The sequence below is a fragment of the Methylobacterium sp. ap11 genome (assembly GCF_900110515.1).
Lineage (GTDB): Bacteria > Pseudomonadota > Alphaproteobacteria > Rhizobiales > Beijerinckiaceae > Methylobacterium > Methylobacterium ajmalii.
In genome coordinates this window covers 1-57,671 of sequence record NZ_FOEB01000022.1, presented here as the reverse complement: position 1 = coordinate 57,671, position 57,671 = coordinate 1, and the positions used below count along the sequence as shown (strand labels likewise).

44 protein-coding genes (1 of these 44 running past the window's edge) are annotated in these 57,671 nt (G+C 71.1%); 27 read left to right on the top strand and 17 right to left on the bottom strand.

Annotated elements, in window-relative coordinates; all coding sequences use genetic code 11:
- A protein-coding gene (locus tag BMX97_RS33155; protein WP_177202342.1) for a DUF2934 domain-containing protein crosses the window boundary here: on the top strand, nucleotides 1–217 show its 3' portion. The gene continues 206 nt to the left of window position 1, outside the view; the window shows 217 of its 423 coding nt (coding positions 207–423); its start codon lies beyond the left edge, outside the window; its stop codon occupies nucleotides 215–217.
- Nucleotides 218–286: 69 nt separating this feature from the next.
- Here the strand turns inward: BMX97_RS33155 and BMX97_RS24655 are convergent, their stop codons facing one another.
- Nucleotides 287–1,513: an MFS transporter gene (locus BMX97_RS24655; protein WP_091753854.1), complete on the bottom strand. Its 1,227-nt coding sequence runs from the start codon at nucleotides 1,511–1,513 to the stop codon at nucleotides 287–289.
- Nucleotides 1,514–1,830: 317 nt separating this feature from the next.
- Here BMX97_RS24655 and gyrA point away from each other — a divergent pair, with 317 nt between their 5' ends.
- The 8 genes from gyrA (at nucleotide 1,831) to BMX97_RS24615 (ending at nucleotide 13,966) form a co-directional block, all read left to right on the top strand.
- Nucleotides 1,831–4,590, top strand: coding sequence for a DNA gyrase subunit A (gyrA, locus tag BMX97_RS24650; RefSeq protein WP_060848983.1), 2,760 nt, complete (start codon nucleotides 1,831–1,833; stop codon nucleotides 4,588–4,590).
- A 282-nt stretch (nucleotides 4,591–4,872) separates the two neighbouring features.
- Nucleotides 4,873–6,132 carry an aromatic ring-hydroxylating oxygenase subunit alpha gene (locus BMX97_RS24645; RefSeq protein ID WP_091753853.1) on the top strand — a complete coding sequence of 420 codons (1,260 nt, stop codon included), beginning with the start codon at nucleotides 4,873–4,875 and terminating at the stop codon, nucleotides 6,130–6,132.
- Between the two features lie 2 nt (nucleotides 6,133–6,134).
- Entirely contained in the window at nucleotides 6,135–7,280 is a 1,146-nt protein-coding gene (locus BMX97_RS24640; RefSeq protein ID WP_091753852.1) for an FAD-binding oxidoreductase, read from the top strand.
- A 94-nt stretch (nucleotides 7,281–7,374) separates the two neighbouring features.
- Entirely contained in the window at nucleotides 7,375–9,417 is a 2,043-nt protein-coding gene (locus BMX97_RS24635) for an NADH:flavin oxidoreductase (RefSeq protein ID WP_091753851.1), read from the top strand.
- A gap of 55 nt (nucleotides 9,418–9,472) precedes the next feature.
- Complete coding sequence (locus tag BMX97_RS24630; protein ID WP_091753850.1) at nucleotides 9,473–11,371, top strand: DUF3483 domain-containing protein; 1,899 nt, start codon at nucleotides 9,473–9,475, stop codon at nucleotides 11,369–11,371.
- Nucleotides 11,368–12,618: an electron transfer flavoprotein subunit alpha/FixB family protein gene (locus BMX97_RS24625; protein WP_091753849.1), complete on the top strand. Its 1,251-nt coding sequence runs from the start codon at nucleotides 11,368–11,370 to the stop codon at nucleotides 12,616–12,618. The genes BMX97_RS24630 and BMX97_RS24625 overlap by 4 nt, the downstream gene beginning before the upstream one ends.
- Nucleotides 12,615–13,436, top strand: coding sequence for an adenine nucleotide alpha hydrolase family protein (locus BMX97_RS24620; protein WP_091753848.1), 822 nt, complete (start codon nucleotides 12,615–12,617; stop codon nucleotides 13,434–13,436). The genes BMX97_RS24625 and BMX97_RS24620 overlap by 4 nt, the downstream gene beginning before the upstream one ends.
- Before the next feature lie 8 nt (nucleotides 13,437–13,444).
- Entirely contained in the window at nucleotides 13,445–13,966 is a 522-nt protein-coding gene (locus tag BMX97_RS24615; RefSeq protein WP_091753847.1) for a prolyl-tRNA synthetase associated domain-containing protein, read from the top strand.
- A 524-nt stretch (nucleotides 13,967–14,490) separates the two neighbouring features.
- Here BMX97_RS24615 and BMX97_RS24610 read toward each other — a convergent pair.
- From BMX97_RS24610 to BMX97_RS24590, 5 genes are all read right to left on the bottom strand, one after another.
- On the bottom strand, nucleotides 14,491–15,843 hold the full coding sequence (locus tag BMX97_RS24610; RefSeq protein ID WP_091753846.1) for an L-serine ammonia-lyase: 1,353 nt from the start codon (nucleotides 15,841–15,843) through the stop codon (nucleotides 14,491–14,493).
- Nucleotides 15,840–16,460 carry a sarcosine oxidase subunit gamma gene (locus BMX97_RS24605; protein WP_091753845.1) on the bottom strand — a complete coding sequence of 207 codons (621 nt, stop codon included), beginning with the start codon at nucleotides 16,458–16,460 and terminating at the stop codon, nucleotides 15,840–15,842. The genes BMX97_RS24610 and BMX97_RS24605 overlap by 4 nt, the downstream gene beginning before the upstream one ends.
- A complete protein-coding gene (locus BMX97_RS24600) occupies nucleotides 16,453–19,440 on the bottom strand; it encodes a sarcosine oxidase subunit alpha family protein (protein WP_091753844.1) in 2,988 nt (995 codons plus the stop codon). The genes BMX97_RS24605 and BMX97_RS24600 overlap by 8 nt, the downstream gene beginning before the upstream one ends.
- Nucleotides 19,440–19,781: a sarcosine oxidase subunit delta gene (locus tag BMX97_RS24595; RefSeq protein ID WP_091753843.1), complete on the bottom strand. Its 342-nt coding sequence runs from the start codon at nucleotides 19,779–19,781 to the stop codon at nucleotides 19,440–19,442. Before BMX97_RS24595 ends, BMX97_RS24600 begins: the two co-directional genes overlap by 1 nt.
- 92 nt (nucleotides 19,782–19,873) lie before the next feature.
- The gene (locus BMX97_RS24590; protein ID WP_091753842.1) at nucleotides 19,874–21,127 is read right to left on the bottom strand and encodes a sarcosine oxidase subunit beta family protein; all 1,254 of its coding nucleotides are present in this window, start codon (nucleotides 21,125–21,127) and stop codon (nucleotides 19,874–19,876) included.
- Between the two features lie 197 nt (nucleotides 21,128–21,324).
- Here BMX97_RS24590 and BMX97_RS24585 point away from each other — a divergent pair, with 197 nt between their 5' ends.
- Complete coding sequence (locus BMX97_RS24585) at nucleotides 21,325–22,371, top strand: GlxA family transcriptional regulator (RefSeq protein ID WP_244538625.1); 1,047 nt, start codon at nucleotides 21,325–21,327, stop codon at nucleotides 22,369–22,371.
- A 198-nt stretch (nucleotides 22,372–22,569) separates the two neighbouring features.
- Here the strand turns inward: BMX97_RS24585 and BMX97_RS24580 are convergent, their stop codons facing one another.
- Nucleotides 22,570–25,050, bottom strand: a complete 2,481-nt coding sequence (locus tag BMX97_RS24580; RefSeq protein ID WP_091753841.1) for a caspase family protein — start codon at nucleotides 25,048–25,050, stop codon at nucleotides 22,570–22,572.
- Nucleotides 25,051–25,222: 172 nt separating this feature from the next.
- Here BMX97_RS24580 and BMX97_RS24575 point away from each other — a divergent pair, with 172 nt between their 5' ends.
- Nucleotides 25,223–26,473, top strand: coding sequence for a NupC/NupG family nucleoside CNT transporter (locus BMX97_RS24575; protein ID WP_091753840.1), 1,251 nt, complete (start codon nucleotides 25,223–25,225; stop codon nucleotides 26,471–26,473).
- Nucleotides 26,474–26,603: 130 nt separating this feature from the next.
- On the opposite strand, the gene BMX97_RS24570 is transcribed toward BMX97_RS24575, so the two are convergent.
- Nucleotides 26,604–27,782: a methyl acetate hydrolase AcmB gene (locus tag BMX97_RS24570; RefSeq protein ID WP_091753839.1), complete on the bottom strand. Its 1,179-nt coding sequence runs from the start codon at nucleotides 27,780–27,782 to the stop codon at nucleotides 26,604–26,606.
- Between the two features lie 190 nt (nucleotides 27,783–27,972).
- On the opposite strand from BMX97_RS24570, the gene BMX97_RS24565 reads away from it, so the two are divergent.
- A complete protein-coding gene (locus BMX97_RS24565) occupies nucleotides 27,973–29,208 on the top strand; it encodes an oxalate decarboxylase family bicupin (protein WP_091753838.1) in 1,236 nt (411 codons plus the stop codon).
- A gap of 46 nt (nucleotides 29,209–29,254) precedes the next feature.
- Here the strand turns inward: BMX97_RS24565 and BMX97_RS24560 are convergent, their stop codons facing one another.
- Both BMX97_RS24560 and BMX97_RS24555 read right to left on the bottom strand, forming a co-directional pair.
- Nucleotides 29,255–29,860 carry a GNAT family N-acetyltransferase gene (locus tag BMX97_RS24560; protein ID WP_091753837.1) on the bottom strand — a complete coding sequence of 202 codons (606 nt, stop codon included), beginning with the start codon at nucleotides 29,858–29,860 and terminating at the stop codon, nucleotides 29,255–29,257.
- Nucleotides 29,860–32,205 carry an Orn/Lys/Arg family decarboxylase gene (locus tag BMX97_RS24555; RefSeq protein ID WP_091753836.1) on the bottom strand — a complete coding sequence of 782 codons (2,346 nt, stop codon included), beginning with the start codon at nucleotides 32,203–32,205 and terminating at the stop codon, nucleotides 29,860–29,862. Before BMX97_RS24555 ends, BMX97_RS24560 begins: the two co-directional genes overlap by 1 nt.
- 452 nt (nucleotides 32,206–32,657) lie before the next feature.
- Here BMX97_RS24555 and BMX97_RS24550 point away from each other — a divergent pair, with 452 nt between their 5' ends.
- Complete coding sequence (locus BMX97_RS24550) at nucleotides 32,658–33,152, top strand: Ros/MucR family transcriptional regulator (protein ID WP_244538624.1); 495 nt, start codon at nucleotides 32,658–32,660, stop codon at nucleotides 33,150–33,152.
- Nucleotides 33,153–33,300: 148 nt separating this feature from the next.
- Here BMX97_RS24550 and BMX97_RS24545 read toward each other — a convergent pair whose 3' ends face one another.
- Both BMX97_RS24545 and BMX97_RS24540 read right to left on the bottom strand, forming a co-directional pair.
- On the bottom strand, nucleotides 33,301–34,332 hold the full coding sequence (locus tag BMX97_RS24545; RefSeq protein ID WP_091753834.1) for an AraC family transcriptional regulator: 1,032 nt from the start codon (nucleotides 34,330–34,332) through the stop codon (nucleotides 33,301–33,303).
- 57 nt (nucleotides 34,333–34,389) lie between these two features.
- Entirely contained in the window at nucleotides 34,390–35,691 is a 1,302-nt protein-coding gene (locus BMX97_RS24540; RefSeq protein ID WP_091753833.1) for an MFS transporter, read from the bottom strand.
- Between the two features lie 333 nt (nucleotides 35,692–36,024).
- Between BMX97_RS24540 and speB the strand changes: the two genes are divergently transcribed.
- Complete coding sequence (gene speB, locus BMX97_RS24535; RefSeq protein WP_091753832.1) at nucleotides 36,025–37,068, top strand: agmatinase; 1,044 nt, start codon at nucleotides 36,025–36,027, stop codon at nucleotides 37,066–37,068.
- A gap of 21 nt (nucleotides 37,069–37,089) precedes the next feature.
- Here the strand turns inward: speB and BMX97_RS24530 are convergent, their stop codons facing one another.
- Complete coding sequence (locus BMX97_RS24530; RefSeq protein ID WP_091753831.1) at nucleotides 37,090–38,025, bottom strand: SMP-30/gluconolactonase/LRE family protein; 936 nt, start codon at nucleotides 38,023–38,025, stop codon at nucleotides 37,090–37,092.
- Between the two features lie 166 nt (nucleotides 38,026–38,191).
- Between BMX97_RS24530 and BMX97_RS24525 the strand changes: the two genes are divergently transcribed.
- Nucleotides 38,192–39,025, top strand: coding sequence for an NAD-dependent epimerase/dehydratase family protein (locus tag BMX97_RS24525; protein ID WP_244538623.1), 834 nt, complete (start codon nucleotides 38,192–38,194; stop codon nucleotides 39,023–39,025).
- A 139-nt stretch (nucleotides 39,026–39,164) separates the two neighbouring features.
- On the opposite strand, the gene puuE is transcribed toward BMX97_RS24525, so the two are convergent.
- Both puuE and BMX97_RS24515 read right to left on the bottom strand, forming a co-directional pair.
- Nucleotides 39,165–40,607 (bottom strand): allantoinase PuuE, encoded by a 1,443-nt coding sequence (puuE, locus tag BMX97_RS24520; protein ID WP_091753829.1) that lies wholly within the window; start codon nucleotides 40,605–40,607, stop codon nucleotides 39,165–39,167.
- 311 nt (nucleotides 40,608–40,918) lie between these two features.
- Entirely contained in the window at nucleotides 40,919–42,199 is a 1,281-nt protein-coding gene (locus BMX97_RS24515) for a glycosyltransferase family 4 protein (RefSeq protein WP_091753899.1), read from the bottom strand.
- 247 nt (nucleotides 42,200–42,446) lie between these two features.
- Between BMX97_RS24515 and BMX97_RS24510 the strand changes: the two genes are divergently transcribed.
- The 5 genes from BMX97_RS24510 to BMX97_RS24490 all read left to right on the top strand — a co-directional run bounded on the left by BMX97_RS24510 (nucleotide 42,447) and on the right by BMX97_RS24490 (nucleotide 49,515).
- On the top strand, nucleotides 42,447–42,767 hold the full coding sequence (locus tag BMX97_RS24510) for a rhodanese-like domain-containing protein (RefSeq protein WP_091753828.1): 321 nt from the start codon (nucleotides 42,447–42,449) through the stop codon (nucleotides 42,765–42,767).
- 201 nt (nucleotides 42,768–42,968) lie between these two features.
- Nucleotides 42,969–44,102, top strand: coding sequence for an efflux RND transporter periplasmic adaptor subunit (locus BMX97_RS24505; protein ID WP_091753827.1), 1,134 nt, complete (start codon nucleotides 42,969–42,971; stop codon nucleotides 44,100–44,102).
- A 106-nt stretch (nucleotides 44,103–44,208) separates the two neighbouring features.
- Nucleotides 44,209–47,397 (top strand): efflux RND transporter permease subunit, encoded by a 3,189-nt coding sequence (locus BMX97_RS24500; RefSeq protein WP_091753826.1) that lies wholly within the window; start codon nucleotides 44,209–44,211, stop codon nucleotides 47,395–47,397.
- Between the two features lie 142 nt (nucleotides 47,398–47,539).
- On the top strand, nucleotides 47,540–48,571 hold the full coding sequence (locus tag BMX97_RS24495; protein ID WP_091753825.1) for an SDR family oxidoreductase: 1,032 nt from the start codon (nucleotides 47,540–47,542) through the stop codon (nucleotides 48,569–48,571).
- Nucleotides 48,572–48,651: 80 nt separating this feature from the next.
- On the top strand, nucleotides 48,652–49,515 hold the full coding sequence (locus BMX97_RS24490; RefSeq protein ID WP_091753824.1) for an MBL fold metallo-hydrolase: 864 nt from the start codon (nucleotides 48,652–48,654) through the stop codon (nucleotides 49,513–49,515).
- 7 nt (nucleotides 49,516–49,522) lie between these two features.
- Here the strand turns inward: BMX97_RS24490 and BMX97_RS24485 are convergent, their stop codons facing one another.
- Nucleotides 49,523–50,503, bottom strand: a complete 981-nt coding sequence (locus BMX97_RS24485) for a ferredoxin reductase domain-containing protein (RefSeq protein WP_091753823.1) — start codon at nucleotides 50,501–50,503, stop codon at nucleotides 49,523–49,525.
- A gap of 56 nt (nucleotides 50,504–50,559) precedes the next feature.
- Entirely contained in the window at nucleotides 50,560–50,913 is a 354-nt protein-coding gene (locus tag BMX97_RS24480) for a hypothetical protein (RefSeq protein ID WP_060849606.1), read from the bottom strand.
- A gap of 221 nt (nucleotides 50,914–51,134) precedes the next feature.
- Between BMX97_RS24480 and BMX97_RS24475 the strand changes: the two genes are divergently transcribed.
- The 7 genes from BMX97_RS24475 to BMX97_RS24450 form a co-directional block, all read left to right on the top strand.
- Nucleotides 51,135–51,515 (top strand): response regulator, encoded by a 381-nt coding sequence (locus BMX97_RS24475; RefSeq protein WP_060848952.1) that lies wholly within the window; start codon nucleotides 51,135–51,137, stop codon nucleotides 51,513–51,515.
- 383 nt (nucleotides 51,516–51,898) lie between these two features.
- Nucleotides 51,899–52,096, top strand: coding sequence for a hypothetical protein (locus BMX97_RS24470; RefSeq protein WP_091753822.1), 198 nt, complete (start codon nucleotides 51,899–51,901; stop codon nucleotides 52,094–52,096).
- A gap of 324 nt (nucleotides 52,097–52,420) precedes the next feature.
- On the top strand, nucleotides 52,421–53,482 hold the full coding sequence (locus BMX97_RS24465) for a GNAT family N-acetyltransferase (protein ID WP_091753821.1): 1,062 nt from the start codon (nucleotides 52,421–52,423) through the stop codon (nucleotides 53,480–53,482).
- A 135-nt stretch (nucleotides 53,483–53,617) separates the two neighbouring features.
- Nucleotides 53,618–54,085 (top strand): ASCH domain-containing protein, encoded by a 468-nt coding sequence (locus tag BMX97_RS32355; protein WP_143074711.1) that lies wholly within the window; start codon nucleotides 53,618–53,620, stop codon nucleotides 54,083–54,085.
- Nucleotides 54,086–54,536: 451 nt separating this feature from the next.
- A complete protein-coding gene (locus BMX97_RS24460) occupies nucleotides 54,537–54,959 on the top strand; it encodes a DUF2852 domain-containing protein (RefSeq protein WP_091753820.1) in 423 nt (140 codons plus the stop codon).
- 773 nt (nucleotides 54,960–55,732) lie between these two features.
- Complete coding sequence (locus BMX97_RS24455) at nucleotides 55,733–56,230, top strand: DEAD/DEAH box helicase family protein (protein WP_091753819.1); 498 nt, start codon at nucleotides 55,733–55,735, stop codon at nucleotides 56,228–56,230.
- A partial coding sequence (locus tag BMX97_RS24450) for a hypothetical protein (protein ID WP_210187673.1) occupies nucleotides 56,227–57,671 on the top strand: 1,445 nt, incomplete at its 3' end. The genes BMX97_RS24455 and BMX97_RS24450, both read left to right, overlap by 4 nt.

The window sequence follows — 57,671 nt, the reverse complement described above, 5'->3', positions numbered from 1 at the left end:
AGCCCCCGCCGCGGAGGCGCCCGTGACCGAGGCCGCCGCCAAGCCTGTCCGCAAGCCGGCGGCCCGCAAGCCCGCCGCCCGGAAGGCCGCGGCCGAGACCCCCGCCGCCAAGGCGGTGGTGAAGGCGGTGGCCGACATGGCCGACATGGCCGAGACGGTGGCGAAGCCCGCCCCGCGCCGGCGCCGTCCCGCCGCGGAAGCCGTCACCACCCACTGAGGGGAAGCGCGCGATCGATTTCGCGGCGCACGGCGCACGGCGCGTCCCGCTCTTCCGCTCCTTCGCGTTTCAGCCCCTTCCGCCCTGCGGGAGGGGCTTTTCGTCGTGGGCCGGCCGGGCCGGTGCCGCGCCGCGCCGGAGCAGGCGCCACAGGGCCGCGACCAGGGCGACGTCGAGCAGGGCGAGGACCGCCAGGACCGCCAGCGTCGCGTCGGCCCCGCGATGGGCGATCAGCCAGGCGGCCCCGGAGGGCGCGAGCGCCTGCGCGGCGAGGCTCGGCTTCGCGATCCGGCCGAGGAGCGCGGCGTAGCGCTCGGGCCCGAACAGGACGAGGGGCAGGGTGCCGCGGGCGATCGAGTAGAGTCCGTTGCCGGCGCCGTAGACCACCAGCACCAAGCCGGGCGCGAGCAGGCCGCCCCACAGCAGGACGAGGCCGAGCGCCATCAGGCCGACCGCCGCGGTCAGCGTCCAGATCGGGTGGTGGCGGCTGCGGTTGGCGACCTCGAGGAGCCGCGCGCCCACCTGCGACGGGCCGATCAGGGTGCCGAGGGAGACGGCCGCCGCCAGGGTCAGGCCCCGGTCCTGGAGCAGCGTCAGCAGGTGGACCGACATCACCGAGGTGGCGACGCTGGTGCAGGTCGCCACCGCGGCGAGCACCAGGAAGGTCGACCGCTCCCCGGCCGCGAGGGCGACGTCGGCCCGGGTGCCGGGAGCCGGGGGCGGCCGCGGCGTCGCCCGCGGGACCAGGGCGAGGATCAGCGGCACCGACAGGGCGACCTGCAGGGCGGCATAGGTCAGGCAGGTGCCGCGCCAGCCGAGATGCGCCAGCAGGAAGGCCGAGAGCGGCCAGCACACCGTGCTGGCGAAGCCGCCCCACAGGGTCAGCGCCGTGATCGACGGCCGGGCATCGGCCCCGTAGAGCCGCCCGAGGGTGGCGAAGGCCGCGTCGTAGAGCCCCGACCCCATGCCGAGCCCGATCACCAGCCAGGCGAGGGCGAAGACCGGCAGGTTCGGCGCCGCCGCCAGGAGCGTCAGCCCGGCGGCGAAGAGGCCGGACGACACCGCCAGCACCGGCCGGCCGCCGTGGCGCCCGATCAGCCGCCCGGCGAGCGGCGCGACGGCGCCCGCCGCCAGCATGCCGGCGGTGAGGCTGCCGAAGATCCACGCCAGCGGCCAGCCGGTCTCCGCCGCGATCGACGGCCCGAGCACCGTCAGCAGGTAGTAGCTGCAGCCCCAGGCGAAGATCTGCGTCACGCCCAGGGCCGAGATCACCGGCCAGCGCCGTGGCGCGCTCACGGGGTCCGTCCCCCGTCCGGGCCCGGCATGCATGCGGTGACGGGGTCCATGGCGGCGGCCTCCCGGCGCGGGCGGGCCCTCGCGTCCGGCCTCCTCGTCCCGCATCCTTTGCCAATCTCTAACGACTTCGCGGGACACTCGTCCACAGGGTCGTGCGGGCTTGTGGAACATCCCCGGAACGCCCATCTAAGATGCTGATTTGCTTCGTTTTCCGCGTTCGTCGGCCCCGCCCTTCAGGCTGGTGCTCGAAGGCGAAATCGGCTAAGCCTGCCGGCAACGAGATGTGAGCCCGCGCGGGCCGCGACGAGAGACAGACCTTGGCAGAGAACGACCCGACCGGCGCTCCCCCGCCCGCGACCGACATCAAGCCCGTCTCGATCACCGACGAGATGCGCCAGTCCTACCTGGCCTACGCGATGAGCGTCATCGTCAGCCGGGCGCTGCCGGACGCGCGCGACGGCCTGAAGCCGGTGCATCGCCGCATCCTGTACTCCATGTACGAGAACGGCTACCTGCCGGACCGCAAGTACGTGAAGTCGGCGCGCATCGTCGGCGACGTGATGGGTCAGTACCACCCGCACGGCGACCAATCGATCTACGACGCCCTCGTCCGCATGGCGCAGGACTTCGCCATGCGGCTGATGCTGGTCGACGGCCAGGGCAATTTCGGCTCGGTCGACGGCGACCCGCCGGCGGCGATGCGCTACACCGAATCGCGCCTGGCCAAGCCCGCGATGTCGCTCCTCGAGGACATCGACAAGAACACCGTCGACTTCAACCCGAACTACGACGAGTCGAAGGACGAGCCGGCGGTCCTGCCCGCCCGTTTCCCCAACCTCCTCGTCAACGGCGCCGGCGGCATCGCGGTCGGCATGGCGACCAACATCCCGCCGCACAACCTCGGCGAGGTGATCGACGGCTGCATCGCGCTCATCGACGACCCGGCGCTGACGATCGAGGGCCTGAACGACATCATCCCGGGCCCGGATTTCCCGACCGGCGGCGCGATCCTCGGGCGCTCGGGCACCCGCTCGGCCTACATGACCGGCCGCGGCTCGGTGATCATGCGGGCGAAGTCCCACATCGAGGAGCTGCGCAAGGAGCGCGAGGCGCTGATCTTCACCGAGATCCCGTATCAGGTGAACAAGGCCTCGCTGGTCGAGAAGATCGCCGACCTCGTGCGCGAGAAGCGCGTCGAGGGCATCGCCGACCTGCGCGACGAATCCGACCGCGACGGCATGCGCATCGTCGTCGAGCTGAAGCGCGACGCCGTCGCCGACGTGGTCCTGAACCAGCTCTACCGCTACACCCCGCTGCAGACGAGCTTCGGCTGCAACATGGTGGCGCTGAACGGCGGCCGGCCCGAGCTCCTCAACATCAAGGACCTGATCCAGGCCTTCATCGACTTCCGCGAGGAGGTCGTGTCGCGCCGCACCAAGTTCCTGCTGAACAAGGCGCGCGAGCGCGCCCACGTCTTGTGCGGTCTCGCCATCGCGGTCGCCAACATCGACGAGGTGATCCGGCTGATCCGCACCTCGCCGGATCCGAACTCGGCCCGCGAGGCCCTGATGTCCCGCGACTGGCCGGCCGAGGACATCGCGCCGCTGATCGCGCTCGTCGACGACCCGCGCCACCGCCTGCGCGAGGACGGCACCTACCGCCTGTCCGAGACCCAGGCCCGCGCCATCCTCGACCTGCGCCTGCAGCGCCTGACCGCGCTCGGCCGCGACGAGATCGGCGACGAGCTGAAGCGCCTCGCCGACGAGATCGCCGACTACCTCGACATCCTGCGCTCGCGCGCCCGCATCATGGGCATCGTCAAGCACGAGCTGGCCGAGGTCCGGGCCGAGTACGCGACCCCGCGCAGGACCGAGATCCTCGACTGGGATTCGAGCGTCGAGGACGAGGACCTGATCCAGCGCGAGGACATGGTCGTGACCGTGTCGCATGCCGGCTACATCAAGCGCGTGCCGCTCTCGACCTACCGGGCCCAGCGCCGCGGCGGCAAGGGCCGGGCCGGCATGTCGATGCGCGACGAGGATTTCGTCACGCGCCTCTTCGTCGCCAACACCCACACGCCGGTGCTGTTCTTCTCCTCGCAGGGCCAGGCCTACAAGGAGAAGGTGTGGCGGCTGCCGCTCGCGGCGCCGAACGCGCGCGGCAAGGCGCTCGTCAACATCCTGCCCCTCGACCAGGGCAAGGAGCGCATCACCACCATCATGCCGCTGCCCGAGGACGAGGCGTCCTGGGAAACGCTCGACGTGATGTTCGCCACGGCGTCGGGCAGCGTGCGGCGCAACAAGCTGTCCGACTTCGTGCAGGTGAACCGCAACGGCAAGATCGCGATGAAGCTCGACGAGGGCGACCACATCGTCCACGTCGAGATCTGCACCGAGGCCGACGACGTGCTGCTGACCACCGGCGCGGGCCAGTGCATCCGCTTCCCGGTCACCGACGTGCGGGTGTTCAAGGGACGCGACTCGACCGGCGTGCGCGGCATCAACCTCGCCAAGGGCGATCGCATCATCTCGATGACGATCCTGCGCCACTTCGAGGCCTCGCCCGAGGAGCGCCAGGCCTACCTCAAGCGCGCCAACGCCGACCGGCGCGCCACCGGCGAGGCGATCGAGCTGCCCGCCGCGCCTGAGCCGGAGGCCGAGGAGAACGCCGCCGCGATCGACCTCGACCAGGACCGCTACATCGCCATGGGGGCGGCGGAGCAGTTCGTCCTCACCCTGTCGGAGCGCGGCTTCGGCAAGCGCACCTCGTCCTTCGAGTACCGGATCTCCGGCCGCGGGGGGAAGGGCATCAAGGCGATGGAGGTCAATGCCCGCAACGGCACCCTCGTCGCCTCGTTCCCGGTCGAGACCAGCGACCAGATCATGCTGGTGACGGATGCCGGCAAGCTGATCCGCGTGCCCGTCGACGACATCCGGGTCGTCGGCCGCGCCTCGCAGGGCGTCACGGTGTTCAACACCGACAAGACCGAGAAGGTGGTGTCGGTCGAGCACATCGAGGGCGAAGGCGAGGCGGAGGCCGATGTCGAGGGCGAGGCCGGGGAGGGCGAGGAGGCCTGATCGGGGGCGTCCATCGCGCAGGATGACGCGACGCCGCGTCCGCCAGGGTCGTCCCTGCGGGCGCGGCGTTCGTCGTTCTGCAGGCTTCGTTCTCCCTGCGTCGATCCCGCGCCCCGCACGGGATCCCGCACCCCGGCCCGCCCGGGGACGGGGGCCGCAGGCCGCCCCGGGGCATCGCGGGCGGGCGTCGCGGCGAGCCAAGCGAGTGTCGCTGGCGTGGCAGCGGGGCGGGGGGACGGCGGCGATAGTCGGGGCACCAGGATTGGCTTTCGGAGGCCACCGATGCTCGACGTGACGCCGACCCCCTTGCAGCGCCTCCTGCGGGAGCGCCGTCGCGGCTACAGCCTGCCGGCCGCGTTCTACGTCAGCCCGGAGATCTTCCAGGCCGACATGGACGTCATCTTCGGCCGGCACTGGATCTATGTCGGCGTCGCGCCCGACGTGCCGGAGGCCGGCGACGTCATGGTGGTCGATATCGGCACCACCTCGGTGGCGATCGTGCGCGACGACGACAACGAGATCCGCGCCTTCCACAACGTCTGCCGCCACCGCGGCGCGCGCCTCGTCCACGAGGAGAAGTCGACGGTCGGCAACCTCGTCTGCCGCTACCATTCCTGGACCTACGACCTGACCGGCGACCTCGTCCACGCCGACCACATGGGGCCCGACTTCAAGAAGGGCTGCCACGGCCTCAAGCCGGTCCACATCCGCTCCCTCGCCGGCCTGCTGTTCATCTGCCTCGCCGACGAGCCGCCGGCGGATTTCGACGAGATGTCGGCCCGGCTCACCCCCTACATCGCGCCCCACGCCATCGAGAACACCAAGGTCGCGTTCCAGAAGGACATCATCGAGCCCGGCAACTGGAAGCTCACGATGGAGAACAATCGCGAGTGCTACCATTGCGGCGGCAACCATCCCGAGCTGACCGTGCCGCTCTTCGCCTACGGCTTCGGCTTCGCCCCCGAGGAGATGAGCGAGCATGACCGCGCCGAGGCCGAGCGCTACGGCTGCCTGCTCAAGACCCGGCACGCCGAGTGGGAGGCCGACGGCCTGCCCTCGCGCGAGATCGACGAGCTCGACACGATGATCTCGGGCTTCCGCACCGAGCGGCTGCCGCTCGACGGCGAGGGCGAGTCCCACACCCTCGACACCAAGGCGGCCTGCAGGAAGCTGCTCGGGACGCTCACCAACGCCAAGCTCGGCGGCCTGTCGGTCTGGACCCAGCCGAATTCCTGGCACCACTTCCTCGGCGACCACATCGTCACCTTCTCGGTGTTGCCGCTCGACGCCGAGCGCTCGCTCCTGCGCACCAAGTGGCTGGTCCACAAGGACGCGGTCGAGGGCGTCGATTACGACCTCGCCAACCTGACCGGCGTCTGGGAGGCCACCAACGACCAGGACAGCGAGCTCGTCGGCATCTGCCAGCAGGGCGTGAAGAGCCCGGCCTACGAGCCCGGTCCCTACTCGCCCAACACCGAGATGCTCGTCGAGAAGTTCTGCAACTGGTACGTCGGCCGCATGGCCGCGCATCTCGAGCGCTGACGATGGCGTCCGCCCCCGCCCCGCGCGAACCGGCCGCCGCGCGCCTCGCCGCCAGCACCCCCTGGGATGCGGAGGCCGACGACACCCTGGTCTGCCTCGCCGTGCGCCAGGAGACGCACGACGTGAAGACCTTCGTGCTCGCCGCGCCGGAGCCCCGGCGCTACGCCTACGCGCCGGGCCAGTTCCTGACCTTCGCCTTCGAGATCGGCGGCGAGACGGTTCATCGCTGCTACACCCTCTCCTCGGCGCCGACCCGGCCGCACGCCGTGTCGATCACCGTGAAGCGCGTGCCGGGCGGGCCGGTCTCGAACTGGCTGCACGACGCGCTGAAGCCCGGCGACACCGTGCGGGCGCTCGGGCCGATGGGCGAGTTCACCTGCTTTGCCCATCCGGCGCCGAAATACCTGCTGCTCTCGGGCGGCAGCGGCGTCACCCCGATGATGGCGATGGCGCGCACCTTCCACGATCTCGGCGAGAGCCGCGACGTCGCCTTCGTCCACTCCGCCCGCACGCCCGCCGACATCGTCTTCCGCGGCGAACTGGAGACGATGGCCCGCCTCGACCCGGCCTTCCGTCTCCACGCGATCTGCGAGGCCGACGCGCCCGACGAGGTGTGGGCCGGACCGAAGGGGCGGCTGTCGCCGGCGATCCTGCGCGAGGCGGTGCCGGACTTCCTCGAGCGCGAGGTCTTCGTCTGCGGTCCCGCCCCCTACATGGCGGCGGTCCGCGCGATGCTCTCCGAGGCCGGCTTCGACATGGCCCGCCACCACGAGGAGAGCTTCGACTTCGGCGCGTTGCCCGAGGCCGACCGCGCGGCGGCGGCGCAGGCCGAGCAGGCCCTCGACGCCGAGGCCCGGGACCAGCCGCTTGCCGCGCCGGTCGTCCGGACCTTCCGGGTCGAGTTCGCCAAGACCCGCCGGGTGCTCGACTGCCCGGAGGATTCGACGGTGCTCGACGCCGCCCGCAGGGCCGGGATCCGGCTGCCCTCGTCCTGCGCCAAGGGCCTGTGCGGCACCTGCAAGTCCAAGGTCACCTCCGGCACGGTTGTGATGGCCCATGCGGGCGGCATCCGCCAGCGCGAGATCGACGCCGGCATGGCGCTGCTGTGCTGCTCCAAGCCCACGAGCGATCTCGTCGTCGAGCGCTGAGGGGCGGGTGCCGGCCCGCGCCGCGCCCCGTTCCCCGCCGCGAGCTCCCGTTCCTCGCCCAAAATTCCTCGCCAGAGCCTTCGGGAGTCGTCCCGTGATCGCCAATGCCGACGCGCTTCTGAAGCCCCTCACCATCAAGGGCCTCACCATCCGCAACCGGGTGATGTCCACCAGCCACGCGCCGGGCTACGGCCGAGACGGCAAGCCGCAGGAGCGCTACCAGCTCTACCACGCCGAGAAGGCGAAGGGCGGCATCGGGCTCACCATGTTCGGCGGCTCGTCCTCGGTCGCGCCCGACAGCCCGGCCGCGCCCTGGAACCAGATCTCGGTCGCCGACGATTCGGTGATCCCGTATTTCCGCCAGTTCGCCGACCGGGTGCACGAGCACGGCGGCAAGCTGATGATCCAGCTCACCCATATGGGCCGGCGCACCAAGTGGGACACCGAGCACTGGCTCCCCACGGTCTCGCCCTCGCCCCGGCGCGAGCCGGCCTCCCGGACCATCCCCAAGGAGATGGAGGAGGAGGACATCGCCCGGGTGGTGAAGAGCTTCGCGCAGGCCGCGCGCCGCTGCCGCGAGGGCGGGCTCGACGGCTGCGAGGTCTCGGCGGCGCACGGCCACCTGATCGACCAGTTCTGGTCGCCCAGCGTCAACCAGCGCACCGACAAGTACGGCGGCAGCCTGGAGAACCGGATGCGCTTCGGCATCGAGGTGCTGGAGGCGATGCGGGCCGAGGCCGGCGACGACTACGTCATCGGCATCCGCATGTCCGGCGACGAGATGATCGCCGACGGCCTCAGCCAGGAGGATTGCCTGGCGATCGCCACCGAGTACGCCAGGCGCGGCCTCGTCGACTTCCTCAACGTGCTCGGCGGCCAGGCGCGCGACCACATCGCCCATGCGATCTCGCTGCCCAACATGTCGTTCCCGGTGGCGCCGTTCCTGTTCCTGCCGAGCGCGATCAAGCGCGAGGTCGACGTGCCGGTGTTCCATGCCCAGCGCGTCACCGATCTCGCCACCGCGGCCCGCGCCGTCGCCGACGGCCATGTCGACATGGTGGCGATGACCCGCGCCCACATCGCCGACCCGCATCTGGTGAAGAAGCTCTCCGAGGGGCGGGCCGACGACATCCGCCAATGCGTGGGTGCGGGCTATTGCATCGACCGGATCTATGTCGGCGGCGACGCGCTCTGCATCCAGAACGCCGCCACCGGCCGCGAGGCGACGATGCCGCACGAGATCCGCAAGGCGGATGTGCGCCGGCGCGTCGTGGTGATCGGCGCCGGGCCCGGCGGGCTCGAGGCGGCCCGGGTCTGCGCCGAGCGCGGCCATGCCGTGCTGCTGTTCGAGAAGAGCGGCCAGGCCGGCGGCCAGATCGGGCTCGCGGCCAAGGCCGGCTGGCGCGAGGCGATGTCGGGCATCCCGCGCTGGCTCGTCGCGCAGGTCACGAAGCTCGGGGTGGACCTGCGGCTCAACACCGAGGCGACCGAGGCGGCGGTCCTCGCCGAGAAACCCGACGTCGTCATCGTGGCGACCGGCGGCACCCCGTTCCGCGGCCACGCCAAGGGCGCCGGGCAGCACGCGGTCACCACCGCCGAGGTGCTGTCGGGCGCGGTCGAGCCGACCGGCTCGGTCCTGCTCTACGACGAGATGGGCCAGCACAACGCCTCGTCGGTGGCCGAGCTTCTCGCCAAGCGCGGCTGCCTCGTCGAGGTCGCCACCCACGACCGGATGGTGGCCGAGGAGGTCGGCACCACCAACCAGCCGATCCACCTGCGCGAGCTCTACAAGCTCGGCGTCGTGATGACGCCGAACATGGAGCTGATCGAGATCTACCCCGAGGGCAACCGCTTCGTCGCGGCTTTGCGCAACACCATGACGGATGCCGAGGAGGAGCGCCTCGTCGACCGGATCGTGGTCGATCACGGCACCCTGCCGGTGGACGAACTCTACCGGGCGCTGAAGGCCTCGTCCGTCAATCGCGGCCAGACCGACCAGGACGCGATGCTGCGCGGCGAGCCCCAGCCCTACGACCTGTCCCAGGGCTACGCCCTGTACCGGATCGGCGACGCGGTGGCCGGCCGCAACATCCATGCGGCGATCTACGACGCCCTGAGGCTGTGCAAGGACCTCTGACGCCGCTCGGCTCCCGCTCACCCCGATCCCGCCGCCCGCTCCCGGACGACATGGCATGACCAGCCCCGTCTCGTTGACCACGGTGTTCCCCGGCCTCGTCTGGGCGATGGCGGCGCTCGCCCTCGTCCAGGTCCTGCGCCGCGCCGCCCTCTGGCGGGCCGGGGCCGCCGCCTCCGTGCCGTGGCTCTCCGGCCTCGCCAGCCTGCCGCGGCGCTACCTCGTCGACGTCCACCACGTCGTCGCACGGGACGGCTACGCCTCGCGGATGCACGCGGTCGTGGCCGGCGGGATGCTGGCGGCCTCGCTCCTGACGGCGCTCGCGATCCTGCCACCGCTCGGCGGCTTCCGGCCCTACTGGGGCGTCGTCGCGGCGGCCTTCGGGGTCATGGCGGCGGGTTCCCTGATGGTCGGGGCGCGGCGCTACCCGGTGAAGAAGCCCCGCCTCTCCGCCGGGCGGTTCCAGATCCTGCCGGTCCTGCTCCTCGCCTACGCCCTCGGCGGCACGCTCACCGCCCTGCTGCTGGCCCTCGGCGCCGGCGCGATCGCGCTCCCCTTCACCCTGGCGCTGGCGGCCGCCGGCGGGCTCGGCCTGGCCTTCGAGGTGCGGCACGGGCCGATGCGCCACGCCGCGGCCGGCGCGCTCCACCTCGTCGCCCATCCCCGGCCCGGCCGCTTCGCGGGCCGCCCCGACACCGCGCTCCAGCCCCTCGATCTCGACGCGCCCCGCCTCGGCGCCGAGATGCCGGCGGACTTCACCTGGAACCGGCTCCTGTCCTACGACGCCTGCGTCAGCTGCGGGCGTTGCGAGACCGCCTGCCCGGCCTTCGCGGCGGGCCAGCCCCTGAACCCGAAGAAGCTGATCCAGGACCTCGTCGCCGGGCTCTCGCCAGCGGAACCCGCCTATGCCGGCGCGCCCTATCCGGGCGGCCGGGACGCGCGGGGCGGGCGCGGGGCGCTGATCGAACTCGTCGGGCCCGAGGCCCGGATCCACCCCGACACGCTGTGGTCCTGCACCACCTGCCGGGCCTGCGTCGAGGAATGCCCGATGATGATCGAGCATGTCGACGCCGTGGTCGCCTTGCGCCGCAACCAGACCCTCGAACTCGGGGCCCTGCCCGAGAAGGCGGTCGGCCCGGTGACCGAGCTGCGCCAGGCCGGCGAGGCCGGCGGACGCCCGCTCGCCGCCCGCACCGATTTTGCCGCCGGCCTCGACCTGCCGGTGCTGGCGCCCCGCGGGCGGGCGGACGTGCTGCTGTGGCTCGGCGAGGGCGCCTACGACCTGCGCTACGGCCGCAGCCTGCGCGCCCTGGTGCGGCTCCTGCGGCAGGCCGGCGTCGATTTCGCGGTGCTCGGTCCCGAGGAGCGCGATACCGGCGACCTCGCCCGGCGCCTCGGCGACGAGGCGACCTTCCAGGCCCTCGCCAGGGCCAACATCGCGACCCTGGCCGCCCACGATTTCGGCCGCATCGTCACCGCCGATCCGCACGCGCTCCACGCCCTGCGCAACGAGTACCCGGCCTTCGGCGGCCACTACGCGGTGGTGCACCACACCGCCTTCCTGCTCGAGCTGATCCGCGCCGGGCGCCTGACCCCGGGCCGCCTGGCCGACGTCTCGGTGACCTACCACGACCCCTGCTACCTCGCCCGCTACAACGGGGAGACCGAGGCGCCCCGCGCCGTCCTCGACGCGATCGGCGTCTCGCGGGTCGAGATGGCCCGTTCGGGCCGCCGGGCGATGTGCTGCGGCGGCGGCGGCGGCGCGCCGGTGAGCGACGTGCCGGGCGAGCGCCGGATCCCGGACCTGCGCATGGCGCAGGCTGCGGAGACCGGGGCCGGCATCGTCGCGGTCGCCTGTCCGTCCTGCACGGCGATGCTGGAGGGCGTGCCCGACCGCAAGGCCGAGATCCGCGACATCGCCGAGCTGCTGCTCCAGGCGGTGGAGGCGGGACGATGACCCGCCCGCGCCGCGACCCCCGTGCCGAGCGCGCCGCACTCCTCGTCGCCCCCGGGGAGGGGACCCGCCCCCGCCTCGACCGGACCGTCCGCCGGGACGGCGGGCGGCCGCGCCGCGACCCCCGGCGCGAGCGCGACGGCCAGCGCGTGCCGGGCATGCTGCGCCCGCGCTACGACCTGAGCCAGGTCGCGCGGCCCGAGGCGGGACCCGTCCACGAGGCGCCGCGCGCGGTGCAGGCCCCGGTACCGACGGTCGTCGTCCTCGACGCGCCGGCTTTCCTGGTCTTGGTCGTGCCCGACGCGGCGGGGGGCCGGCTCTCGCCCCACGACCGCCAGGTCCTCGGAGCCGCCCGCGTGCTCGCCGGCCGCGAGGGCGGCGTGGCGCTCCTGGCGCCCTGGACCTGCGAGGGGAGCGGGCCGGCCGGCGCCGACCGCCTGGTCCGGCTCGACGACCCGGACGGCGGCGATTCCCGGGACTGCGATCCTGGGGGCTACGATCCCGCGGGCCGGGCGGCCCGGGTCGCGGCGGCGATCGCGGACCTCCGGCCCCGCCACGTCCTGTTTCCCGAATCCCCCGACGGCGGCGACCTCGCCCGGCGCGTCGCGGTGCGGCTGCGCCAGCCGCTGTTTTCCGACGTGGAGAGCGTCGCCGCCGGGGCGCTCGCCCGTCCGGCGCGGGGGCGCCGCGTCGAGCAGCGGACGGCGCCGGGGCTCCTCGCCACGCTCGCGGCCGACGCGGTGGCCGAGTATGCCGGACCGCCGCGCGAGGCGCGGGAGATCCCGGTCCGCGTCGAGACACCGGCCGGCACGGGGCCCGCGATCCTGTCGGCGACGACGATTCCCGCCGATCCCGCCACGGTGCCCCTCGGTCTGGCGAGCTTCGTCGCGGCCGCCGGCAGCGGCGTCACCGACCTGGCGACCTTCCGGGAGGTCGTCGCGGCCCTGCACGCGACGCCGGGCGCGAGCCGGGTCCTGTGCGATGCCGGGCTGATGCCGCGATCGAGCCAGGTCGGCGCGTCGGGCACCGTGCTCGCCGCGACCTGCTACGTCGCGCTCGGCATCTCGGGCGCCCCCCAGCACCTGCAGGGCGTCGCGGGCTGCGAGTACGTGGTCGCGGTCAACACCGACCTGCACGCGGCGATGATCGAGCGCGCCGGCCTCGCCATCGTGCAGGACGCGCAAGCCGTCATGCCGGCCCTGCTGCGGCTCCTGGCGCAGGACGCCGGCCCGACGGGAGACGCCCCATGAGACTCGCGGTTCTCCTCTCGGCCGGCCGTCATCCGGTCTCCGGCGTCCCCGTCCTGCCCCGGCTGGAGGCGCAAGCCATCCGCCTCGCCGTCGGGCTCGGCGAGGTGCACGAGGTCGTCGGTCTCCATGCCGGCCCCGACGTCGCCGCGGTGGCCGAGGGCCTGGGCCAGGGGCTTGCCCGGATCGAGCACCTGACCGTCGCCGCCGAGGCCGATCCGGTGCCGTCGCTCGCCGCGCGCCTGGCGGCGCTCGCGCCCGACCTGATCCTCGCCGGACGGCGCGGGCAGGGCGGGCCCGAGACCGGGCTCGTGCCCTACGGGCTGGCCGAGGCGCTCGGCCTTCCGCTGATCCCCGACGTCATCGGCCTCGCCCCCGCGGCGGCGGGCCGGCTGAGCCTCGACCAGAGCCTCGGCCGCGGCGCCCGGCGGCGGGTGATCGTCGGCGGTCCCGTCCTGGCGACGGTGCATCCCGACGCACCGGCGCCGCTCGCCTACGCGTATGGCCGGGCGCGCCGCGGTGCGCTCGAGCCCGTCGCGGTCGCGCCGGTCGAGGTGTCGCCGGGGCTCGCCGCGGAGGCGGGCGCCCTCCCGGCGATCGAGGAACGGCCCTATCGCCGCCGGCCGAAGCTGGTGAAGGGCGCACCCGCCGGCGGCTCGGCGGCCGAGCGCCTGAAGGCGGCGACCGGGGAGGCGGGGGCCTCGGCCGGCGGTCGCCTCCTGGTGCAGCCCGATCCCGACGAGGCGGCGCGCGAGATTCTCGCTTATCTGCGTCAGGTCGGCGTGCTCGCCGCACCCCGTCCCACCGACGATCCACGATGAGACCGACCATGCCCCTGACCTCGGACGACCTCCTGGCGCGCCTGCGCGAGCGCGCCATCCCCTACACGCTCTACGAGCACCCGCCGGTCCTGACCGTCGAGGCGATGATGGCGGCCTGCGGCGACATCGCGGGCGCGCATACCAAGAACCTCTTCCTGCGCGACGGGAAGAAGACCTACTTCCTGGTCACGCTGCACCACGACGCGCAGGTCGACCTCAAGGGCTTCCGGTCGGTTCTCGGCGCCCGCGGCGGTCTGTCCTTCGCCAGCGCGGACGCCCTGCGCGAGCAGCTCGGCGTCGAGAGCGGCGCCGTCTCGCCGCTCGCCGCCCTCAACGCTGCGCCAGGCGCCGTGAAGGTGTTCATCCAGGATGCGCTGCTCGCCGAGGCGCGGATCAACGTCCACCCGCTGGTGAACGACCGCACCCTCTCGCTGACCCCCGCCGACCTGCTGGCCGCCCTGCGGGCCGAGGGGCATGCGCCGGAGCCGTTCGGGTTGCCGGGCGGGACGGGGGACGAGGCGGCGGCCTGAGGCGTCGAATCGTGGGGGCGGACGAAGAGCGCGCGCACGGCTCGGTGCGCCCCTCCTTCCGGCTCCTCGCGACGAGGGCGAGGCAGTCCGGGGAAATCTCCGAGACCACGGTCCACGACACCGACGAACGTGGATGCCGGGTTCCCTGAAGGCTCGAACCCCTTTCCCGGACGACTGGAGCGTCAGCGCGAGGAGATCCGGGAAAGGGCTGGCCGCCGATGAGCCGGGGAGCCCGGCCAGAACCAGTGTCGTGGTCCGAGACGGGAGGAGCACAGGCATTCCCTCTCCCCGCGGCGGGTCTGTCGCACTCACACAGCTCAGTCCGGGTGCGTGCGCGTTTCAAGGGAGCACGCCTCTCCTCCCCAGGCGCTCCCGGGCTTGCCCGGTATCGCTGCAAGTCGTGGGGAGGGGAAAGCGCCCTCCGTTCCAAGGGGCCGGCCTTCAGAGGCGTCGTGTGACTCTGCAAGGCCACTCGGGAGAGGGGATGCTCCATCCGTGTCGCGACCGATCGAGCAGACCTTCGATCAGCACGCCGAGACGTTGACCGCCAGCCCGCCCAGCGAGGTCTCCTTGTACTTGTCCTGCATGTCGTGGCCGGTCTGGCGCATCGTCTCGATGACCTGGTCGAGGCTGACGAAGTGCACCCCGTCGCCGTGCAGCGCCAGGGAGGCCGCCGCCACCGCCTTGTTGGCCCCGAAGGCGTTGCGCTCGATGCAGGGGATCTGGACGAGGCCGCCGATCGGGTCGCAGGTCATGCCGAGATGGTGCTCCATCGCGATCTCGGCGGCGTTCGCCACCTGGCGCGGGCAGCCGCCCAGGACCGCGGCGAGCCCCGCCGCCGCCATGGCGGCGGCCGAGCCGACCTCGCCCTGGCAGCCGACCTCGGCGCCCGAGATCGAGGCGCGGCGCTTGATCAGCCCGCCGATCGCGGCCGCCGCGAGCAGGTAGTCGCGGCCGCGGGCCTCGCTCCAGTCCGGGCAGAAATCGACGATGTAGCGCAGGACCGCCGGCACGATCCCGGCCGCCCCGTTGGTCGGGGCCGTGACCACGCGCCCGCCCGAGGCGTTCTCCTCGTTCACCGCGAGCGCGAACAGGCCGATCCAGTCCATGATCTCGTGGGCCGGCCGGCTGTTGGCGAGCTTCTTGGCCTCCAGCGTCTCGTGCAGGCGGCGGGCGCGCCGGCGCACCTTGAGGCCGCCGGGCAGCTCCCCGTCCATCCGCAGGCCGCGGGCGATGCAGGCGAGCATCGCGTCGCGGATCGCGTCGAGCCCGTCCTCGATCTCTCCCTGGCCGCGCAGGGCGCGCTCGTTGGCCATCTGGACCTGCGGGATCGACAGGCCGGTCTCGGCGCAGATCCGCAGGAGGTCGGCCCCGCTGTCGAACGGGTAGGGAACCGGAGCGGCCTCGATCCCCGCCGGGCCGGCCTCGCCCTCCTCCTCGACGAAGCCGCCGCCGACCGAGTAGCACACCACCTCGTCGAGGAGGGCGCCCGCCGCGTCGAAGGCGCGGAACCGCATCCCGTTGGTGTGGCGCGGCAGCACTTCGGTGAAGTTGAGCGCGAGGTCGCGGGCGGGCTCGAAGACGAGCCCCGGCAGCCCGATGTCGCCGGTCTCCGCAAGGATTCCGGTGTACTCCGTCACCCGGTCGGGATCGACGGTGGCGGGCTCGTGCCCGAGAAGCCCCAGGAAGATCGCCACGTCGGTGGCGTGGCCGCGCCCGGTCCAGGCCAGCGACCCGAAGATCTCCGCGGTGACCCGCGCCGCGCCGGGCAGGGCCGCCACGCGCTCGCGGAAGCGGCGCGCGGCGACCATCGGGCCGATCGTGTGCGAGCTCGACGGGCCGATGCCGATCTTGAACAGATCGAAGGCGCTGATCATCGGGCGGGGACCCGCTCCACCGGCTGGGCCGCGATGGCGGCCTCTTGGAGGAAGCCGGCCGCGATGGCGGCCTCCTGGAGGAAGCCGTGCACGTAGGTCGCGAACGAGCGCCAGCACTCGACCCGGTAGGACGGCACCGCGCCGGCATGGCGGATGAGCACGATCTCGGCCTTGCCGAGCAGGGTGCGGGTCGCGCTGCCCGGCGGAAAGGCGGCGTCGCCGAGATCGAGGGGGCAGCCGGCGTTGAGGACGTCCGCCGCCAGCGCGCCGGTGACGTCGATGCCGACGTTGCGGTGCGAGATGTCGACGAGCGAGTGGGCGCGGCCCCGGAGGTCGGCGGCCGCGGCCTCGGCGAGGAGGTCGGCCTCGCCCTCCGGCATCCCGATCAGCCACTCGTCGGGCCCGAGCCGCGCCACCCAGCGCCGGTCGTCGCCCGTCACCGTGTTGATCGGCCGGTCGAGGGGGAAGCCGCCGGGCGAGAGGGGCCCGCGCAGGCGCAGGGAGAACCGCGCCTCGGCCTCGGCCGGCTGGATCAGGATGCCGCCGCGGGGCAGGGCGGGCGCCACCGGGCGCCCGAGCGGCAGGGTGCGGGCGGTGCGGTAGCGGACCTCAAGCATTGATGCGCTCCCCCTTGGGATCGAGGAATACCGGCTCGGCCACCGTGGCGGTGGTGAAGCCGTCCGGGGTCGTGACGTGGAGCGTCCGCCCCATGAGGTCGCGGCCGTCCGCCACGAGGGCGAGGGCGATGGAGCGGTTGCAATTGGCGCTCCAGTAGCTCGACGTGACGTGGCCGAGCATCCGCATCGGGATCGGCTGGCCCGGATCGGCGACGATCTGGGCGCCCTCGTCGAGGACGACCTTCGGGTCGTCGGTGACGAGGCCGATCAGCTGCTTGCGGCCAGTCGCGACCACGTCGGGCCGCGCGAGGGAGCGCTTGCCGACGAAGTCCTTCTTCGCCTTGGCGATCATGCCGGCCAGGCCCACGTCGTCCGGCGTGACCGTGCCGTCGGTCTCCTGGCCGACGATGATGTAGCCCTTCTCGGCGCGCAGGACGTGCATCGTCTCGGTGCCGTAGGGGGTGATCCCGTGCGGCCGGCCGGCCTCCATGATCGCCTCCCAGACCGCGAGCGCCTGGTCGGAGGGCACGTTGATCTCGAAGCCGAGCTCGCCGGTGAACGACACACGAAAGAGCCGGGTCGGCACGCCGCAGATCGTGCCGGTGCGCATCGCCATGTGGGGGAAGGCCTGCGGCGACAGGTCGATCCCCTCCACCAGGGATTCGATCACCGCGCGGGCCTTCGGGCCCTGGAGGGCGATGACCGCCCATTGCTCGGTGGTCGAGGTCAGGAAGACGTCGAGGTCAGGCCACTCGGTCTGGAGGTAGTCCTCCATGTGGGCGAGCACCCGGGCGGCGCCGCCGGTCGTGGTGGTGACGTGGAAGCACTCGGGCGAGACCCGGGCGACGACGCCGTCGTCGAGGATGTAGCCGTCCTCCTTGAGCATCAGCCCGTAGCGGCAGCGGCCGGGTTCGAGCTTGGCCCAGGGGTTGATGTACATCCGGTTCATGAACTCGGCCGCGTCCGGGCCGACGATCTCGATCTTGCCGAGCGTCGAGGCGTCGAAGATGCCGACGCCCTCGCGCACCGCCTTGCACTCGCGGGCCACCGCCGCGTGCAGGTCCTCGCCCGGCTTGGGGAAGTACCAGGCGCGCCGCCACAGGGCGACGTTCTCGAACAGGGCGCCGTGGGCCTCGGCCCAGCCGTGGATCGGCGTGGTGCGGATCGGGTCGAACAGGGCGTGGCGCGCCGGGCCGACCAGGGTGCCGAAGGTGACGGGGGTGTAGGGCGGCCGGAAGGTCGTGGTGCCGACCCCCGGCAGGGTCTTGTCGAGCTGCCCGGCGACGATGCCGAGCGCGTTCATGTTCGAGGTCTTGCCCTGGTCGGTCGCCATGCCGGTCGTGGTGTACCGCTTGACGTGTTCGATCGAGTGGAAGCCCTCGCGCACCGCGAGCTTGATGTCCTTGGCGGTGACGTCGTTCTGGAAGTCGACGAAGGCCCGGACCTTGGTCGGGTCGGCGTTCGTGGGCATCACCCGCACCGGCTGGAAGCCGGTCGCGGTCGGCGTCGCCGCGAGGGCGCGCCGCTCCTCCGAGCCCGCGGCCTCGGCCCCCGCCGCGTCGCCCTCGGCCAGGCAGGCGGCGAGATCGTAGGTGCCCTTCGCCGCGCCCGCCGAGCGCTCGGCCTGCGCCGAGGTGCCGGGCACGAAGGCGTCGAGGCCGGGCTCGTAGACGAGCTTGCCGCGGGATTGCGAGAACAGGTGCACGGCCGGCGTCCAGCCGCCCGACATGCCGACGCAGTCGCAGGACAGGAGGCGGGAGGCGCCGATGCGCCCCTCCGGGCCGATCGGCGCGACGACGAGCCCGGTCACGCGCTTGCGGCCCTTGGCGCCGAGCACGGTGTGGCCGGTCAGGACCTCGATCCCGGCCGCACGCAGCTCCGCCGGCTCCGCCCCGCAATCGGCCTCGAGCCGCAGGTCGACGAGGGTGACCTCGGCGCCGGCCGCCCTGGCGTCGAGCGCGGCCCGGTAGGCCGAGGCGCCGGTCGTCGCGAACACGATGCGCCGGCCCGGCAGCACGCCGTAGCGGTTGGCGAAGACCCGCACGCTCTCGGCCAGCATCACGCCCGGCCGGTCGTTGTCGGAAAAGACCAGGGGCCGCTCGTGCGCGCCGCCGGCCAGCACCACCTCGCCGGCCCGCACCTGCCACAGCCGCTCGCGCGGGGCCTGCCCGCCGCCCGCCGGCAGGTGGTCGGTGATGCGCTCGGCGAGCGCGACGTGGTTGTGGTTGTAGTAGCCGAAGGCGGTGGTGCGCGGCAGCAGGATGACGTTCTCGCGCGCGTCGAGATCGGCAAGGGTCTCGGCGAGCCAGGCGGCGGCGGGCCGCCCGTCGATCTGCGAGGTCAGGTCGTGCAGGAGCGAGCCGCCGGGCTCGGGGCCCTCGTCGGCGAGGATCACCCGCTTGCCGGTGCGCGCCGCCGCCAGGGCCGCCGCGAGGCCCGCGGGGCCGGCGCCGACCACCAGCACGTCGCAATGGGCGTGGCGGTTGGCGTAGCGGTCGGGATCGGCCGCCACCGGCGCCTTGCCGAGGCCGGCGGCCGCGCGGATGAACGGCTCGTAGACCTTGTCCCAGAACTTCCGGGGCCACATGAAGGTCTTGTAGTAGAAGCCGGCGACGAAGACCGGGGACAGGAGGTCGTTGACCTCGCCGACATCGACCTCGAGCGAGGGCCAGTGGTTCTGCGACAGGGTCTTGAGCCCGTCGCGCGCCTCGACCACCGAGGCGCGGTTGTTCGGATCGACCCGGCCCGGGCCGCGATCGACCGAGAGCAGCGCGCTCGGTTCGTCGGGCCCGTGGCTCAGGATGCCCCGCGGCCGGTGGTACTTGAACGAGCGCCCGACGAGGTGGATGCCGTTGGCCAGGAGCGCCGAGGCGACGGTGTCGCCGTGGTAGCCCTCGACGGAGCGGCCGTTGAACGAGAAGCGGATCGGGCGTGCGCGGTCGATGCGGCCGCCCCGGGAGGTTCTGAACGGCTGTGCCATCACGCCCTCGCTTGCGTCACGGTGGACTGGGTCACGGTTGCGGGGACCTCCGGGGAGGCGACGTCGGACGATCGGGTCGGCTGCGCCCCCGCCGGGTAGGTCTCGAGGAAGCGGTCGCTCACGGTGTCGCGCAGCGCGTTGAACCAGCGCCCGCAGCCGTGGCTGTGGCACCACCGCTCGGCGTGCACGCCGCGGGGGTTCGACCGGACGAAGAGGTGCTCGCTCCAGGAGAGGTCGTCGAGGGCGGCCGGATCGACGGGGCGGGCGATGTGGGCTTGGCCGCCGCACCGGAACTCGGTCTCGGGTCGGTTGCCGCAATGGGGACAGGCGATCAGCAGCATCGGGCGCCTCGTGGCGGCGGAAGAAGGAGGGGGAGGGGCGTCGCGTCTCGGGTGTGTGGGGGGGGCGCCGGGCGTCGCCGCCCGGGCCCGCCTCAATGCGCGACGGCGGCGGCCGCGGCCTCGTCGATCAGGCGCCCGGTGCGGAAGCGCTCCAGGGTGAAGGGCGCGTTGATCGCGTGCGGCGTGCCGGTGGCGAGCGTGTGGGCGAAGACGTGGCCCGAGCCCGGGGTCGCCTTGAAGCCGCCGGTGCCCCAGCCGCAATTGACGAACAGGTTCCGGACCGGGGTCTTGCCGATGATCGGCGAACGGTCCGGCGTCACGTCGACGATGCCGCCCCAGGAGCGCAGCATCCGCATCCGGGTGAATTGCGGAAACAGCTCGCAGATCGCGTCGAGCGTGTGGGTGGTGATGTGGAGACCGCCCTGCTGGCTGTAGGACGTGTACTGGTCGGTGCCGGCGCCGATGACCAGCTCGCCCTTGTCCGACTGCGAGATGTAGGCGTGGACCGCGTTCGACATCACCACGCAGGGGAAGACGGGCTTGACCGGCTCCGAGACCAGGGCCTGGAGCGGGTAGCTCTCGAGCGGCATGCGCACGTCGGCCATCGCCATCACGGTCGAGGTGTGGCCGGCCGCCACCACGCCGATGCGCCCGGCCTTGATGAAGCCGCGGGTCGTCTCGACGCCGATCGCCGCCCCGGAGGCGTCGCGGCGGATGCCCTTGACCTCGCAGTTCTGGATGATGTCGACCCCGCGGGCATCGGCGCCGCGGGCGTAGCCCCAGGCCACCGCGTCGTGGCGGGCGGTGCCGGCCCGGCGCTGCAGCGCGCCGCCGAGGACGGGGTAACGGAGCTTGTCCGAGATCTCGATCGGCGGACAGAACTCCTTGCACTCTTCCTTCGACAGCCACTCGTTGTCGATGCCGTTGAGGCGGTTGGCGTAGACGTGGCGCTTGAAGCTCTGGACGTCGTGGATGTTGTGCGCGAGCATCAGGACGCCGCGCTGCGAGAACATCACGTTGTAGTTCAGCTCCTGCGACAGGCCCTCCCACAGCTTGAGGGCGTGCTCGTAGAGCGCGGCGCTCTCGTCGTAGAGGTAGTTGGAGCGGATGATCGTGGTGTTGCGGCCGGTGTTGCCGCCGCCGATCCAGCCCTTCTCCAGCACCGCCACGTTGGTGATGCCGTGCACGGTGGCGAGGTAGTAGGCCGTGGCGAGGCCGTGCCCGCCGCCGCCGACGATGACGACGTCGTACTCCGCCTTGGGCTGCGGATCCCGCCACTGGCGGCCCCAGCCCTGGTGTCCCTTCAGGGATTCGGAGAGCAGCGACGTGAGGGAAAAGCGGCGCATCGGTCAGCCTCGCTGTGTTGAGGGATCATCGGCCGCACGCCCCGGCCGGGCTTTCTCGACGGCGACCGCGAGTTTGAGATTTGCGACGCCGGTGCAGGGCCGCGCCGCCCGGCTGCGATTCCCCGCGGGATCGGGTAACCTGGAACGAGTCTCGCTTCGCCGGAGCGGAAGTGATGCAGAGGACCGGAGCGCGGGCGATGGAACAGGCCGGACACGGGACCGCGGAGGTGGTGGAGACGACCTCGGTCGGCTTCATGCTGGTGGCGCAGTTCTCGATGATCGCCTTCACCTCGGCGATCGAGCCGCTTCGGCTCGCGAACCGTGCGGCAGGCCGCGAGCTCTACCGCTATGGTCTGTGGTCGGCGGACGGGTCGACCTGCGAGGCCTCGAACGGCGTTGAGGTCAAGGTGACGGGCCGGTTCGAGGAGGCGCAGGGGCTCGACATGCTCATCGTCTGCGGCGGGCTCGACATCCACCGCCACGACCACCTCGCGCTCCAGGGCACCCTGCGCCGCAGCGCGTCCCGCGGTGCGGCGATCGGGGCGGTCTGCACCGGTACCTACGTGCTGGCCAAGGCGGGGCTTCTCAACGGTTACCGGGCGACGATCCACTGGGAGAACCTCGCGAGCCTCGCCTCCGAGCACGATTCGCTGGAGATCGGCTCCGACCTGTTCGAGATCGACCGCACCCGCTACACCTGCGCCGGCGGGACCGCGGCGGCCGACATGATGCTGTCGCTCATCGCCCGGGCGCACGGGCCGGGCCTCGCCTCCGAGGTCGCCGACCAGCTGATCCACCACCGCATCCGCGAGGCCGACGAGCGCCAGCGCATGGACCTGCGCATGCGGCTCGGCGTGGCCCACCCCAAGCTCCTGCAGGTGGTGGCCCTGATGGAGGAGACCTTCGCCGAACCGCTCGGCAGCCAGGCGCTGGCCGACACCGTACGGCTGTCGAAGCGCCAGCTCGAACGGCTTTTCCTCAAGTATCTCGGCTGCTCGCCGGCCAAGCACTACCTGCACGTGCGCCTCGACCACGCCCGCCACCTGATCCGCCAGACGGCGATGCCGCTCCTCACCGTCGCGCTCGAATGCGGCTTCTCGTCGGCGTCGCACTTCTCGAAGGCCTATGTCGACCATTTCGGCCGCCCGCCGAGCGCCGAGCGGAAATCCTCGACGACCCCCCCCGCGCCGCGCGGCGCCGCCATCCGCGGCAGCGAGGCGCCGGGCCGTCGAGAGCCGGCCTGAGGGTTTTTGGGTCGACGGCCGTGCGCGTCCGCTCCCGTTTGCGGCGGGGCGGTCCCGGAGGATGAGTGGCAGGGGGTTCCGCCGAGCGCCCTCTCGGCCGGGGAGGGAGAGCGTGCGTGCTGCCAGCGAGTCGGTTCGCAAGCCGGAGGAGCGTACCCGCGCCCCCGCACGGGAGAGCGGACACGCGCCCGGTCGGCCCTACCGGCAGGGCGGCCCGCCCGGATGGCCGCAGCCGTGGCCCGGCCCCGGGCCGTGCGGCGCCGGGCGGGGCATCTGCGGCATCGGTCGAGGGGCCATCGGCTGGGGGCGTGGCGCGGCCATCTGCGGCTGGCGCATCGCCTGGGCCTGCTGGCGTCGCATCGCGTCCTGCATCTGCTGCTGCTGGCGCTGCATCATCTGCTGCGCCTCGCCCCGCTGGCGCGCCTGGGCTTGCGCCTGAGCCTGCTGGGCCTGCTGGCGGATCGCCTGATCCATCCGCATCCGGCGCAGGGCGTCGTCGGCTTGCGGCGCCCGGCCGGCCGGGCGGGGCGGCTGTGCCATGCGCTGCGGCGCCATGCGCGGCTGGGGCTGGGCGAGCCGGGGCGGCATCGACGGGGGCGGGCCGGCCTGCGGCGGCAGGGTCGGTCGCGCCCCGGGCGGCATCCGCTGCGGCTGGGCGCTGCGCAGGGGCTGCACCGGGCGCAGCGGCGTGACCGGCGGGCGTACGCCCTGTGTCAAGCCGGCCGCAGGCCCCTGTAACACGCCGGCCGCAGGCCCTTGCGGAACGCCGGCGGCACTCCCGGGTGGAGGTGTCGTGCCGGGGTGGTTCACCGGGGGCGGCATGCCGGCCTGGGTGCCGGCCCGCCCTGCGGCGGGCGGGATCTGGTTGAGTCCCGCCCGGCCGTCGGCCGGGGCGATGGGCAGGCCCGGTCGTCCGGCGACGGCGGGCAGCGGCGTGCCGCCGGCACCCGGCAGGGCCTGGGCCGGGTTCGGCGCCGGCCGCGGCCCTGCGGCGGGCGCGATCTGCCCGGGCAGGCTCGGCCGCAGGGCAGCCGGGCCGGCAGCCGGGCCGGCAAGAGGACCGGCGAGCGGTGCGGCGGGCGTACCGGGAATCGGGCCGGGAGACGGCCCGTCGCGGCGCGGGATCTGTCCCGGAGCGCCGGGCGGAAGCTCGGCCTTCCGGGCGAGGGCGGGCGGCAGGGCGACGCGGGCTGCCGCGGCGCCGATCGCCGCGCCCACGGCGGCGCCGGCGACCGGCGCGAGGCCGGCTCCCCCGGGTGGCGCCCCGTGGAGTTCCGGTCCCGCCGCGACCGGAGCGTGGAGGTTGTGGAACAGCACCGGGTTCGGCGGGGCCACCACGGCGGGCGGGGCGACCACGTAGGTCGGCACCGGGACGTAGGCCGGCACCGGCAGCAGGTAGGCCACGGGCGGCGGCGGGGGCGGGGCGAGCTCCACCAGCACGACCGGGCGCGGCGGCAGGAAGACCACGGGCGGCGGCGGCAGGGCGTAGACCGGGTCGTCGAGGACGAGGGCCGGGCGCTCGACGTAGACGATCTCGTCGGGCGGGGGCGGCGGCACGTCGTACGCGAGGGCGCGGTAGTCCGGCGGCGGCGCCAGCGCGGCGGCGAATGCCGAGAGGCGGCGACGGGCATCCCAGGCATGCGGCCCGCGGGGATAGCGGCCGAGGTAGGACCAGTAGGCCTCCGGCGTGTCGGCCATGGCGCTGGTGCGCCAGGTCAGGGCCTCGCGCCGCGCCGCGATGATCGCCCGCACGCGCTTGGCCAGCGGATCGCGCGGGTAGGCGGCGGTGAACTCCTCGTAGGCCGGCAGGGTGTCGCGGGCGAGGCAGGCGGCGTAGGCCTCCCGCGCGCCGATCTCGCCGAGCGGCTTTCGCGGCGGCTCGAAGCCGGCGAGGGAGGGCGCCCCGGCCTCCCGCTCCAGGAACACGAACGGCGCCGCGATGCGGGAGGCGCTCCACGGCACCTCGGCGCCGCGGGTCGTCTCGGCCACCCGCAGGCGCACCCGCTCGAACAGGGCCGCGGGGGCGAGGCCGCCCTCGCGGATCATCTCGACGAGGGCGAGCGCGTAGGCGCCGTAGGGGCCGGTCTCGGCCGGGCCGACGGTGCCGGGCGCCGCGTTGGTGGCGATCAGGCTGCCGGGCTCGGCTTCCATCAGGGGCAGGCCGCCGGCGAGCGGATCGCCCTTCAGGTGGAACGGCGAGGCCCGCGCGGCGTCCAGCACCACGAAGCGCGCCTTGAGCGGCAGGGCGGCGAGGCGCGAGACGTAATCGGAGATCCGCAGGGTCCGCAGCGGCACGTCGCTGGCGGTCTCGATCCGCGCGTCGACCGGGGCGAAATAGGCCTCGTTGGCGAGCTGCAGCCCGGAGCCGGAGAGGTAGAGGAACGCCACCGTGTCCGGCCCCGCCGCCGCGGCCTTGTCGGTGAAGTCGCGCAGGGTGCGGCGGAGCGAATCCTCGTCGAGGTCGCGGGCGCCGACGACGTCGAACCCCGCCGCCTGCAGCGTCTGGGCGACGAGGCCGGCATCGTTGGCGGCGGTGGGCAGCGCGCCGCCCGGATAGGCGCCGTTGCCGATCACGAGGGCGATGCGCCGCTCGGCGGGCGCGGCCCCCGCCGGCAGGGCGGCGGCGGCGAGGCTCGCCAGCGCCGCGAGGGCGAGAACGAGGTGGCGGAGCGGCGGCATGGCGTTGCCCTCCCGTGGGTGGCGGACCGCGTCCTTGCGCGGCGGATCGCATCTGGTCGCCCGGTTTCCGGGCAGGACGAAGGCGCACCCCATCTCGTCCCCCGGCCCTTGAACCGTCACTGAACGATGCGGCATCACCCTTGCTGCGGCGATTGCCGAAGAGGGAGCCTCGATGCCGGACAGACTGATCCACGCCGCCGCCAGCATCGCGCTGATGATCGCCATCGCGGTGCTGTTCTCGACCAACCGGCGGGCGATCCGGCCGCGGGTGGTGCTCTCGGCCCTCGCCGTGCAGGTGACGCTCGGCGCCCTGGTGCTGTTCTGGCCCGCCGGCCGCACGGGCCTCGGCGCCGTGGCCGACGCGGTCCAGGCGGTCCTGTCCTACGGCGACAAGGGCGTGGCGTTCCTGTTCGGCGGCCTCGTCGAGCCCAAGATGTTCGAGTTGTTCGGCGGCGGCGGCTTCGTGCTGGCCCTGCGGGTCCTGCCGCAGATCATCTACGTCTCGGCGCTGATCGCGGTGCTCTACCATTTCGGTGTGATGCAGGCCCTCGCCCGGGGCTTGGGGGCGGCGTTGCAGCGGGTGCTCGGCACCTCGCGCATCGAGACCTTCTCGGCGGTCATCACCATCTTCATCGGCCAGAGCGAGATCGCCGTGGCTTTGCGCCCCTTCCTGGCGCTGCTCACCGGGGCCGAGCTCTTCGCCGTGATGACGAGCGGGGCGGCCTCCACCGCCGGCTCGATCCTCGCCGGCTACGCCGCGCTCGGCGTGCCAATGCCCTACCTGCTCGCCGCCTCGTTCATGGCGATCCCCGGCGGGCTCCTCTACGCCAAGATCCTGGTCCCCTCGACCGAGCCGAGCCGGGTGACGACGATGCAGGTCACCTTCGGCGAGACCCGGGCCGTCAACGTGATCGAGGCCGCCGCCGACGGCACCCAGAAGGGCCTCGCGGTGGCGGCGGCGGTCGGCGCGATGCTGATCGCCTTCGTCGGCCTGATCGCGCTGCTGAACGGTCTCGTCGCCTATGCGGGCGGCCTCGTCGGGATGCCCGGCGCCTCGATCGAGGGCGGGCTCGGCTTCGTGCTCGCGCCGCTCGCCTGGCTCCTCGGCGTGCCGTGGGACCAGACGATCCTGGTCGGCGGCGCCATCGGCCAGAAGCTCGCCTTCAACGAGTTCCTGGCCTACGCCAACCTGTCGCCGGTCCTGAAGAGCGGCGAGCTCGGCCCCCGGACCACCGCGATCCTATGCTTCGCGCTGTGCGGCTTCGCCAACCTGTCGTCGATCGCGATCCAGCTCGCGAGCTTCGGCAGCCTGGTCCCCGAGCGCCGCTCCGAGGTTGCGGCCTTCGGCCTGCGGGCGATCCTCGCCGGCACCCTGTCGAACCTGACCAGCGCAGCGATCGCCGGGGTGTTCATCGGGGCGTGAGGGCTTCTGGTTCGCTCCAAAACCCATCCTATCCCACTCGCGAACCTCATCCCGAGGTGCCGGGCGATCTTCGATCGACCAACACCTCAGGATGAGGTCGTGGACGGAAGGATCAGGGGTCCGGCAGGAGTCAGGACAGGCTCCTGTACACCGCCGTCTCGAAATCCAGGAAATTCTCTACCGAAGCTGGATCGGCGAATGGGAAGAGCTGCGTGCCCCAGAACCCGCCGACCCCCCTGGTCCGGTCGATCCAGAAATACAGGTTGGCGAGGCCCGCCCAGGCGAGCGAGCCGGCGGAGCGCCCGGTCGGCGCCTCCTCGTCGTTGATCATGAAGCTCAGGCCCCAGGATTTCGGCATTCCGGGGAAGAACTCGGCGTCGTGCGAGAGGTGACGCTTCACCCCCGGCAGGGCGCGGATCCTGAGATCCGGCCCGAGGCCGTTCGTTGCCGCCATCGCGACCGTCTCGGGCCGCAGGACCGGGCCGTGCGGCCCCGCGCCGTCGTCGAGCCACATCCGGACGAAGCGCAGGTAGTCCTCGGCGGTCGAATAGAGCCCGTGGCCGCCCATCTCGACCTCGGGCGCCTGTGGCAGCTCGAAGCCGGCGATCTCCGTCAACGCGCCCTCCCCGCCGCGCTGGTGCATCCGGGCGAGGCGGCCGCGCATGTCGGGCGTCAGCACGAAGCCGGTCGAGTCCATGCCGAGCGGCGCGAAGATCCGCTCCCGCATCACCGTCCCGAGGCGCTCGCCCGTCACCGCCTCGACCACCTGGCCGGCCCAGTCGATGCTGCTGCCGTACTCCCACGACTCGCCGGGATCGAACAGCAGCGGGGTCATCAGCGCGGCGCGGGTGCCGCTGGTGACGCTCGCCTGCTTGCGTGCCCGCAGGAGGCGGGCGTAGCGCTCGTTGAAGATGTCGTAGCCGAAGCCCGCCGTGTGCAGGAGCAGCATCCGGGTGGTGATCGGGCGCGCCGGCGGGCGCAGGCGCGGCGTGTCGTCCTCGGACAACCCCTCGAGCACCTGGATCTCGGCCAAGGCCGGCACGTAACTGGCAGCCGGGGCGTCGAGGTCGAGCCGGCCCTCCTCGGCGAGCTGCAGTACGGCGGTGGCGGTGACGGCCTTGGTGGTGGAGAAGATCGCCATCACCGTGTCGGGAGTCATCGGCGCGTCGGGCGCGCGCTGCCCGGCGGCGCCGGCATAGAGGACCCGCTCCCGGTCGGTCGCCATCGCGACCACGCCGGCGAGCCCGGGGGGGCCGGCCACCGCGCGCCGCAGGATCGCGTCGGCCGCGGCCGTCAGATCGTCGCCCATCCGTGTCCTCCCGGCATTCGTCGTTGGGCGGCAGACTATCCCGCCGCCGCCGCCCTGTCAGGCGGGAGCCCTGCCCGGGATGCCGGCGGCGCAGGCCTGACCCCAGGGAACGCCGCGGCCGGGCGCGCGATTGAGCCGGTGCCGAGCGGAGGCGCCGAATCCTCGTTTCCGCCGGAGCAGGAGACCGCCCGTGACCCTCATCTCCCGCCGCGACACCCTGGCCGCCGCGGCTGCCGGCCTCGTCGGCACCGCCGCCGCCACTGCCCAAGCGCAGGCTCCGGCCGCCCCGTCGGGGCCGCAGCCGATCCGCGGCAAGGACGGCGCCGACATCCTCGGGCCGGTGAACCCGGCCCGGCAGGCCGAGGAGCCCTTCACCACCCTGCCGCCGAAGACCGACCACGGCACGATGCCGAACCTCAAGTGGTCGTTCACCGACAGCCACATGCGGATCGAGGAGGGCGGCTGGGCCCGCCAGACCACGACCCGCGAATTGCCGATCTCGACCGCGATGGCCGGCGTGAACATGCGGCTCAAGGCCGGCGTCGCCCGCGAGATGCATTGGCACAAGGAGGCCGAGTGGGCCTACATGCTGAAGGGCCGGGCCCGCATCACGGCGGTCGACCAGGCCGGCCGCACCTTCGTGGACGACGTGGGCGAGGGCGACCTCTGGTACTTCCCCTCCGGCATCCCGCACTCGATCCAGGGCCTGCCGGGCGAGGTCGACGGCTGCGAGTTCCTGCTCGTCTTCGACGACGGGCACTTCTCGGAGGATTCGACCTTCCTCATCACCGACTGGCTCGCCCATACCCCGCGCGACATTCTGGCGAAGAATTTCGGGGTGCCGGAATCGGCGTTGGCCGGGCTGCCCGACAAGGAGAAGTACATCTTCCCGGCGCCGATGCCGGGGCCGATCGCCGGCGACAGGACCGGCGGCGCCGGGCCGGTGCCGGAGGGTTTCAGCTACCGGATGCTGGCGCAGGAGCCGATCCGCACCAAGGGCGGCTCGGTCCGCATCACCGACTCGAAGGTGTTTCCGGCCTCGAAGACCATCGCGGCGGCCCTCGTCGAGCTCGAGCCCGGCGGCTTGCGCGAGCTGCACTGGCACCCGAACGGCGACGAGTGGCAATACTACCTCTCGGGCCAGGGCCGGATGACGGTGTTCGGCTCCGAATCGAAGGCCCGCACCTTCGACTACCAGGCCGGCGACGTCGGCTACGTGCCGTTCGCCATGGGCCATTACGTCGAGAATACCGGCTCGACGCCGCTGCGCTTCCTCGAGCTGTTCCGCAGCCCGACCTACGCCGACGTGTCGCTCAACCAGTGGATGGCGCTGACCCCGCACGCCCTGGTGCGGGCGCACCTCAACGTCGACGAGGCGGTGCTCGCCGGGCTGCCCACCGCCAAGACGCCGGTGGTGAAAGGGTGAGCCTTGCCCCGGGACGGGGCGATCGGCCCCGTCCCCGGCGAGGGCGTCATGCCAGCGGCAGCGGCGCCCGGGCCTCCTGCACCACCGCCTCCTGGCGCCAGGTCGAGGGCTGGTCGGACGCGCCGGTGCCGAGCGCGCATTGCACCATCACGCTGTCGGCCCAGCGTCCGTGGCGGTAGGCCACGGCCGGCAGGTGGCCGACACGCGTGAAGCCGCAGGTCTCGTGCAGGCGCAAGGACGCCTCGTTCTCGGCGTCGATATAGCCGATCATCTGGCGGTAGCCGCCCGCCGCGCAGGCCTCGATCAGCGCCGGAAGCAGGCGCCGGCCGATGCCGGCATGCAGGTGGCCGGCATGGACGTAGATCGAGTGCTTGAGCGTGTAGCGGTAGGCCGGCCGCTTGCGGAACGGCACCGCGTAGGCGTAGCCCGCCACCATCCCGTGGCGCTCGGCCACGAGGTGGGGCAGGCGCTTCGAGCGCATGTTCTTGCGCCGGCGCTTGAGGTCGTCCGGCCGGAGCCGGTCCTCCTCGAAGTCGCCGGTATCGCCGACGCCGTGGCGGATGTGGTGCTCGTAGATGTCGATCATCGCCGCGACGTCCGCATCGGTCGACGGCCGGATCACGATTCCCGGCTGCGAAGGCGCCGAATCCATCAGCGGCCCTCCCGCAGCACGTAGGTGTAGAACCGGATGCGCCCGTCCGGCTCGACCTGGCGGTAGACGCCCTGGATCTCGGCCTCGAAGCCCGGGAACAGGTTGGCGGCGGCCTCGAACATCTTGAAGTAGTCGAGCATGGGCTTCGCCCGCTCGTCGAGCCGCTCGCCCGGCAGCACGGTGCCGATGCCCGGCGGGTAGACCAGCATCAGGGTCGTGGCGATGCGCCCCTCGGCTTCCGCGATCGGCACGAAGTCGACGTTGTTGCGGGTCAGCATCTGGGCCGCGGCCTTCGGCGGCATCACCATCTCGGGCAGGTGCTCGGGCATGAACTGCTTGCGCTGCAGCCCCGAGGTCCCGGCCTGCCGGTGGAAGGCGTGGTAGTCGGCGCAGAGGTCGCGCAGGCGCACGCCGCCGTAGCGCTGCGGCCGGCGCCGAACGAATTCCGGCATCGCCTCTTCGAGCAGCACGTTGTCGTCGTGCAGGCGCTTGAAGGCGACCAACCCCGAGATCAGTGTGCCGGCCTTCGAGGATTCGACGCCCGGCGTCAGCAGGAAGAGCAGCGAGTTGAGATCGTTCTTCTCCGGGACGATGCGGTTCTCGCGTAGGTACTGGGCGACGATCGGCGCCGGCACGCCGTGCTCGGTGTACTCGCCGGTCTGCCGGTCGAAGCCGGGGGTGAGCACCGTGAGCTTGTTCGGGTCGGTGATGGCGTAGCCCGGCGCGACATGGGTGAAGCCGTGCCAGCCGGCCCCGGGCTTCAGCTCCCAGTGGCGGGCGTCGGAGGCGAGCTCGTCGGTCGGCAGGCTCTCCCACGGCACCTCGGCGGCGCCCGCGCCCGTCGCCATGTCGGGCACGAAGGGATCGAAGAACCAGCGGCGCTTGGGGTCGCGCTCGTTCTCCTCGAACTCCTTGCGGATCGCCCGCACCTTCTTGCGCCACTCGATGCCGAGCCGGATCGTGTCGTCCCACAGGATCATGCCGGAGCGCCCCTTCATCATCTGGGCGCCGACGTCGAGGGAGGCGAAGAGGGGGTAGAACGGCGAGGTCGAGGCGTGGACGAGGAAGCTCTCGTTGAGGCGCCGGTGCTCCACCCGCCGGGTCTGGCCGCGGATATGCCCGTCCTTGGTGTGGATCTGCGAGGCCTGGGAGAAGCTCGCGAGCTGCTTGTGGGTCGATTGGGTGGCGATGATGCCGGGCGAGGTCTCGTCGAGACCCGTCAGCCCCATGGCGTAGCGGCCCTGGAACAGGGGATGGAACTTCATGAAGCCGGCCCAGGCCTCGTCGAACAGGATGTAGTCGCAGAGGTGGCCGATCTTCGAAACGATCTCGCGGGCGTCGTAGATCGTGCCGTCATAGGTGCATTGCTCGATCACCGCGACGCGGAACGGCCGCTCCTTGCGCCACGCCTCCTTGTCCTTGACCAGCGGGTTGTCGCGGATCTTCCGGCGGATCTTGTCCTCGTCCAGCGCCTCGTGGAAGATCGGGCCGATCAGCCCGTAGGCGTTGCGGTCGGTCTCCAGGAAGATCGGGATGCCGCCGCCGAGGAACAGCGCGCCGTGATGCGCCGCCTTGTGGTTGTTGCGGTCGAACAGCACCAGGTCGTCCTCGGCCACCAGCGAGGACAGGACGATCTTGTTCGAGGCCGAGGTGCCGTTGAGCACGAAGTAGGTCTTCTCCGCCCCGAAGATCTGGGCCGCTTCCTTCTGCGCCTTGAGGGCCGGGCCCTCGTGGGTCAGGAGGTCGCCGAGATCGAGGACCGAGTTGTCGAGGTCGTCGCGAAAGATCGCCTCGCCCAAGTGCTCGACGAAGATGCGGCCGATCGGCGAGCGGTTGTAGAAGATGCCGCCGTTGTGGCCGGGGCAGGTCCAGAGCTGGTTGCCCTTCTCGGCGTAGTCGACCAGCGCGCCGAAGAACGGGGTCTTGAGGGTCTCGGCGTATTGCGTCACGCGGCTGACGAGGCCGCGGGCGATGAATTCGGGAGTCTCTTCCGCCAGGAAGATGTAGCCGTCGATGAAGTCGAGCAGCTCGACCGGAATGTCCTCGAGCCGCTTGCGCCGGACCATGATGACGATCGGCATCTCGAGGCCGCGCTTGCGCATCATGTCGATGAGCGCCGCCGCCTTGCCGTCGAGGCCGCGCTTGCCCCAGTCCACCACCAGGCAGCCGACCGCCGCGTCGGTCTGGACCGCGATCGCCGCGTCCTCGACCCGCCGCGCCCGCACCACCTCGAAGCCGCGATGCTCGACCGCCGCCACGATCTGGTTGACGCGCACGCCCTCCAGGTCGTCCGGATCGAAGGCCGGCGTGCACATCAGCACGGTAAAGCGGCGGTGGAAATCCATCGGGCGGGGCTCCTGTCCGTCACGGTATGGCCTGCGTGTCGGCCCCTCTCATGACGTTCCGATGACGGTCCCGGCCCTGCGGCGAATCCGCTCGGCCTTTCGGCGCGGACACCCGCCTGCTCCGTCGGGCGTCCGAACCTCCCCCCGTCATGCGCAAAGCCCGGCACGCACCGATCGAGGTCGGACCGTCGTCGAGACGGTCCGGGCGCTCCGCCACCCGTCCGGGCGGGATTCGCAGAGTCCGCCGGGGAGTAGCCGTCGTCGGGCGCAAGGCTTGGGTGCATCTGTCGCGCAGGATGAAGCCGTTGCGCGACATCATTTCCGGACGATTACAAAAAGCATCTGTGGGTAATTCCGCGCTGACCGTACGACGGTGGGTTGAAACTGCGCGGGCCTGCCCGATATCGGCACCATGCCCGTCCATCGGGTGCGTTGATTTAGGACGAATATCCGTGTCGCAAGAAAATCTGGTCCAGGACGTCGACTTCGTCGCCCTCGCTGCCGACGTCGTGTCGGCCTACGTCGCCAACAACTCGGTTCCGGCCGCCGATCTGGCCGGCCTGATCGGCACCGTGCACACCGCCTTCCTGTCCCTCGGCCAGCCCGCCGCCAAGGAGGCCGAGAAGCCGACCCCGCTGATGCCGATCAAGAAGACGGTGACCCCGGACTACCTGATCAGCCTCGAGGACGGGAAGCAGTACAAGTCGCTCAAGCGCCACCTCTCCACCCGCGGCCTCTCCCCCGAGGAGTACCGCCGCAAGTGGGGCCTGCCGCACGATTACCCGATGGTCGCCGCCAACTACGCCGCGCAGCGCTCCGAGCTGGCGAAGAGCATCGGCCTGGGCCGGGGCCGCACCGTCGCGGCCGCCGCCAAGCGCGCCTCGTCGGATGCCGTCGTGACGGCGCCGGTCGCCGACGCGAAGCCGGCCAAGCGCCGCCGCGCCTGAGGCCGCGGGCCGTCCCGTCCGGGGCGGCACACGGAACAATCGCCCGCGAGACCGCCCGGCCGCTCCGCGCTCCGGGCCGGACCGCGGATCTCGAGGGCGACCGGCGGGGGCCGGTCGCCCTTCGCCCGTCAGGGCCCCTCGATTCCGGTCACATCAATTCGCCGTGCCAGGGCATGAAGCCGAGCGGCGGCACGCCCGCGCGATCGATGTGCGCGAGCCGGAGCGGGCCGGCCCGGTCCGGCTCGGCAGGGCCGCGCGCGCCGCGCCGGTACTCCCCGGGCGGAACGCCGAAGGCGTCGCGGAACAGCCGTCCGGCATGGCTCGGCGAGGTGAAGCCGGTCGCGGTCGCGAGCTCGTCGACGGTGCGGTGCTCGTCGGGGCGCGACAGGGAGCGGCGCAGCTGCGCCACGCGCCGCTGCTGCACGAACCGGGTGACCCCGCCCGCCGGCTCGAACAGGCGGTAGAGCACGCTGCGCGACACGCCGATCCCGGCCGCGACCGTCGCGGCCGAGAGGTCGCGGTCGCCGAGATGCCGGTCGATATACGCGGTGGCCCGGGCGCGGGCGCGCCCGGCGGCTACCGGGGGCGGGACCGATCCGGCCCGGTCGCGTAGCGAGGCCAGGGTCGCCCCGAGGAGCAGGCACAGCGAATCGGTCGCGATGCCGGCAAGGTGCGGCGTCAGCCCCGCGGCATGGGCGGCGAGCGAGCGGAGAAAGTCGATCGACAGCCCCGCGGCGCCCGGGCCGAGCACCAGCCCGTGCAGGTCGAGCCCGTCGATCACCGCCGGATCGAGGCGGTCGCGGGCGATCGACGCGGTGACGATGTGCGCGCCCTCGGTCCAGGTGCGCTGCGGCCGGGTGAGGTCGAACAGCGCGAGGCTGCCGGCCTCGACCGCCCGGATCGCGCCGGGCACCTCCAGCATCATGCGCCCGGACAGCACCAGGTGGAGCGTGACGTGGTCGAACCCGTCGCGGGCGACCCGGCGCGGCCCGCGGGCATGCGATACCCCGGCGAGGCGGCGGTCGAAGACCAGCATGCGCGGCAGCCGGTGGGCGACGACCTCGGTCCGCAACGTGCCCGCCAGGCGATCGACGTCGGTGCCGCTGCTGTAGAGCGCGCGGTACGCCTCGAAGGCGTCGTCGGCGGCGGGCAGGTCGGGGCCGAGGGTGATCGTGTCCATCGCCGCGCGGGGGGCTCCCTGGTCGGAGCGGACGGGGCGCTTCGGCCCCCCGACCTCTCAGCGGCGCTCGCCTTCCTTTGCGGCCACCGGTCCGCGGAGGTAGCGCGCACCGAGCAGGAGGGCAATGATCCCGGCCGCGTAGGCCGGCAGGCTCGCGGCGAGCAGGGCCCGGCCGAGCCCGGCCTCGCCGAAGACGCGATCGGCCAGGAGCCCGACCAGGGGCGGGCCCAGCCCGAACCCCGCGAGCGTCGTGCAGGCCACGAACGGCGCGGTGACGCGGCCGCGCAGCGCGCGCGGCGTCATGAGCTGCAGCCCCGCCAGCGTCGCGACCGAGCCGATGCCGAGGCCGAAGATCAGGGCGACCAGCGCCGTCAGCGCGAGCCCGCGGTCGTTTGCCAGCCCTACGGTCGCGGCGAGCGGCAGGGTGCCGAGGAGCGCGCCGAGCACCAGCCGCCCGCCTGGCAGGCCGCGCCGGGCCGTGCGGTCGAGGAGGCGCCCGCCCGCGACCTGGCCGAGCGGGGCGGCGACGGCGACGATCGTCCCGAACACCATCCCGGCGAAGGGCAGGGACAGGCCGAAGCGGCGCACGAGCAGCGTCACCGCCCAGGCGTTGGTGGTCTGCACCACCAGGGTGACGGCGATCCCGGCGACCGCGAGGACGGCGTAGCGCCCGGCATGCCGGGCGAGCCAGGGCGTGAGGGCCTGCCGGCGCGCCGGGCGGCGGCCGACGCCGCGCCCGGGATCGGGCAGGCGCAGGAGAAGGACGGCGAGGACGAGGTTCGGCACGACGCTGAGGGCGAACAGCACCCGCCAGGCCGCGACCGGGGCGCCGGGGCCGAGGGGGACCGTCGCCGGCAGCAGGGCGAGGAGCCCGCCGCCGAGCCCCAGCGCCGTCGCCCGGCCCAGGGTGGCGCCGGCGACGTAGAGCGAGACGCCCTGACCGATCCGGTCCCGCGGCTGGCGCGCCGCGATGAGCGCCAGGGCGGCCGGGGTGAGGACCGCCTGGCCGAGGCCCAGGGCCGCGCGGCCGAGGACCAGCTCCCCGAGGCCGGTGGCCAGCCCGCAGGCCAGGGAGGCCAGCCCCCAGACCAGGACCCCGGCGGCGATGAGGCGCGGGCGGTGGAGCCGGTCGACCAGGGGGCCGGCCGCCAGCGAGGCGACCGCGTAGGCCGCCACGAAGGCGGTGCCCTGGACGAGGCCGAGCTCGAAGTCGCTCAGGCGCAGGTCGGCCTTGATCGCCGGGGCGACCAGGGCGGCGATGAACCGGTCGGCGAAGGCGAGGAGGTGGGCGCCGGCCAGAAGCCACACGCCGGGCCAGGCCGGCGCGAGGGCGAGGCGCCCGGGCCGGAGACGTCGCATCGGCTCAGGCCCTGGCGGGCGCGGGTCCGGACCCGGCGGCGTGGTTCTCGCCCATGCGTGGCGGCTCTCCGGGCTGGGTGTCGCGCGAAGGCGGGCGCGGCGGCGGGGATGCGGGCCTCGTCGCAGAAAACGCCGCCGACCGGAAGCCCGTCGCGAGGCCCCGGCGCGGTCGGGGCGGGCTTGCCAGCGCGGCCGGCCTGCGCTTCAGTCACGCCCGGGCGGCGCGGGCCGAGGGCACGCCGGGCGCGCCGGGGCTATCTTCGCGGAAGCCGACCCCCCGAGTGCTGCGCCCGGCCGGCGGCGACCGACGGGCCCTTCCTCCCGGATTGTTCCATGGATCAGGCCAAGCTCGCGGCCCTTCGCGCCCGCTACCTCGACGCGACCGGCGGCGACATCGACGACCCGGATTTCGCCAAGGCGGCGCGCCAGCAATTCAGCGAGAGCGACCGACGGAAATGGCCGTTCGCCGACGTCGCGACCTTCCTCGACCTGCCCTATCGCCCCGACGCCGCGACGCTGCCCGATTTCGGCGGCCTCGACGTGGCGCTGATCGGCGTGCCGATGGATCTCGGCGTCACCAACCGGGCCGGCGCCCGCCACGGGCCGCGGGCGGTGCGGGCGGTCGAGCGCGTCGGACCCTACGAGCACGTCCTGCGCATGACCCCGGCCGCCGAGCTGAAGGCGGCCGATATCGGCGACGTGCCGTTCCGCAGCCGCTTCTCCCTCGAGAGCTGCCACGAGGACATCGAGGACTTCTTCTCGACCGTGGTGAAGGCCGGCGTGGTGCCGCTCGCGGTCGGCGGCGACCACTCGATCAGCCGCGCGACGCTGCGGGCGGTCGGCGCGTCGCGCCCGGTCGGCATGATCCACATCGATGCCCATTGCGACACCGGCGGCGTCTACGAGGGCTCGAAGTTCCACCACGGCGGTCCCTTCCGCCAGGCGGTGCTCGACGGCGTGCTCGATCCCGCCCGCACGATCCAGATCGGCATCCGCGGCGGCGCCGAGTACCTGTGGGAGTTCTCCTACGTGTCCGGCATGACCGTGATCCATGCCGAGGAGGTGCCGCAACTCGGGCTTCCCGCGGTGATCGCCCGGGCTCGCGAGGTCGCGGGCAACGGGCCCACCTACCTGTCCTTCGACGTCGACAGCCTCGATCCGGGCTTCGCTCCTGGCACAGGCACGCCCGAGATGGGCGGGCTCACCCCCCGCGAGGTACTCGAACTGCTGCGCGGGCTCGCGGGCGTGGACATCGTCGGCGGCGACGTGGTCGAGGTGGCGCCGCAATACGACCCGACCAGCAACACGGCACAATGCGCCGCGCAGGTGCTGTTCGAGCTCATGTGCCTGGTGGCGGCGGGGCGGAAGGGCGGTTAGCCGCCCGCCGCGGGCCGGGGCTCACCCCCCGGCCACCCCCTGCGCGTCGACGTAGACCGAATAGAGCGACTGGCTCGCCGCCATGAACACCCGGTTGCGGTGGCGGCCGCCGAAGCAGAGGTTGGCGCAGCGCTCCGGCAGGCGGATGCGGCCGATCAGCTGTCCTTCGGGGTTGAACACCATCACCCCGTCGAGGGCGTCGTCGCCCATGCCCCAGCCGCACCAGAGGTTGCCGTCGGTGTCGCAGCGGAAGCCGTCCGGCGTGCCGGGGCCGGCATCGATGTGGACGCGCCGGTTGGTCAAGCGCCCGCCTGCGACGTCGAAGGCGAGGATGCGGCGGTTCGGCTGCGCCCGCGACTCGACGAGGTAGAGGATCGATTCGTCGGGGGAGAAGCACAGGCCGTTCGGCCCGGCGAGGTCGGTCGCCGCGGCTTCCAGTACCCCCGTGACCGGGTCGAGCCGGTAGACGTTCTGCGGCAGCTCGGGCTCGGCCCGCTCGCCCTCGTAGTTGCCGAGGATGCCGAAGGGCGGGTCGGTGAACCAGACCGCGCCGTCACGGGCCACCACCACGTCGTTGGGCGAGTTGAGGCGCTTGCCCTCGAAACGGTCGGCGAGCACCGTGATGGCGCCGTCGTATTCGGTGCGCGTCACCCGCCGCCCGCCATGCTCGCAGGTGACGAGGCGGCCCTGGCGGTCGCGGGTGTTGCCGTTGGCGAAGTTCGACGGCTTGCGGAAAGCCGAGACCGCGCCGGTCTCCTCGTCGAAGCGCAGGATGCGGTTGTTCGGGATGTCGCTCCACAGGAGGGCGCGCGCATCCCCGAACCAGACCGGTCCCTCGCTCCAGCGGCACCCGGTGGCGAGACGCTCGACCCCGGCGCTGAACACCCGGTAGCGGGCGAAGGACGGATCGATGACCTCGATGGCGGGGTCGGGATACCGGATCGTCGGCGTCCACACGGGGGCGTTCCTCCCTGGTTGTCGTTGTCGGCGCGGACCTTCGCGGGCCGCGGGCGCCGACGCAACCCGCGATCCGCGGCCTCCGCGCTCGACGCCGAGCGCGCCCTCACCGATGATGGCGCCCGAGGTGCCCCGTCCGAAGGGCGCCGGCACGGGAGGAGCGCGTATGAGCGAGGCAACGGGGATGCGGGTCGCGCTGTCGGGAGCGGGCGGGCAGATCGGGGCGGTGCTGCGGCCGCGGCTCCTCGCGGCCGGGATCGTCCTGCGCTCCGGCGGCGGGCCGACGACGCTGACCCCGCTCTCGGAGGCCGAGACGGTGACGACCGGCGACCTGCGCGACGCCGATGCCGTCGACCGGCTGCTCGAAGGCACCGAGGTCCTGGTCCACATGGCCGGTACCAGCGTCGAGAAGCCGCTGCCGGAGGTGATCGAGAACAACCTCGTCGCGCTCCACGCGATCTACGAGGGGGCGCGGCGCCACGCTCTGCGCCGGGTGGTGTTCGCCAGCTCCAACCACGCCTTCGGGATGCACCCGGTGGAGTCCCGCCTCGATCCCGACGCACCGTTCCGGCCCGACGGCGCCTACGGCCTGAGCAAGGCCTGGGGCGAGCTGATGGGCCGGATGTACTGGGACCGCCACGGCATCGAGGGGGTGGCCCTGCGCATCGGCAGCGCCCTGCCGCGGCCGACGGAGTTCCGCCACCTCTCGACCTGGCTCGGCCACGACGACCTCGCCCAGCTCGTCCTGCGCAGCATCGCGGCGCCGGTGCCCGGCTACGTCGCGGTCTGGGGTGCCTCGGACAACCCGCGCAGCTACTGGAACAACGCGGACGCCGCCGCGGCGATCGGCTACCGCCCGACCCAGTCGGCGGAGGACTGGGCCGAGGAGATCCTGGCGCAGGAAAACCCCCTCGACCCGATCGCCCGCACCCTCCAGGGCGGCAGCTTCACGACGATGGACTACACGCCGCAGGCCGGGCGGCCGAAGCGAGGCACTTAGCGCGCTGCGCTCCCCGCGCCTGACCCTTCCCCACTGTGGGGGAGGGTGTCCGCGCGGCGGCGTGAGGGCGCGGCCGGGCGGCGGTCGACGGGAGGTCGTCCCGGCGACGGCAGCCGTCCCCGGGGCGAGGCGGCTCCCGTCAGGCCGTGGCCGAGAAGACGTCCGGCAGCGAGGGCAGCCGCTGGCGCAGGCGCAGGAGCGCGATGGTCTCGATCTCCTGCAGCGCCCGGGCCCGCTCGTAGTCGGCGGAGTTGTCGAGGCGCTCCTCCAGCTGGGCCAGGATCTCGTCCGGGCTCCTGCCCCGCACCGCCATGATGAAGGGGAAGCCGTGGCGGGTGCGGTAGCGCTCGTTGAGGTCGAGGAAGCGGGCGCGGCCCTCGGCGTCGAGGGCGTCGAGGCCGGCCGAGGCCTGCTCGGCGCGCGATTCCGGCGCGAGGTCGGCCGCCGCCACCCGGCCGGCGAGGTCGGGATGGGCGCGGATCAGGGCGAGCTGCCAGGCCGGCTCGGCCGCCCGCATCACCGCGACCATGGCGGCGTGCAGCCCGTCGGCCGAATCCTGCATCCCCGAGAGCCCGGCGGCATGCGCCCCGTCCGCCACCCAGGGGGAATGCTCGAACACGTCGCCGAAGCTCTCGACGAACAGGGCGCGGCCCATCCGGCTCGGGGTCAGGCCGGCGGGCGGATGGGTCTTGGCCCAGTGCCGGGCGATGTCGATGCGGCGGGTCACCCACACGTCGTCGTGCGCCGCCACATGGTCGAGGAAGCGCGCGAGCGCCGCGATCCGGCCCGGCCGGCCGACGAGGCGGCAATGCAGGCCGATCGAGAGCATCCGGGGCGTCTCGGCACCCTCGGCGTAGAGCACGTCGAAGGAATCGCGCAGGTAGGCGAAGAACTGGTCGCCGGCGTTGAAGCCCTGCGGGGTGGCGAACCGCATGTCGTTGGCGTCCAGCGTGTAGGGCACGACGAGTTGCGGCGCGCGCGGGCCCTCGAACCAGTAGGGCAGGTCGTCGGCGTAGGAATCCGCCGAGTAGAGGAAGCCGCCTTCCTCCATCACCAGCCGCAGCGTGTTCTCCGAGGTCCGGCCCGTGTACCAGCCGAGCGGGCGCTCGCCCGTCACCTCGGTGTGGATGCGGATCGCCTCGTTCATGTGGGCCTTCTCCTCCTCGTAGGAGAAGTCGCGGTAGTCGATCCACTTGAGGCCGTGGCAGGCGATCTCCCAGCCGGCCTCGCGCATCGCCTCCACCGCGTCCGGGTTGCGCTGGAGCGCGGTGGCGACGCCGTAGACCGTCACCGGCAGGGCGCGCTCGGTGAACAGCCGGTGCAGGCGCCAGAACCCGGCCCGCGAGCCGTACTCGTAGATCGATTCCATGCTCATGTGGCGCTGGCCCGGCCAGGCCTGGGCGCCGACGATCTCCGACAGGAACGCCTCCGAGGCGCGGTCGCCGTGCAGCAGGCAGTTCTCGCCGCCCTCCTCGTAGTTGATGACGAACTGCACCGCGATGCGGGCCCCGTCCGGCCATTGCGCGTGGGGCGGGGTGCGGCCGTAGCCGACGAGGTCGCGGGGGTAGGGGGAGTCGGTCATGGGGCGTCCGTTCGCACGGCCGCCGCCTCTTCCGCCCGGTGCGGGGCGGGCGCGGGATCCCCTCTCCCGTGTGGGAGAGGGGGAGGGGTGAGGGTGATACGCTTCCGCAACGACCCTGAACCGTCGAGCTGCCAGCACCGCGCTCGACGCCTCACACGGAAGCGTGTCACCTTCACCCCCGGCCCCTCTCCCACACGGGAGAGGGGAGCCGCGCCAGGATCAGCACCCGGAGGGTGGGGGACGGCCTTGGGGATAAGTCTCGGGTCGACCTTAGCCTTGCGGCAGCCCGGGCGCAAAACCGGGACGGACCGTCACCCCGCCAGCGCCGCCAGCACCGGATCGACCCGGGCGAAGTGGTCGGCCCAGGTCGGCGCCCGGTAGCCCGAAAGGCGCGCCGCCATCTCGCCCCGGAGCCCCGAGCCCGGCGCGGCCAGGTCCTCCACGGCCCGCATCCAGCCGAGCCCGTCGAGCGGATGCCGGAATTCCGCGAAATCCGCCGCGATCTCGCGGTGGACCGGGATGTCGGAGGCGACGACCGGCAGGCCGGCAGCCGCGGCTTCCAGCACCGGCAGGCCGTAGCCCTCGGCGAAGGAGGGCATCAGCAGCGCGGTGGCGTGGCCCATCAGCCGCACGAGCCCCGCGGTCGAGAGGCCGGACGCCTCGGTGACGTGGGCGCGCACCGCCGGGCAGCGCTCGAGGAGGTCGATGACGTTCTCGCTCTCCCACCCCCGGCGCCCGACGACGACGAGGCGCGGCGTCGCCGCTCCGTGGCGGGCGGCGAGCTCCCGCCAGGCAGCGAGCAGGGTGATCAGGTTCTTTCTCGGCTCGATCGTGCCGCAGACGAGGAAGAACGGCCGCGCCGGGGGCGGCGCGGGCGGGGCCTGAAACGCCGCCTCGATCCCGAGCGGGCCGACGGTAACCGGCGGCGGCCGCCGCCCGAGCCCCGCGACATGGGCCGAGAACCGCCGGCCCACGTCGGCCGAGTTCACCACGACGGCCTGGGCGTGGCGGGCCACCGTCTCCATCCGCACCCGGTGCCGGTCGGCCTCGCCGTCGCGCCCGTATTCGGGATACTCGATCGGGATCAGGTCGTGGACGAAGAAGACCGGTCGTACGTCCGGCCGGTCGTAGAGCCAGTCGAACCGCGCCGGCTTGTCGAGGCGCAGGTGCGAGGTGTGGAGGTAGAGCGCGTTCAGCGGCAGCGCCTCGGGTCCGGGCGCCCGCAAGGCCGTGAGCCAGGCCTGCAGCTGCCGCTTGCGCCGGTCCCGCGCGCCCTCGGGCGCCGCCGCGCCGGTGCCCGCCGCCGGGACCGGCAGCCCGAGCCGGGCGGCGAGGTCCCGGTAGACCGGGTCGTCGCCGGCCGTCACCTCCTCGGTCCAGGAGGCGGTCGCGCCCTCGACGAGGGCGGTCATCTGCGCCCGGTCGAGGACCTTCGGGCCGAGCGGCGTCGAGACGAGGCCGAAGCGCGGCCCGGCCTGGCCCAGGAGGTGCCGGGCATAGGCGAGGTCGACCCGGTCGATGCCGGTCGGGCTCGCATGGCGCAGGCGGGTGACGAGACGGGTGAGGTCGAAGGCGACGGGATGCGGGCGCATGCGGTCCTGAGGCGGCGCGGCGAAGGTGACGCGGTTGCCCACGTTCCTATACCTGCGGCGCGCACCCGCCGAATCCACCTTGTGCGGCAGCGCACAAGACGGGCCCCGGCGCGGGGATGGTTGCCCTTGCAACCCTGAGCGATGATGATTTATCGCATTCGTCAGCCTTCGGCGCGTCGCGGTGACAAGAGCCGGACGCGGCGGCTATGATCGTGGGTCGGCGGCGTGCCGACGTTCAGGTGAGACCATGGCGATCGTCGATCTGGATCGGGAAGCGGTGAAGAACGGCCTGGCGGACGGCTCCGTCCTGCTGATCGACGTGCGCGAGCCCAACGAGTTCGCCTCGGGCCACATCCCGGGCTCGGTGTCGTTCCCGCTGTCGGACTTCGACCTCGAGCGCCTGCAGGCGCTGATCGCCGCGGACGGCCGCCGGCCGGTCCTGTCCTGCGCCGCCGGGGTCCGCTCGGCGCGGGCGCTGCACTACCTCCAAGGCCAGGGCATCCCCCTCTCTGAGCACTATGTCGGCGGGTTCAAGGACTGGGCCAATGCCGGCGAGACCGTGGACTAGCCGACTTATGGAATAGCCGATTCATCCGCTCCTCGCAGGCACCACCCGCGAGGGCGGCCGAGACGTTCACGGCCCCGGGAGGGCCGCGCCGGTGCCGGCGCGGTTCCCGTGACGGCCAAGCCCCTCGACGCGGATGCGCTCCGGCCCATCTTCCTGCGCGTCCGGCGGGGCCGCATGCACACGACGAACGGGAGAACGAGTATGCGCAGGCTGAGGCTGGCGGCGGTGATCCCGGCGCTGCTGCTGCTGGCCGGGGTGCCGGCGCGGGCCCAGGCTCCGGGCGGTCCGCCCCCCACGGTCACGGTCGCCAAGCCCGTGGTCAAGGAGGTGGTGGAGCACGACGACTTCACCGGCCGCTTCAACGCCATCGAGTACGTCGAGGTGCGGGCCCGGGTCACCGGCTACCTGCAGAAGATCCACTTCCAGGACGGCGCCGTGGTGAAGAAGGGCGACCTGCTCTTCACCATCGACCGGCGGCCCTACAAGGCCGCCCTCGACCAGGCGACGGCGGCCCTCGACTCGGCCAAGGCGCGGCTGAACTTCAGCCAGACCGACCTCGAGCGCGCCCAGACGCTGAGCCGGTCGGGCAACATCTCCGAGCAGGTCACCGATCAGCGCCGGCAGAACTCCCAGACCGCCCAGGCCGACGTCGACAACGCAACGGCCGCCCTGCGCCAGGCCCAGCTCAACTACGACTTCACCGAGGTGCGCTCGCCGATCGACGGGCGGATCTCGCAGCGCAACGTCACCGAGGGCAACATCGTCATCACCGACCAGACGATGCTGACCACGATCGTCTCGCTCGATCCGATCTACTTCTCGTTCACGGTCGACGAGCGCTCGTTCCTGGCCTACCAGGGCACGCTCAAGATCGGCATGGGGGCGACCCAGAACGAGCACACGGTGCCGATCCTGGTGGCGCTCACCGGCGAGGCCAAGCCCACCCGCAAGGGCGTGCTCAACTTCGTCGACAACCGGGTCGACGAGGCGACCGGCACGGTGCTCCTGCGCGCCACCGTCGAGAATCCCGACCGCTTCATCAAGCCGGGCCTGTTCGGCATCGTCAGCATGCCGGCCTCCAAGCCCTATCGCGGCGTGCTGATCCCCGACGACGCGATCGGCGCCAACCAGGACAAGCGCCTCGTCTACGTGGTCGGCGAGGACAACGTGGTCCAGCCCCGCAACATCCGCCCCGGCCCCAAGATCGACGGCTACCGGGTGGTGCGCGACGGGCTGAAGGGCGACGAGACCATCGTGGTCACCGGCCTGACCCGGGTGCGCCCGGGCGCCAAGATCACGCCCGAGCGCAAGGACCTGCCCCCGGTCCGCGAATAGCCAGCCGCGCCGCCCGCCCGGGCGGCGCGCCCGTCAGGATGCCACGGCCCCCGCCCGCGCGGGGGCGCCACGCCCGGACCTGCCGAAGGGCGCGAGAGGCCCACCGATGCGTTTTGCCCATTTCTTCGTCGACCGGCCGATCTTCGCCTCGGTGACCTCGATCGTCATCCTGATCATCGGCTACGTCTCGTACATCTCGCTGCCGGTCTCGCAGTACCCCGAGATCGTGCCGCCGACGGTCGTCGTGCGCGCCTCCTATCCGGGCGCCAACGCCGAGACCGTGGCGGCCACCATCGCGACGCCGATCGAGCAGGAGATCAACGGCGTCGACAACATGCTGTACATGTCGTCGCTGTCGACCAACGACGGCAACATGCAACTGACCGTCACCTTCGCGCTCGGCACCAACCTCGACATCGCCAACGTGCTGGTCCAGAACCGGCTCTCTGTCGCCCAGCCGCGCCTGCCCGGCGACGTGCGCAACCTCGGCGTCACGGTCCGCAAATCCTCGCCCGACCTGATGATGGTCGTGCACGTGCTCTCGCCCGACGGCACCTTCGACCAGAACTATCTGGCCAACTACATCTATCTTCGCCTGCGCGATCCGCTGCTGCGCCTCAACGGCGTCGGCGACATCACGGTGTTCGGCGGCTCGGAATACGCGCTGCGGCTGTGGATCGACCCGAACAAGCTCGCCTCCTACCAGCTCTCGACCACCGACGTGATCAACGCGCTGCAGGAGCAGAACGTCCAGGTCGCGTCGGGCGCGCTCGGCGCGCCGCCGGCCCCGGCGAGCCAGGCGTTCCAGCTCACGGTGCAGACGCAAGGCCGGTTCCAGGATCCGAGCGAGTTCCGCAAGGTGATCGTCAAGGCGTCCGACGGGCGCCTGGTGCGGATCTCCGACGTCGCCCGGGTCGAGCTCGGCCAGAAGGACTACACGACGAAGTCGTTCCTCAACGGCCAGCCGGCGATCGGCATCGGCGTGTTCCAGCGTCCCGGCACCAACGCGCTCGAGGCGGCCGAGCAGGTCCAGGCCTTGATGAAGACGCTGGCCAAGGACTTCCCGCCCGGCCTCGAGTTCAAGATCGCCTACAACCCGACCGAGTTCATCGCGGAATCGGTGCACGAGGTCTACAAGACGCTCGGCGAGGCGGTCATCCTCGTCGTCGTCGTCATCCTGATCTTCCTGCAGAGCTGGCGCACCGCGATCATCCCGATCATCGCGATCCCGGTGTCGCTCGTCGGCACCTTCGCGGTGATGGCGCTGCTCGGCTTCTCGCTCAACAACCTGACGCTGTTCGGCCTCGTGCTCGCCATCGGCATCGTCGTCGATGACGCGATCGTGGTGGTGGAGAACGTCGAGCGCAACATGGCCGAGGGGCTCTCCCCCGGCGAGGCGGCCCACAAGACCATGGACGAGGTCGGCGGCGCGGTCGTCGCCATCGCGCTCGTTCTGTCGGCGGTGTTCATCCCGACCGCCTTCATCCCGGGCATCTCGGGCCAGTTCTACCGGCAGTTCGCGCTCACCATCGCGGCCTCGACCATCATCTCGATGTTCAACTCGCTGACGCTGTCGCCGGCGCTCTGCAAGCTGCTGCTGAAGCCCCATTCCGAGCACCACCGGCCGCGCTTCTTCCTCGCCCGGTTCGGGTCGTGGGCGGCCAACACCTTCAACCGGGCCTTCGACGCCACCGCCAACGGCTACGCGGCAGCGATCCGGTTCCTCACCGGGCGGCTGGTGCCGCTGCTCGCCATGCTGCTGCTCTATGCCGGCGTGATCTACGGCGTGCTGCACCTCGTGCGCACCACGCCGACGGGCTTCATCCCGCTCCAGGACCAGGGCTACCTGCTCGTCGTGGTGCAGCTGCCGCCGGGCTCGTCGCTCGAGCGCACCACCGCGGTGGTGCAGGAGGTGTCGCGCCGCTCCCTCGACATCGACGGCGTCGGCAACACCGTCGTCATCGCCGGCTTCGACGGCGCCACCTTCACCAACACCACCAACGGCGCGGTGATGTTCCTGCCGCTGAAGCCCTTCAAGGAGCGCCTGGAGAAGGGCCTCACGGCGAACAAGATCCTGCAGGCCGTGCTGGCCAAGACCGCGCCGATGCAGGAGGCCCGCATCATCGCGATCCCGCCGCCGCCGGTGCGGGGTCTGGGCAACGCCGGCGGCTTCAAGATGCAGGTCCAGAGCCGCGAGGGCTCGGACATCGCCCGCCTGCTCCAGGTCTCGGGCGACCTCATCGGCGCGGCCAACCGCGACCCGGCGCTGACCCGCGTCTTCACCACCTTCGGCAACGACACGCCGCAGATCTACCTCGACATCGACCGCACGGTGGCGCGGATGCTGAACGTGCCGCTCGCCAACGTCTTCTCGACGCTGCAGGTCAACCTCGGCGGCGCCTACGTCAACGACTTCAACACCTTCGGGCGCATCTACCAGGTCCGGGCCCAGGCCGACGCCAAGTACCGGATGGAGAAGGAGGACATCGAGCGGCTCAAGGTGCGCTCCTCCACCGGTGCGCTGGTGCCGATGGGCACGCTCGCCAGCATCCGCGACATCGCCGGGCCCCAGATCGTCCAGCGCTACAACCTGTACTACTCGCTCCCGGTGCAGGGCGATTCGCGGCCCGGCGTGTCCTCGGGCCAGTCGCTCGACGCGATGGAAAAGCTCGCCCGCCAGACCCTGCCGGACGGCATGAGCTTCGAGTGGACCGAGATCGCGTTCCAGGAAAAGGCGGTCGGCAACACGGCGATCTACGTCTTCGCGCTCGGCGTGCTGCTGGTCTTCCTGGTGCTCGCCGCGCAGTACGAATCCTGGGCGCTGCCCCTCTCGATCCTGCTGGTGGTGCCGACCGGCGTGCTCGCGGCCTTGGCCGGCGTGCAGTTCCGGGGCCAGGACAACAACATCCTGACCCAGATCGGCCTCATCGTGCTCATCGGTCTGGCGGCCAAGAACGCGATCCTGATCGTCGAGTTCGCCCACCAGATCGAGGAGAGCGAGCGCCGGGGGCCCGTCGCGGCGGCCGTCGAGGCCTGCCGGCTCCGCCTGCGGCCGATCCTGATGACCGCCTTCGCGTTCATCCTCGGCGTGGTGCCGCTCGCCTTCGCCACCGGTCCGGGCGCCGAGATGCGCCAGGCGCTCGGCACCGCGGTGCTGTTCGGCATGCTGGGCGCCACGATCTTCGGCCTGTTCCTGACTCCGGTCTTCTACGTCGTGATCCGCAACATCCTGATCCGAATCAATCGCTGGCGCGGCGTCGAGGAGCATCCCGGCGAGCCCGAGCCGGCGCGGTGACCGGATCCACGTCCTGACGCGGATCGACGCCCCCGGACGGCACCGTCCGGGGGCGTCGTCGTCTCGGGTGCGGCATCGCCGCCCCCGAACCGCCAGCCCGGTTTCCGCATTGCCGGCCTGATTCGAGGTTCGGGAGGTGCGCGTGGCACGGGTGGCGGTGGTGACGGGCGGCACGGCGGGGATCGGTCTGGCGACCGCCCACGCATTCGCCAGGGACGGGTGGTCGGTCGGGATCGTCGCCCGCGACGAGGGCCGCCTGCGCGATGCCGAAGCGGCCCTGCGCCGGCACGGCGGCGCGGTCCTGGCGATCTCCGCCGACGTCGCCGACGTGGACGCGGTGAACGATGCCGCCGACCGGTTCGAGGCCGAGCTCGGGCCGATCGACACCTGGGTCAACAACGCGATGTCGTCGATCGTCGCGCCCGCCCCCGAGATCACCCCCGAGGAGTGGCGGCGGGTCACCGAGACCACCTATCTCAGCCATGTCTGGGGCACGCTCGCGGCGCTGCGCCACATGCGCGGGCGCAACCGCGGCACCATCGTGCAGGTCAGCTCGGGCCTGGGGCTTCGCGCGATGCCGCTGCAGGTGCCCTACTGCGCCGCCAAGCACGCGGTGACCGGCTTCACCGACGGCCTGCGCTCCGAGTTCCTGCACGAGGGCGTCGAGATCAACCTGACGGTCGTCTACCTGCCGGCGGTGAACACGCCGCAATTCGGCTGGGCCCGCACCCGCACGGGCGCCGAGCAGGACATCCCGGCCCCCGTCTTCGACCCGCGGCTCTGCGCCGACGCGATCCGGTTCGCGGCCGACCACCGCCGCCGCGACATCTATGTCGGCCGGTCGACCGTGCAGATGGGCCTGATGCAGGTGGTCTCGCCGGCCCTCTCGGACCGGTTCATGGCGCGCGGCTGGGACGCGCAGATCGGCGAGGCGGCCCCCGACAAGCCCGGCAACCTGTTCGCGCCGGCGCCCGGTCCGGCCGCGATCGACGGAAAGTTCGGCGACAAGACCACGCCGACCCGCAGCGAGTTCGTCACCGACCGCCAGCGCGACGTCCTCGTCGCCGGCCTCGCGGCGCTCGCCGTCGGGGGCGTGGCGGCCCTCGCCCTCGGGGCCGGGGCGGCGCGCCGCTTCGGGCGCCGCCGCCGCCGGCTCCTGCCGCGGGTGTTCTGACGCGGCGCCCCCGCGTCGACGGTCCGGCGCGCTCGCCCTATCTCCCGCGACATCCTCAGCTTCGCCCCGATAGGTCTCGCGTGCCCGGTTACCTGCCCTTCGCGGGCGCCCTCAAGCTTCCCAGCTTCGTCTGCGACAATTGCGGCTTCTGGCAGCGCCACTTCGCGGCGCCGCCGAGCTGCCCATTATGCCTCGACGCCCGCCACGTCGTGCCCCAGGACGGCTGGCGCTTCCGCGACGTGGCGGAGGCCCAAGCCTCGTTCCCGTGCCACTGGGAGGAGGTCGAGGCGGGCGTGTGGAAGTTCTGGAACGAGCCGGTCACCGGCATCGGGCCGAGCGCCTACCTGATCGTCACGCCGGACGGCAACATGGGCTTCGAGGGCTGCCCGGTCTTCAGCGAGGCGGCGCTCGACCACATCGAATCCCTCGGGGGCATGACGATCCTGTCGGCCTCGCACCCGCACAGCTACGGCGCGTTGCCCCAGCTTCAGGACCGCTTCGACCCCGAGCTCTGCCTACCCGCCGCCGACTTCACCTGGAGCGCGGCGCTCCAGGTCTCCTGGCCGTACGACGACGTGCTGGAACCGCTGCCGGGACTGACCCTGCATCGCACCGCCGGCCATTTCGACGGCCACGCCGTGCTGCACGACCGCGCCCGCGGCATCGTGTTCTGCGGCGACGCGCTGAAGTTCGAGCTGAACCCGGACAACCGGCGCGAGGCCCTGACCATCTCGGCCCACAAGGCCTTCGTGCGCGGCGTGCCGCTGACCCACGCGGAACTCACCCGCTACCGCGCGGTCTTCGCAGCGCTCGACTTCCACCAGACCTGGACGCCCTTCGAGCAGGCGGCGAATGTCGGCCGGGCGGAGGTTCTGGCGCTGATCGACGCGATGCTGGCCGGGCGGCCGCACGCCTACCCGGTGCCGGTCTCCGACCTGCGCTGACGGCCGGTCAGAGCCCGAACTGCGCCCCGGTATCCCCCGGGGTGACCAGGCTGCGGGCGCGGCTGCGCGACGGCAGGAAGGGAAGGGCGGCGCAGGTGGCGCCGACGCTGTCGCACAGCCGCTCGACCGCCCGCACGATGTCCGGCGGGCCGGCGACGTGGACCGTGTCGCTGCCGCGCAGGGTCGGCAGGTGGGCGGTCACGGGCCCGTGGCGCACGTCGGCTTGGCCGCGGCGGTCGCGGCTCGCGGCGAGCGTGATCTGCTGCACGCCGGTGGCGCGCAGCCAGTCGAGGCCGGGACGCATGTAGAGGTCGTCGGCATCGGCCGCACCGGCCACCACCACCATCTCGCGGGCGATCTCGCGGTGGCGCGCCGCGCGGGCGATCGCCCAGATCGGCGCGAAGCCGGTCTCGGCCGAAACCAGGATCAGGCGGCCGGGCCCGGGACGGTACGGGATGCCGCCGGCCGGGCCCTTGATGCGCACGACGTGGCCGGGCTGCACCGCCTCGCCGAGGGCGGGGCCGAGCGCGCCGGCGTCGCGGCGCAGGTGGAAGACGAGCTCGTTGAGCTCGGTGTTGCCGTCGATGCGCTGGGTCGGGCAGTAGGGTCGCGCCGGCACCCCCGCGAAGGCGACCTCGACTGCCTGGCCGGGCGCCACGTCGAGATCGCGCGAGACCGTGACCACCACCTCGACCACCGCGCCCGAGAGCGGGGTGACGGACAGCAGCGTGCCGGCGCGCTTCACCGTGCGCAGCACCGCGAGCGGCGAGGGGGCGGGGCCGGGCCGAGTCGCGGCGCCGTCGCCGAGGCGGGGCCGGGCGCGGCTGGTGTTGCGCAGGCGCGGCAGGGCGTCCGTAAGCTGCGCGTCCTGGATCACCCCGTCGCGGCCGGCCGCCACGTTGCGGGGCAAAGCGGCATCGAGGGGCGTGTCGCCGGTCGCCACACGGACGGGCTTGCCGTTGACGACGAGCGAGCAGCGGGGGCTCATGGCCGTCTCCGTGCGACTGCGGGGTCCCGCGATCTCGGGTCGATGAGGGGGGCGCCTCACCGGGAGGCGAACAGCAGGCGCTCGACCAGGGAGGCCCAGCGGTCGCGGTCGGCCCGCAGGTCGTCCTGGATCGTGTCGTCCTGGGCCTGCTGGGTGGTGAGCGCCGCGACCTGCGCCCGCAGCTCGGCGGCCGCCTCGCGCTCGGAGCGGATCACCGCCTTCATCACCTGGTTCTCGGCCTCGAGCTGGGCGACCAGCTCGTCGAGGTCCTCCTCGGGCGCCTCGTCGGGCTCGGGCAGCCGGTAAGGCCGGGGGCCGAGCCAGCCCGGCGGGAGCAGCAGGCGCCGCACCAGATCGAAATCCGGGCCGCCCCGCTCCTGGCCCGCGATGTTCAACGCCGCCTCGCCCATCGCCGACACTCCACCCCTCGCCCAAGCCGTCCGGACCGCGCCCCGATGGACGCGCCGCTGCCGATCACGGCTCGGCAAACCATGCCGGCAACATGGTTAAGGAGCCTTTAATCCCATGCGTCGCATCCGCCCGATTGACCGGGCCCGGCCTCCGACACACTCTCGCCGCGGATCACGGGGACGGGCACCGATTCGCCCGTTCCGAACCGACGGAGATCGCGATGCTGGACGGACGACGGGTGCTGATCGTCGAGGACGAGGCGCTGGTCGCCCTGGAGCTGACCGAGATCGTCACCGGCGCGAACGCCCACGCCGTCGGCCCGGCCCGCACCAACCGCGAGGCCCTGGCGCTGATCGACCTCGAGGCGATCGACGTCGCGATCCTCGACCTCAACCTCGCCGACGGCGAGGCGACGCCCACCGCCGAGGGCCTGATCGCCAAGGGCATCCCGGTCCTGATCTGCACCGGCGGTGTGCTGCCGCGCGCGATGCGGCTCCTGTGGCCGGACCTGCCGATGCTGAGAAAACCCCTGAACCCGGAGCGCCTGGTCGAGGCCCTGGGGGCGCTGTGCGGGGAACTCACCGGGGGCGAGCGGGTCTAGGGGGAGGCCCGGGGCGGATCCGGGCGATCGGCGTGACGATCGACCCGGACGACGGGATCCGGGGCGTGCCGGGGTTACGGTGCGTCGCGTCCGTGCCCCGCTGGCCGCCCCACCGATCCACGTCGGACGGACCTGAGCAAACGGGATGTCGTTTCGGGAATCGGGCCAGTCAGCGCACGGGCCCGAACTGCGACGGCCTCGGCGACTGATCTGTCGTCATGGGGACCGCCCTGGACTGGCGGTTGGCGGAGAGAGAGAGAGGGACGATACGCTCAAGGTCGCTTAAGCCCTTGCAGCATTGAGAACGCTACGCTTTTTCTCCGAGAATTGGAGGGCACATTGGGGGATTGAGTGGGGGACACCGTGCATCTGAGCCCCCGTCCATGCCCTCTCCCAAGAAGCTCGGCACGCACCTCGAATGGCATGGCAACCACATCCGTGTCGTCAACCGTGTGCCGCCTTCCATGGTGGCGAAGGTCGGGAAGACGAAGCTCAAGGAGGTGCTGAGCACCGTGGATCCGCTTGAGGCTGGGCGGGAGAAAGTGGACAGGATCGCGAGCGGGGAAGCTGAGAAGACCTAGGAGCAAATCCGGCGCAGTTCACGGCTCTAAGTTGTGCTCCTGCCCCAATTGCAATCACCACACCAGATGCTAATCGCTTGACAGTTATATGAAAAATCCAAGCCAATCATTGTGAGAGTATCAGTTTTCCGCTATGGCGGCCATCAAATTTTGTTGATACCTACGTTTAGTTCTTCTTTTTTGTGTGTCGACGGTCGGCTGGCTGTAAGGACCGCGGGCCAGTAAATTGCGATTTCAGCAACGGAGTCGCCGATTGCCGAAATCGTCTTGTCGCTTACATTGCCACTTTCGGAGGGAAGCTAGCCTCCGGCGGTGGGAGGAATCATGAGCGGCAGCTTACGTCTTACGAGCTTCGATCAGGTGGAGCTTACCGACCCTTTTTTTGACAGCTTAAAGGCTCAGTATGGTGAGTTCACCGATTGGTTTGAAAGAAAATCTGCGGCGAAGGAGGCGGTATACGTTGTTAATGATGATGTGGAGAGCCGTATTCGTGGATTTGTCTATCTCAAGCTTGAAGAAGGAGTCATTGATGATGTCGACCCTCCATTGCCAGCCGCGCGCAGATTGAAGGTTGGAACTCTCAAGAATGAAGCACGAGGCACGAAGTTAGGCGAACGTATCATCAAGAAAGTTTTCGATCACGCATTTGCGGAGGATGTGGAAGAAATATACGTTACCGTTTTTGATACCCATATCGGACTTATAAGACTTTTTGAGAAGTACGGCTTTGTGGAGCGCGCATCAAAGACGACACCAAACGGTCAAGAAATTGTCCTAGTCCGATCTCTTGAGCAGGATGGTGACAATATTATAACTAATTATCCTCTGATTAATACAGAAGGAAGCGATTTCTTTCTACTGTCGATATATCCTGAGTATCACACAAAATTATTCCCCGACTCGATCCTAATGACCGAAGGAGCGCACATTGTAGAGGATCTGTCACATACGAATACGATACATAAAGTTTATATTGGAGGCTGTCCGCTCACAATGATGGATGAGGGAGACATCGTGGTTATATATCGAACCACCGATATTCCGAAAAAGGCGTTTCATCGATCGGTAGTTACATCGGTTTGTGTTGTTGAAGAAACTCGCACGAGAAGCGACTTTGCGACCGAGGACGGTTTCATCAGATATTGCTCACCACACAGCGTCTTCAGTGAGGATGAATTAAAAGAATTTTACCGAGATAAAAATAAGAGGGTTTACGTTGCAAAGCTCTTATATAATGCAGCGCTACCCAAGCGACCTAACAGGGCGAAGCTGTTATCTGACATAGGCATGACCGACCCACCTCGCTTCGATCTTCGCCGCATCTCTCGGGAAGAATTTGACGGCATCGTTGAACACGGCGAGTTAAACCCGCGCCTTGTTTTGTAATGACACACACCAAGGCGCCGAATAGGTAAGATTTTAACAATCCTACGAATCACAAACCCTGTGGGTACATGATTCGTAGGATCATACTTCAATCCTTTGGAGCATAGGAGTCTATATCTATTTTGGAGAATGAATATGGGAATTCACGAGAGGTTTGATACGGAGTTGCATCTTTCGGCTCCTTATGATCCTGATGCAACTATTTCAAAGTTGCGAGACCATTTCCCACACCTTGAGGTCAAGTCGCGCTGTCGATTTCGGTTGGCTCCCAGCCTTATTCCGGTCATTCAGGCGCACGCCAAGGAAACGACTATTCGGTACTCCCGCGATGCCGTGGAGTACCCGACTACGTGCGATCTTCCTGCTTATGCCGATCCAAGTGGGAATGACGAAGATTTATTTCATATCGGAAGTTTCAAAATCGTAAAAGTAAAATACAAGGTATTTGGAGCCCTTGACGATGAAGATGCAAACCGAGACGGCTTCAAAAATATTCATGAGTTGAAATCAGCGCTATGCCAATTTTATGGTGAGATAGCCGATTCGGAGGTTGTCACTATCTTCTCGATACGGCTTGAGGATGGTTCATCCAAGACCTATTAGCGTGATGTTAGTCAGCGCCCCGTCCTCGCTTTGCTGCTAAAACTCAGGTGGTGGCCGATGGCAGGCCACTGCCCATGAGTTATAAAACAACCAAACGACCATATACAGGAACCGTAAGCCCTCCCCCGGACTCCTCACTCTCTGCTGACCCAGCACCAGCCGGGGGACAGCCCGCGCCTACCCGCCTCATAGCTCAAGAAACCCCACCTCACCACGTAGGGTGCCCACAGCGCCACAAAGCGAGTCGCTGACGGCGTTTTCAAGCTTGGCGGGCAGCCTGCCTGTGGGCAGGAGGGGCGCTGTACGGCCTCGTGAAGCGATTTTAGGGGGCTGCGGTCAGCGCCGGAAAGCTGAACCCATTCTGAACGGGGTGGTTCAGGCTGCATCGGGGTCACGGTGGCATGGTCCGGGCTCCAGCAACGGCGCCGATACGCGCACAGGGAGCTTCCGCATGCCCATCATGCCCTTCATCCATGATGCCCTCTACATCGGCGGCTTTGCCGGCCTTGTCCTCGTAGCGCGGCAGGCGCTCGGGCGGTACGATCTCAGACTGTCCGGCCTACCCGGAGTCGAACGTCTACGCCGGCCTTTCGGGCGTGGTGCTGCGATCCGCGAACGGCCTTGGTTCACGTCGGCACGCACCAGCGGCAACACCGCCTTCGACGCGTGGCGCGATGGCGAGATCAGCCGTATCGAGGCGCAACGCCACGCTCTCGAAATCCGTCGCCAGGATTTTCATAGCTTCATCGACAAGCTGAAGTGCGCCGAGGATCGTGCCACCTTCGAGCGCTTTGTGGCGGAACATCCCAATGGACCGGGGTCGGTGATCGATATCGCCGGAACTGCCGAGCACCAAGACCGCCGGCCCGGCTAGCAGCCCGCATCACAGCAGAGAGGCCGGTGCAGTCAGAGGTACCGGCTTCCCGGGCTACACCCACGAGAAACACCGCTCCCTGCCTGGATAGGCATCCTCTCAGCCTGCGGCGCTGCCTGTCTCGGCCCGCTGAGTTCCAGCGCTGACGGCGGCGGTCAGGACGGCTGAGGTGCAGGCGGCGGGGTGAAGGGTGAGGGCACTCGTCTCGGGCGTGATACGCCTCAGGCAGAATGCCCTTCCACGATTGCGGCCATCGAAACGGCTCTAACAGCCTGCCGCATCACGTGTGGGACACATGCGGGGGACACTTTAGGGGACAACCCCGGAAGCGTAACCGCTAAATCTCTGATATGATGAGATAATTCAGACCAGCAAAATGCTGGCGGAGAGAGAGGGATGAGCCGACACCGGTCCTTTCCTCCACTCCATCAATGGCCTCGCTTCCGACGAAATGGGGTAACACCGTGGGGGCTCCCGTCAAGCAGGGTTGCTCGCCTACACGACCCCCGCGCCCTGCTGATGCCGGTTCGAGCCGTCGTCGGTGCCCCGCACGATTTTTATGGACACCGTTCGGGCTCCTACCGGATAAGTACCCCCAGGCACGTTGGTGCCTCGGCCCCTGGCGGGGGATGACGTTCATCAGCAGGACTAAATAGACCGTCTGTGCATCCGCGGCGCAGACGTTCTCTGCTGACGTTCCAATTCCTTTCGACCTGCGAGGTGCCGCCACGCCTCGCGGGTTTTTGTTTATCTATATTGGAACAGTCAGCGTTATGGTCCTCTACGAACTCAACACCCCGGCAGGGTCCGGGAAGACGCGCGCCTGCGCGCGCTACGCCGACCGGCTCGCCCGCGGCGGGCAGAAGGTGCTCTTCGTCCAGCCGACCAAGCATCTCATCACCAAAACCGTCGCCGAGGAGCTTCAGCCGCTCGACCCGACGTACCCGGTGCGCGCGATCCATAGCGACACCTGCTCCAAGGCGTCCGTGGTCGCCGAGGCTGTCGCTCACTTCAAGAACGCCACCGCGGACCAGGGCGAGGTCCTCTTCCTCACGCACGCCTGCTTCCTGCGGCTCTCCTACATCGAGCGCAAGCGTGACTGGTTCCTTGTCATGGACGAGGTCCCGCAGGTGGATCAGTTCGAGGAGTTGCGCCTGCCCGATACGCACCACCTCATCACTCCCCACCTTGAGATCGTGCCGGCCGGTGCGGTTTATGCGCGGCTCGTCACTCCCGAGGACGCCCTCGCGGCCCAGGAGGACGCCCGATGAGCCTGAAGAAGATCGCCCGCAACCCGCATCGCGACGCGCTGTACGACGTGGTCGGGCCACTCGCTCACCGCGTCACCTCGGCCCATTATGAGGTCTGGGCGGATCAGAGCCAGTACGAGCGGCTGATCCGGGGCGAGACTGAAGGAACGCTCCGTACCTACTCGTTGCTCAAACCCTCAGCCTTCCAGGGGTTTAAAGGCGTGCTGGTCGCCTCGGCGTGCATGCCCGACACGATGTTCTACCGCCTCTTCACGGCCCAGGGCATCGTCTTCGAGCCGGCTGCGAGCCTCGCCCGAGACCTGCGCTACCACACCCACGAGCATGGGGAGCGCATCATCATCCTCTACGCGGGCGAGGAGCCTTGGTCGAAGCGCTACCGTGATCGCAAGCTCGACGGGCAGGACGCAACGGTCCTCGATCAGATCCAGGCCGCCGTGGGCGACCTCGTCGGCGACGAACCGTTCGTCTGGATGGGCAACACCGACCTGAGCGATGGCTTCTTCGCCCAGCCCGGGGCCGCTCGGCTGCCCAACACCCCGCACGGCCTGAACAGCTACCAGGGCTACCACAACGTGGTGGTGCTCTCGGCCCTCAACCCGCCGCCGGCCCACTTCGGCTTCATGGAGGGGCGTGGCATCAACGGCGAGGAGATGCGCACCGCCCACTACCGCACGGCGGTCTATCAGGCGGTGATGCGGATCTCGATCCGGAACCCGGCCGACGCCACGCCGAAGCGCGTCGTCGCGATGGACCGCGACACGGCCGAGTGGCTGGCCGGCCTCTTCCCCGGAGCCAAGGTCGAGCCGCTGCCCGGCATGGGGCTGGTGCCCCGCAAGGGCAAGGCCGGACGCCCGCGCAAGCACGCGAGTGACGCCGTCAAGACCAAGGAGAACAGGGATAAGAAGAAGCGCGAGCTACTCGCGCAACTCGACCTGATCAACGGCACGTCACTGGTGACGGGCCGCTACCCCTTCTTCGGCCAAGAGGTCCGGGAATCGATGCGCGAGTTCGTGTGTAACGAAAACACTTTAAAGGAAAGGGATATCGTTACACCGAAGACGGCACCGCAGACCTGCGGCACCGCCTTCGGCTCGATCTTCGATCGGTCTCCCCTCGATCACGTGGACCACGAGGACGACGACTCCTTCGTCGCCGGCCTGCGGGCTCTGCATCAGCGGGTGGTCGCCAAGGAAGACGCCGGGGTGTTCGCGCCAGCCCACTTCGACCCGAACAAGGCGGCCGAGACCGCGCGCGGGCTCGACAACGTCACCCACCTGCGCGGGATCTGGCTCGACAACGACGGAGGCGACCTGAGCCACAACGAGTTCGCCGCCCTATTCCCGTACCTGCGCGTGGTGGTCTGGAACACCGCGTCCGCGACGGCGGAGAAGCCCCGCTGGCGCGCCTTCGTCCCGACAACCCACGCGATGAGCATGGACGT

What these genes read in the sequence shown, in the direction of transcription:
- BMX97_RS24645 (WP_091753853.1), top strand. Translation starts at nt 4,873, where the DNA reads ATGCTCGACGTGACGCCGACCCCCTTGCAGCGCCTCCTGCGGGAGCGC.
- BMX97_RS24640 (WP_091753852.1), top strand. Translation starts at nt 6,135, where the DNA reads ATGGCGTCCGCCCCCGCCCCGCGCGAACCGGCCGCCGCGCGCCTCGCC.
- BMX97_RS24630 (WP_091753850.1), top strand. Translation starts at nt 9,473, where the DNA reads ATGACCAGCCCCGTCTCGTTGACCACGGTGTTCCCCGGCCTCGTCTGG.
- BMX97_RS24625 (WP_091753849.1), top strand. Translation starts at nt 11,368, where the DNA reads ATGACCCGCCCGCGCCGCGACCCCCGTGCCGAGCGCGCCGCACTCCTC.
- BMX97_RS24620 (WP_091753848.1), top strand. Translation starts at nt 12,615, where the DNA reads ATGAGACTCGCGGTTCTCCTCTCGGCCGGCCGTCATCCGGTCTCCGGC.
- BMX97_RS24615 (WP_091753847.1), top strand. Translation starts at nt 13,445, where the DNA reads ATGCCCCTGACCTCGGACGACCTCCTGGCGCGCCTGCGCGAGCGCGCC.
- BMX97_RS24610 (WP_091753846.1), bottom strand. Translation starts at nt 15,843, where the DNA reads ATGATCAGCGCCTTCGATCTGTTCAAGATCGGCATCGGCCCGTCGAGC.
- BMX97_RS24605 (WP_091753845.1), bottom strand. Translation starts at nt 16,460, where the DNA reads ATGCTTGAGGTCCGCTACCGCACCGCCCGCACCCTGCCGCTCGGGCGC.
- BMX97_RS24600 (WP_091753844.1), bottom strand. Translation starts at nt 19,440, where the DNA reads ATGGCACAGCCGTTCAGAACCTCCCGGGGCGGCCGCATCGACCGCGCA.
- BMX97_RS24595 (WP_091753843.1), bottom strand. Translation starts at nt 19,781, where the DNA reads ATGCTGCTGATCGCCTGTCCCCATTGCGGCAACCGACCCGAGACCGAG.
- BMX97_RS24590 (WP_091753842.1), bottom strand. Translation starts at nt 21,127, where the DNA reads ATGCGCCGCTTTTCCCTCACGTCGCTGCTCTCCGAATCCCTGAAGGGA.
- BMX97_RS24585 (WP_244538625.1), top strand. Translation starts at nt 21,325, where the DNA reads ATGGAACAGGCCGGACACGGGACCGCGGAGGTGGTGGAGACGACCTCG.
- BMX97_RS24580 (WP_091753841.1), bottom strand. Translation starts at nt 25,050, where the DNA reads ATGCCGCCGCTCCGCCACCTCGTTCTCGCCCTCGCGGCGCTGGCGAGC.
- BMX97_RS24575 (WP_091753840.1), top strand. Translation starts at nt 25,223, where the DNA reads ATGCCGGACAGACTGATCCACGCCGCCGCCAGCATCGCGCTGATGATC.
- BMX97_RS24570 (WP_091753839.1), bottom strand. Translation starts at nt 27,782, where the DNA reads ATGGGCGACGATCTGACGGCCGCGGCCGACGCGATCCTGCGGCGCGCG.
- BMX97_RS24560 (WP_091753837.1), bottom strand. Translation starts at nt 29,860, where the DNA reads ATGGATTCGGCGCCTTCGCAGCCGGGAATCGTGATCCGGCCGTCGACC.
- BMX97_RS24555 (WP_091753836.1), bottom strand. Translation starts at nt 32,205, where the DNA reads ATGGATTTCCACCGCCGCTTTACCGTGCTGATGTGCACGCCGGCCTTC.
- BMX97_RS24545 (WP_091753834.1), bottom strand. Translation starts at nt 34,332, where the DNA reads ATGGACACGATCACCCTCGGCCCCGACCTGCCCGCCGCCGACGACGCC.
- BMX97_RS24540 (WP_091753833.1), bottom strand. Translation starts at nt 35,691, where the DNA reads ATGCGACGTCTCCGGCCCGGGCGCCTCGCCCTCGCGCCGGCCTGGCCC.
- speB (WP_091753832.1), top strand. Translation starts at nt 36,025, where the DNA reads ATGGATCAGGCCAAGCTCGCGGCCCTTCGCGCCCGCTACCTCGACGCG.
- BMX97_RS24525 (WP_244538623.1), top strand. Translation starts at nt 38,192, where the DNA reads ATGAGCGAGGCAACGGGGATGCGGGTCGCGCTGTCGGGAGCGGGCGGG.
- puuE (WP_091753829.1), bottom strand. Translation starts at nt 40,607, where the DNA reads ATGACCGACTCCCCCTACCCCCGCGACCTCGTCGGCTACGGCCGCACC.
- BMX97_RS24515 (WP_091753899.1), bottom strand. Translation starts at nt 42,199, where the DNA reads ATGCGCCCGCATCCCGTCGCCTTCGACCTCACCCGTCTCGTCACCCGC.
- BMX97_RS24510 (WP_091753828.1), top strand. Translation starts at nt 42,447, where the DNA reads ATGGCGATCGTCGATCTGGATCGGGAAGCGGTGAAGAACGGCCTGGCG.
- BMX97_RS24505 (WP_091753827.1), top strand. Translation starts at nt 42,969, where the DNA reads ATGCGCAGGCTGAGGCTGGCGGCGGTGATCCCGGCGCTGCTGCTGCTG.
- BMX97_RS24500 (WP_091753826.1), top strand. Translation starts at nt 44,209, where the DNA reads ATGCGTTTTGCCCATTTCTTCGTCGACCGGCCGATCTTCGCCTCGGTG.
- BMX97_RS24485 (WP_091753823.1), bottom strand. Translation starts at nt 50,503, where the DNA reads ATGAGCCCCCGCTGCTCGCTCGTCGTCAACGGCAAGCCCGTCCGTGTG.
- BMX97_RS24480 (WP_060849606.1), bottom strand. Translation starts at nt 50,913, where the DNA reads ATGGGCGAGGCGGCGTTGAACATCGCGGGCCAGGAGCGGGGCGGCCCG.
- BMX97_RS24475 (WP_060848952.1), top strand. Translation starts at nt 51,135, where the DNA reads ATGCTGGACGGACGACGGGTGCTGATCGTCGAGGACGAGGCGCTGGTC.
- BMX97_RS24470 (WP_091753822.1), top strand. Translation starts at nt 51,899, where the DNA reads ATGCCCTCTCCCAAGAAGCTCGGCACGCACCTCGAATGGCATGGCAAC.
- BMX97_RS24465 (WP_091753821.1), top strand. Translation starts at nt 52,421, where the DNA reads ATGAGCGGCAGCTTACGTCTTACGAGCTTCGATCAGGTGGAGCTTACC.
- BMX97_RS32355 (WP_143074711.1), top strand. Translation starts at nt 53,618, where the DNA reads ATGGGAATTCACGAGAGGTTTGATACGGAGTTGCATCTTTCGGCTCCT.
- BMX97_RS24460 (WP_091753820.1), top strand. Translation starts at nt 54,537, where the DNA reads ATGCCCATCATGCCCTTCATCCATGATGCCCTCTACATCGGCGGCTTT.
- BMX97_RS24455 (WP_091753819.1), top strand. Translation starts at nt 55,733, where the DNA reads ATGGTCCTCTACGAACTCAACACCCCGGCAGGGTCCGGGAAGACGCGC.